Annotated in this window: 46 protein-coding genes (2 of these 46 only partly in view); 29 read left to right on the plus strand and 17 right to left on the minus strand. The window is 67.3% G+C overall.

Going from position 1 to position 57671, the window contains the following annotated elements; translation table 11 throughout:
- The 4 genes in view from C7401_RS12720 to C7401_RS12735 are tightly spaced (at most 32 nt apart) and all read right to left on the minus strand, a layout consistent with a single transcriptional unit that may run on beyond the window.
- A protein-coding gene (locus C7401_RS12720; protein WP_112171729.1) for a dipeptide ABC transporter ATP-binding protein crosses the window boundary here: on the minus strand, window positions 1–1209 show its 5' portion. It extends 516 nt beyond the left edge of the window; 1209 of the gene's 1725 nt are visible here — the first part of the coding sequence; its start codon is at window positions 1207–1209; the stop codon falls past the left edge of the window.
- A 24-nt stretch (window positions 1210–1233) separates the two neighbouring features.
- Entirely contained in the window at window positions 1234–2166 is a 933-nt protein-coding gene (locus tag C7401_RS12725; protein WP_112171730.1) for an ABC transporter permease, read from the minus strand.
- Window positions 2167–2198: 32 nt separating this feature from the next.
- Window positions 2199–3146: an ABC transporter permease gene (locus tag C7401_RS12730; protein ID WP_112171731.1), complete on the minus strand. Its 948-nt coding sequence runs from the start codon at window positions 3144–3146 to the stop codon at window positions 2199–2201.
- Window positions 3143–4798 (minus strand): ABC transporter substrate-binding protein, encoded by a 1656-nt coding sequence (locus C7401_RS12735; protein WP_112171732.1) that lies wholly within the window; start codon window positions 4796–4798, stop codon window positions 3143–3145. Before C7401_RS12735 ends, C7401_RS12730 begins: the two co-directional genes overlap by 4 nt.
- Window positions 4799–5218: 420 nt before the next feature.
- Between C7401_RS12735 and C7401_RS12740 the strand changes: the two genes are divergently transcribed.
- The 8 genes from C7401_RS12740 (at window position 5219) to C7401_RS12775 (ending at window position 14665) form a co-directional block, all read left to right on the plus strand.
- Window positions 5219–6436 (plus strand): GNAT family N-acetyltransferase, encoded by a 1218-nt coding sequence (locus C7401_RS12740; RefSeq protein WP_112171733.1) that lies wholly within the window; start codon window positions 5219–5221, stop codon window positions 6434–6436.
- Between the two features lie 42 nt (window positions 6437–6478).
- On the plus strand, window positions 6479–8245 hold the full coding sequence (locus C7401_RS12745) for an ABC transporter substrate-binding protein (RefSeq protein ID WP_112171734.1): 1767 nt from the start codon (window positions 6479–6481) through the stop codon (window positions 8243–8245).
- A 22-nt stretch (window positions 8246–8267) separates the two neighbouring features.
- Window positions 8268–9902, plus strand: a complete 1635-nt coding sequence (locus C7401_RS12750; protein WP_112171735.1) for a dipeptide ABC transporter ATP-binding protein — start codon at window positions 8268–8270, stop codon at window positions 9900–9902.
- The gene (locus C7401_RS12755) at window positions 9895–10839 is read left to right on the plus strand and encodes an ABC transporter permease (RefSeq protein WP_112171736.1); all 945 of its coding nucleotides are present in this window, start codon (window positions 9895–9897) and stop codon (window positions 10837–10839) included. Before C7401_RS12750 ends, C7401_RS12755 begins: the two co-directional genes overlap by 8 nt.
- A gap of 11 nt (window positions 10840–10850) precedes the next feature.
- Entirely contained in the window at window positions 10851–11840 is a 990-nt protein-coding gene (locus C7401_RS12760) for an ABC transporter permease (RefSeq protein ID WP_112171737.1), read from the plus strand.
- Between the two features lie 41 nt (window positions 11841–11881).
- Window positions 11882–12226: a DUF3088 domain-containing protein gene (locus C7401_RS12765; RefSeq protein WP_112171738.1), complete on the plus strand. Its 345-nt coding sequence runs from the start codon at window positions 11882–11884 to the stop codon at window positions 12224–12226.
- A 151-nt stretch (window positions 12227–12377) separates the two neighbouring features.
- Window positions 12378–13382 carry an LLM class flavin-dependent oxidoreductase gene (locus tag C7401_RS12770; RefSeq protein ID WP_220092818.1) on the plus strand — a complete coding sequence of 335 codons (1005 nt, stop codon included), beginning with the start codon at window positions 12378–12380 and terminating at the stop codon, window positions 13380–13382.
- A complete protein-coding gene (locus C7401_RS12775; protein WP_112171740.1) occupies window positions 13379–14665 on the plus strand; it encodes an LLM class flavin-dependent oxidoreductase in 1287 nt (428 codons plus the stop codon). The genes C7401_RS12770 and C7401_RS12775 overlap by 4 nt, the downstream gene beginning before the upstream one ends.
- A 54-nt stretch (window positions 14666–14719) precedes the next feature.
- Here the strand turns inward: C7401_RS12775 and C7401_RS12780 are convergent, their stop codons facing one another.
- The 4 genes from C7401_RS12780 to C7401_RS12795 all read right to left on the minus strand — a co-directional run bounded on the left by C7401_RS12780 (window position 14720) and on the right by C7401_RS12795 (window position 20503).
- Window positions 14720–15949, minus strand: a complete 1230-nt coding sequence (locus C7401_RS12780; protein ID WP_112171741.1) for a porin — start codon at window positions 15947–15949, stop codon at window positions 14720–14722.
- Window positions 15950–16412: 463 nt separating this feature from the next.
- The gene (locus tag C7401_RS12785; protein WP_112171742.1) at window positions 16413–17945 is read right to left on the minus strand and encodes an amidase; all 1533 of its coding nucleotides are present in this window, start codon (window positions 17943–17945) and stop codon (window positions 16413–16415) included.
- A 31-nt stretch (window positions 17946–17976) separates the two neighbouring features.
- On the minus strand, window positions 17977–19614 hold the full coding sequence (locus tag C7401_RS12790) for an ABC transporter substrate-binding protein (RefSeq protein ID WP_112171743.1): 1638 nt from the start codon (window positions 19612–19614) through the stop codon (window positions 17977–17979).
- Between the two features lie 61 nt (window positions 19615–19675).
- Window positions 19676–20503, minus strand: a complete 828-nt coding sequence (locus C7401_RS12795; protein ID WP_112171744.1) for a MetQ/NlpA family ABC transporter substrate-binding protein — start codon at window positions 20501–20503, stop codon at window positions 19676–19678.
- 283 nt (window positions 20504–20786) lie between these two features.
- Between C7401_RS12795 and C7401_RS12800 the strand changes: the two genes are divergently transcribed.
- From C7401_RS12800 to C7401_RS12810, 3 genes are read left to right on the plus strand one after another with little or no spacing between them, the layout of a single operon-like run.
- Window positions 20787–21749: a sulfonate ABC transporter substrate-binding protein gene (locus C7401_RS12800; RefSeq protein ID WP_112171745.1), complete on the plus strand. Its 963-nt coding sequence runs from the start codon at window positions 20787–20789 to the stop codon at window positions 21747–21749.
- Window positions 21750–21795: 46 nt separating this feature from the next.
- The gene (locus C7401_RS12805; protein ID WP_112171746.1) at window positions 21796–23136 is read left to right on the plus strand and encodes an LLM class flavin-dependent oxidoreductase; all 1341 of its coding nucleotides are present in this window, start codon (window positions 21796–21798) and stop codon (window positions 23134–23136) included.
- A 19-nt stretch (window positions 23137–23155) separates the two neighbouring features.
- The gene (locus C7401_RS12810) at window positions 23156–24451 is read left to right on the plus strand and encodes an acyl-CoA dehydrogenase family protein (RefSeq protein ID WP_112171747.1); all 1296 of its coding nucleotides are present in this window, start codon (window positions 23156–23158) and stop codon (window positions 24449–24451) included.
- Window positions 24452–24497: 46 nt separating this feature from the next.
- On the opposite strand, the gene C7401_RS12815 is transcribed toward C7401_RS12810, so the two are convergent.
- The 4 genes from C7401_RS12815 to C7401_RS12830 are packed head-to-tail and all read right to left on the minus strand — an operon-like array spanning window position 24498 to window position 28681.
- Window positions 24498–25694 (minus strand): c-type cytochrome, encoded by a 1197-nt coding sequence (locus C7401_RS12815; protein ID WP_112171748.1) that lies wholly within the window; start codon window positions 25692–25694, stop codon window positions 24498–24500.
- Between the two features lie 32 nt (window positions 25695–25726).
- On the minus strand, window positions 25727–26551 hold the full coding sequence (locus tag C7401_RS12820; protein ID WP_112171749.1) for an ABC transporter ATP-binding protein: 825 nt from the start codon (window positions 26549–26551) through the stop codon (window positions 25727–25729).
- Window positions 26545–27639, minus strand: coding sequence for an ABC transporter permease (locus C7401_RS12825; RefSeq protein WP_112171750.1), 1095 nt, complete (start codon window positions 27637–27639; stop codon window positions 26545–26547). The genes C7401_RS12820 and C7401_RS12825 overlap by 7 nt, the downstream gene beginning before the upstream one ends.
- A 4-nt stretch (window positions 27640–27643) precedes the next feature.
- Complete coding sequence (locus tag C7401_RS12830; protein ID WP_112171751.1) at window positions 27644–28681, minus strand: ABC transporter substrate-binding protein; 1038 nt, start codon at window positions 28679–28681, stop codon at window positions 27644–27646.
- A 415-nt stretch (window positions 28682–29096) separates the two neighbouring features.
- Here C7401_RS12830 and C7401_RS12835 point away from each other — a divergent pair, with 415 nt between their 5' ends.
- Window positions 29097–29327 carry a hypothetical protein gene (locus C7401_RS12835; RefSeq protein WP_112171752.1) on the plus strand — a complete coding sequence of 77 codons (231 nt, stop codon included), beginning with the start codon at window positions 29097–29099 and terminating at the stop codon, window positions 29325–29327.
- A gap of 71 nt (window positions 29328–29398) precedes the next feature.
- Here the strand turns inward: C7401_RS12835 and C7401_RS12840 are convergent, their stop codons facing one another.
- The 4 genes from C7401_RS12840 to C7401_RS12855 form a co-directional block, all read right to left on the minus strand.
- On the minus strand, window positions 29399–30595 hold the full coding sequence (locus C7401_RS12840) for an acyl-CoA dehydrogenase family protein (RefSeq protein ID WP_258397022.1): 1197 nt from the start codon (window positions 30593–30595) through the stop codon (window positions 29399–29401).
- 25 nt (window positions 30596–30620) lie between these two features.
- Entirely contained in the window at window positions 30621–31685 is a 1065-nt protein-coding gene (locus tag C7401_RS12845) for an aldo/keto reductase (RefSeq protein WP_112171754.1), read from the minus strand.
- A 29-nt stretch (window positions 31686–31714) separates the two neighbouring features.
- Window positions 31715–33289, minus strand: coding sequence for an ABC transporter substrate-binding protein (locus C7401_RS12850; RefSeq protein WP_258397042.1), 1575 nt, complete (start codon window positions 33287–33289; stop codon window positions 31715–31717).
- A 120-nt stretch (window positions 33290–33409) separates the two neighbouring features.
- The gene (locus tag C7401_RS12855; RefSeq protein ID WP_112171755.1) at window positions 33410–34474 is read right to left on the minus strand and encodes an ABC transporter substrate-binding protein; all 1065 of its coding nucleotides are present in this window, start codon (window positions 34472–34474) and stop codon (window positions 33410–33412) included.
- A gap of 324 nt (window positions 34475–34798) precedes the next feature.
- Between C7401_RS12855 and C7401_RS12860 the strand changes: the two genes are divergently transcribed.
- Both C7401_RS12860 and C7401_RS12865 read left to right on the plus strand, forming a co-directional pair.
- Complete coding sequence (locus C7401_RS12860) at window positions 34799–36034, plus strand: acyl-CoA dehydrogenase family protein (protein ID WP_112171756.1); 1236 nt, start codon at window positions 34799–34801, stop codon at window positions 36032–36034.
- Between the two features lie 66 nt (window positions 36035–36100).
- Complete coding sequence (locus tag C7401_RS12865; protein ID WP_112171757.1) at window positions 36101–37447, plus strand: LLM class flavin-dependent oxidoreductase; 1347 nt, start codon at window positions 36101–36103, stop codon at window positions 37445–37447.
- A gap of 16 nt (window positions 37448–37463) precedes the next feature.
- Here C7401_RS12865 and C7401_RS12870 read toward each other — a convergent pair whose 3' ends face one another.
- Complete coding sequence (locus C7401_RS12870; RefSeq protein WP_258397043.1) at window positions 37464–38660, minus strand: LLM class flavin-dependent oxidoreductase; 1197 nt, start codon at window positions 38658–38660, stop codon at window positions 37464–37466.
- 308 nt (window positions 38661–38968) lie between these two features.
- Here C7401_RS12870 and C7401_RS12875 point away from each other — a divergent pair, with 308 nt between their 5' ends.
- The 15 genes from C7401_RS12875 to C7401_RS12945 all read left to right on the plus strand — a co-directional run.
- Window positions 38969–40570 (plus strand): ABC transporter substrate-binding protein, encoded by a 1602-nt coding sequence (locus C7401_RS12875; RefSeq protein ID WP_112171758.1) that lies wholly within the window; start codon window positions 38969–38971, stop codon window positions 40568–40570.
- Between the two features lie 31 nt (window positions 40571–40601).
- A complete protein-coding gene (locus C7401_RS12880) occupies window positions 40602–41582 on the plus strand; it encodes an ABC transporter permease (RefSeq protein WP_112171759.1) in 981 nt (326 codons plus the stop codon).
- A gap of 54 nt (window positions 41583–41636) precedes the next feature.
- On the plus strand, window positions 41637–42614 hold the full coding sequence (locus tag C7401_RS12885; RefSeq protein ID WP_112171760.1) for an ABC transporter permease: 978 nt from the start codon (window positions 41637–41639) through the stop codon (window positions 42612–42614).
- Window positions 42615–42623: 9 nt separating this feature from the next.
- Window positions 42624–44327, plus strand: coding sequence for an ABC transporter ATP-binding protein (locus tag C7401_RS12890; protein ID WP_112171761.1), 1704 nt, complete (start codon window positions 42624–42626; stop codon window positions 44325–44327).
- 184 nt (window positions 44328–44511) lie between these two features.
- The gene (locus C7401_RS12895; RefSeq protein WP_112171762.1) at window positions 44512–44802 is read left to right on the plus strand and encodes a co-chaperone GroES; all 291 of its coding nucleotides are present in this window, start codon (window positions 44512–44514) and stop codon (window positions 44800–44802) included.
- 26 nt (window positions 44803–44828) lie between these two features.
- Window positions 44829–46460, plus strand: coding sequence for a chaperonin GroEL (groL, locus tag C7401_RS12900; protein WP_112171763.1), 1632 nt, complete (start codon window positions 44829–44831; stop codon window positions 46458–46460).
- Window positions 46461–46624: 164 nt separating this feature from the next.
- Window positions 46625–47191, plus strand: a complete 567-nt coding sequence (locus C7401_RS12905; protein ID WP_112171764.1) for an OsmC family protein — start codon at window positions 46625–46627, stop codon at window positions 47189–47191.
- A 147-nt stretch (window positions 47192–47338) separates the two neighbouring features.
- Window positions 47339–48055, plus strand: coding sequence for a haloacid dehalogenase type II (locus C7401_RS12910; RefSeq protein WP_112171765.1), 717 nt, complete (start codon window positions 47339–47341; stop codon window positions 48053–48055).
- 169 nt (window positions 48056–48224) lie between these two features.
- Window positions 48225–49880, plus strand: a complete 1656-nt coding sequence (locus C7401_RS12915) for an ABC transporter substrate-binding protein (RefSeq protein WP_258397025.1) — start codon at window positions 48225–48227, stop codon at window positions 49878–49880.
- Window positions 49881–50082: 202 nt separating this feature from the next.
- The gene (locus tag C7401_RS12920; protein ID WP_258397026.1) at window positions 50083–51693 is read left to right on the plus strand and encodes an ABC transporter substrate-binding protein; all 1611 of its coding nucleotides are present in this window, start codon (window positions 50083–50085) and stop codon (window positions 51691–51693) included.
- 1 nt (window position 51694) lies between these two features.
- Window positions 51695–52621 (plus strand): ABC transporter permease, encoded by a 927-nt coding sequence (locus C7401_RS12925; RefSeq protein WP_112171768.1) that lies wholly within the window; start codon window positions 51695–51697, stop codon window positions 52619–52621.
- Complete coding sequence (locus tag C7401_RS12930) at window positions 52618–53496, plus strand: ABC transporter permease (RefSeq protein ID WP_112171769.1); 879 nt, start codon at window positions 52618–52620, stop codon at window positions 53494–53496. The genes C7401_RS12925 and C7401_RS12930 overlap by 4 nt, the downstream gene beginning before the upstream one ends.
- Entirely contained in the window at window positions 53493–55214 is a 1722-nt protein-coding gene (locus C7401_RS12935; RefSeq protein WP_112171770.1) for an ATP-binding cassette domain-containing protein, read from the plus strand. Before C7401_RS12930 ends, C7401_RS12935 begins: the two co-directional genes overlap by 4 nt.
- Before the next feature lie 138 nt (window positions 55215–55352).
- Window positions 55353–56780 (plus strand): NAD(P)-binding domain-containing protein, encoded by a 1428-nt coding sequence (locus tag C7401_RS12940; RefSeq protein ID WP_112171771.1) that lies wholly within the window; start codon window positions 55353–55355, stop codon window positions 56778–56780.
- Window positions 56781–56830: 50 nt separating this feature from the next.
- On the plus strand, window positions 56831–57671 hold the 5' portion of the coding sequence (locus C7401_RS12945; RefSeq protein WP_112171772.1) for a TauD/TfdA dioxygenase family protein. Its footprint extends 107 nt past the window's final position; only the first 841 of its 948 coding nucleotides appear in the window; its start codon is at window positions 56831–56833; the stop codon falls past the right edge of the window.

Here is a 57671-nt window from a genome sequence, read left to right on the forward strand (position 1 = left end):
CGGATTGAGCGACGAGGCGCTGTCCTGGAACACGAACTGGAAGCGCCGGCGAAACGCCTTGAGCGCGCTGCCGTCGAGCGTGGCGAGGTCCGCACCGTCGAAGCGCACCGTGCCTTCGCTCGCGGGAATCAGATGCGCGACGACGCGCGCGAGCGTCGATTTGCCCGAGCCGGACGCCCCGATCAGCCCGAAGATCTCGCCGCGCCGCACCTCCAGGCGGGCGTCGATCACGGCATCGAAGCGCCGCGCGCGCGAAGGCAGCCACGATCTCGCGGTGACGAACGTGCGGCGCACGCCGCGCGCTTCGAGCAGCACGGGGGCGGCGTTCGCGGGCGCGCTCGTGTTCGTCCCGCCAGCGCTGCGCTTCTGGCCGCCCGCACCGGCAGCGCCGAGCCGCCGCGAAGGCGACGGGTCGAGCGCACGCAAGCCGATTTCCGGCACGGCGTCGATCAGGCTGCGCGTGTACGCGTGCTTCGGGGCCGCGAGCACGTCCGCGGTGCGCCCCTGTTCGACGATCCGGCCCGCGCGCATCACGGCCACGCGCTGGCTTAGTTCAGCGACTACGCCGAAGTCGTGCGTGATGATCAGGATCGCCACGCCGTGCTCCTGATTCAGGCGCTTGAGCAGGCGCAGGATGTCCTTTTGCAGGACGGCGTCGAGCGCCGTGGTCGGCTCGTCGGCGATCAGCAGGCGCGGGTGATTGAGCGTGGCGAGCGCGATCATCACGCGCTGGCGCATGCCGCCGCTCAACTGGTGCGGCCACGCGCGCAGGGTGCGCGCCGGATCGTCGATGCCGACCTCCGCGAGCGCCTTGGTTGCGCGCGCAAGCGCCTGCGCACGCGTGAGCGGGCGGCGCAGCCGCGCCGTCACGGCGAGTTGGTCGCCGATGCGCATGGTCGGATCGAGCGCGCTCAGCGGGTTCTGGAAGATCGTGGCGACACCGGTGCCGCGCAAGCGTTCGAGTTGCGCTTCGCCGATGCCGACGAGCGGCTGGCCGTCGAAAGTGATGCTGCCGCGCACGCGCGTGACGCCGCGCGGCAGCAGGCCGTTGATCGCGGCGGCCGTCACGCTTTTGCCGGAACCGGACTCGCCGACGAGCGCGACGATCTCGCCCGCTTCGAGCGAAAGCGTCACGCCGCGCACGGCCGGTTCGGCGCCGCGCGGGCCGACGAAATCCACTTCGAGTTGTTCGATGTCGAGCAGGGGCATGATGAGCGAAGAGGAGGTGGCGTGTCAGCCTTGCGGATCGAGTGCGTCGCGCAGGCCGTCGCCTAGCCAGTTGAACGCCACCGAGACGGCGACGATCGCGAGGGCGGGCAGCGTGGCGACGTGCGCGCCGCCCGTGAGCATCACCTTCGCGCCTTCGCTCACCATGCGGCCCCAGTCGGGCATGGGCGGCTGTACGCCGAGGCCGAGATAGCTGAGCCCCGCGAGAAACACGATCATGCCGCCGCACAGCGTCGTGCCGTACACGACGAGCGGCGTGAGCACGTTCGGCAGGATTTCGCGCGCGACGATGTCGAACGTCGACGCGCCCAGTGCGCGCGCCGCTTCGACATACTCGCGCTCGCGCTCGGCCCGCACGTTCGCGTACACGACGCGGGTGAGATAGGGCAGGGCGCTGAACAACACGGTCACGCCCGCCGTGAACGGACCCGCGCCGAACGCCGTGGCGAGATTGATGGCGAGCAGGATCATCGGGAATGCGAACAAAAGGTCGGTTGCGCGCATCACGGCGATGGCGGCGAGACCCCGCGAGTAGCCCGCGTAGAGTCCGAGCGCGAGGCTCGCCACGCAGGCGCCGAGCACCGAAACGACCACGATGGCGAGTGACGTGCGCCCGCCCCACAGCAGGCGGCTCGTCATGTCGCGTCCCTGTGCGTCGAGGCCGAGCCAGTGGCCGGGCGTGCCGACGCCGCCGAGGCGCGCGGCCGGTTCGGCATGGTTCGGGTCGTACGGCGCGAGCCAGGGCGCGGCCAGCGAGACGAACACCGCGAGCGCGATGATGACGACGCCCGCCACGGCCAGCCGGTTGGCGGCGAGCCGCGCGAGCGCGTCGCGCCAGCGTGGCGGCTGCCAGTGCGCATCGTGCGCATCGCTCGCATCGTGTGGGGAGGCGCCGTACGCGTCGTCGATCGGCGCGGCGGAGAGATCGGCTTGCGGCATGGAGATTCCTTGATATGGCGTCGCGCCGGGCCTCAGGCTCGCAGGCGCGGATTCAGCAGGTCGAGCGTGATGTCGGTGACGAGGTTGGCCACGACAAAACACGCGGCAACCAGCATGACGCCCGCCTGTTCGAGCGGATAGTCGCGTCCCGCCGCGGCCACGTAGAGTTGCGAGCCGAGACCGGGCCACGCGAACACGTTCTCGACGAGAATCACGCCCGAGAGCAGATAGCCGATTTGCAGCCCCGTCATGTTGACGACCGGCGCGAGCAGATTGCGGCCCACGTGGCGGCGCAGCAGCGTCCCGCGAGCAAAGCCCAGCGAGCGGAACGTGCGCACGTAGTCGGCGCGCTCGATCTCGATCACGCTCGCGCGCACCAGGCGCGCGAGTATCAGCATCGAGATGACCGCCGCGCAGAACGCGGGCAACAGCAGGTGGCGCAGCGTGTCGAGCGCGCCACCGTCGCCGCGCAGGTCGGCGATGCCCGAGGAAGGCAGCCAGTGCAGCTTGAGCGAAAAGAGCCACACGAGCGCGAGGCCGAGCCAGAAGATCGGCACGTTGTGGCCGAGCTGGATCACGAACATCGATATCGCGTCGGCACGGGTGCCGCGCCTGAGCCCCGCGAACACGCCGATCGCCACGCCGAACACCACGCACAGCACGACGGCGGCGGCCGTGAGCAGCAGCGTATTGCCGAACGCCGGCGCAAGCAGGCTGGCAACGGGCACCTTGTAGATGATCGAAGCGCCCCATTGCCCCGAGAGGAAATGGCCCAGCCACACGACATACTGCTGGGGAAGCGGGCGATCGAGACCGTAGGCATGGCGAAGCGCGTCGATCGACGCCTGCGGCACCTGGCCCGCGAGTGCGTTCGAGATGGGGTCGCCCGGCGCGAGATGCGCCGAGACGAACACGAGCACGGAGATCGCGAGAAAGAGCGGAATGGCCGTCAGCAGGCGCAGGAGGATCGTGCGGATCATGTCGAGAGCGAGACGCGCGCGAGGTCGTACCAGTTCTGCGCGGGCACGTTGAAGCCCTTCACCTTCGGGCTGACGGCGAAGTAGCGCGTGAAGGACACGAGCGGCACCGTTGCCGCCTGCTGCTGGAGCAGCCCGTTGGCGTGCTTCCATGCGGTAATCGCCTTCGCTTCGTCCACTTCGTGCGAAGCGGTGTCGATCGCCGCCTTCAGTTCAGGCCCGAGCAGATCGCCGCCGCCGCGCGTGACGACGTAGCCCTGATACACGATGCGCGCCCACAGCGGCGTGACGAAGCCCCACTCCATGCTGGTGAGCGCCACTTCCGGCGCGAGCTTCGGCAGATTCGACGTGTACGTGAGCCATTCCTGCGAGAGGATGTCGACGTGAATGCCGACCTTGGCGAGATCGCGCTGAATCCATTCGATGCTAGGCTGGTTTGCCTCGTCGGTGGCGATGGTGAAGCGGATATCGCCGTCCTTGAAGCCCGCGTCGGCGAGCCGCTTTCTCGCGGCGTCGGGGTCGTAAGCGTAGTCGCGCTGGTTCGCGTCGAACGCGGCGTTGCCAGGGTTGAGGATGCTGTATGCGGCGAGCGCGTGACCCTTGAAGAGCGTCTTCGCGAGACCTTCGCGGTCGATCGCCTGGATGATCGCCTGACGCACGGGCAACTGCTGCGCGAAACGGTTGCGGAAGTTCCACCCCAGATACAGCAACCCCGCCTGGGCGCTTTCGGGCACCGCGTAGCCGCCGCCGGTCAGTGTGTCGACCGCGTCGGGCGGGGTGCGCGTGAGAATGTCGATCTCGCCCGCCTGCAAGGCGGCGAGCCGCGTAGCGTCGTCGGTGATCGGTCTGAACACGATGCGCTCCAGCGGGGCGCGGCCGCCCCAGTACTGATCGTTGCGCGCGAGTTCGGTTTTCTCGCCATGCACGCGCTGCACGAGACGGAACGGTCCGGTGCCCGTCGCGTGTTCGGCGAGGCCGTCCTGGCCGTACTGTTTCAGCGCCTGCGGGCTGAAGATGCCGGACACGTAGTTGCCTTGCGGCAGCATGCGCAGGAAGTCGCGAAACGGATGCTTGAACGTGTAGCGCACCGTCTGGTCGTTCAGTACCTCGAATGACTTGAGGTCGCCGTACACCGCTTTCATGAACGCGTTCGCCTTTACGTCATAGAACTCGAAGCCCGGGTCGCTGAAACGGCGCACGTTGAATTCCACGGCGTGCGCGTCGAAATCGGTGCCGTCGTGAAACTTGACGCCGGGGCGCAGATGAAACGTGAACGTCGTCGCGTCGTCGCTGACATCCCAGCTTTGCGCGAGCGCCGGAATGAGCGGCGGCGGCCCGGCCGAGGCGGGCTTCGACAGATCCTCGGCGACCAGCGATTCGTAGATATGCCGGTCGATCCGGTACGTCTCCCACGAATACTGATGGTTGGGATCGTAGACTGTGGGCTCCTGGTACGAGCCGACCACGAGCGTGCCGCCTTGCGCACCTTGCACGGCCGCCGCGCCTTGCGTGGCGGCCTGGCCGGTTGAGGACGAAGTGCGCCAGAAGCCGTAAGCGACGGCGCCAACGCCAACGGCGGCGCCCGCGGCAAGCACTGCGCGGCGGCGCGGATTGGTCGGCTTATCGGCGGGCGAGTCGGGTGGAGTGTCGGACATCGGGAGAATCAGTCGATCAGGGGTCGAAGGCACGCGCGGCGCTGAAAATGAGCACAGCGATGTGCCGGGAAGCGAAAAGGCTAGATTCGCCAAACGCTTCCGGCAACCATTGATTCATGCAATCGATATGAGCGCTTTTTTGCCATTGCCTGATGCACGCAGGGCGAGCGCCGTTGAATAGCTTATGATTGCGCGCCGAGAATATTCAGAATCAATTCATATAATCGGAGTGCAGAATAATCCGCAAGTCGAATGCTAGGATTGAAACCCGCCGATCAACACGCCGCAGGAATGATGTCAGGTCGTGTTATTGCAGCGGATATCTCCAATCCAACGTCAATTTGATCTGCGAAGCGCCATGCAAGAACCGACGAGACTCAGTGCGTTTGCCAAACCTGGCGTACACGCGGCAGGTGGGCAATGAGCATTGAAGTTCGCGTGCTGCGCGACACCGCCGATCTGCTGGCCGCGCTCACATTGTTTCGCTCCGCGATGATCGGCTTGCCTGCGCTGACCGTAGACGACGCCGTGCGTCTGGTCGGCATGAGCGAGCCGGGGCGCAGCTATGGCGCGTTCGACGGTGGCACGCTGGTCGGCACGACGGAGTCTTACTCGGGCACGCTCACCGTGCCGGGCGGCGCGCGCGTGGCGCATGCCGCGGTGACGCACGTCGGGGTCGCGCCCGGTTGCACGCGGCGGGGCGTAGCCATGGCGTTGCTAGAACGCCAGTTGCGCGACGCGCACGCCGCTGGCGACGTGGTGGCGACATTGCGGGCGTCGTCTGCCACGCTCTATGGCCGCTTCGGTTACGCAGTGGCGTCGTCCACGGCTACGGTCGAGATCGACACGCGGCATGCGCGCCTCGCCGTCGAGTGGCGGCCCGACGCGGTGCGGCTCATCGACCCCGTGCAGGAGTGGGACACGATGCGCCACGTCTACGAACGGCATCCACCGTTGCGCGCGGGCACGATCAGCCGCCCGCCGTACTGGTGGGCGAATGTCGCGCTGCGCGAGCGCGGTGCGCCCACCCCGCACTACCTGGCGACGCATGAAGGCCCCGACGGTCCGGACGGCTATGTGCGCTATCACGCGGCGGCCAGCGACGGCTGGTTCAGCGACCGGCAGCGAACGATCGTCGTCAGCGATTTCGTCGCGCGCACGCCGGGCGCTTCGGCGGATCTGCTCGGCCATGTGTTGTCGCGCGATATCGCGCATCGCATCGTAATCGCCAGTTGTGCGATCGACGAGCCGTTTGGCTGGCTGCTCGACAACTATCGCGACGCGCGCGTGAGCGCGGTGGCCGATGAAACGTGGCTGCGCATTCTCGACGTGCGCGCGGCGCTTGCGGCGCGCTGCTACGGTCACTACGGCGGCGAGGCGGTCATCGAGATCGCCGACCCGCTCATTGCGGGTAACAGCGGGCGCTTTCATTTCTCGGAGCGCGGTGCGCAAGCGACGAGCCGTTCGCCGGATGTCGTGCTCGGCATCGACGCGCTTTCGGCGGTTTATCTCGGCGGCGTGCGCTGGTGGCAACTGGCGCGCGCGGGACGCCTCGACGTGCGCCACGCGCCCGCGCTCGACAGTCTCGACGCCTTGTTCGCTTGTGATGCGGCGCCGTTTAGCGGCACGCGTTTCTAGCGCAGTCCGCTCCCCATCCTCTTTCAACTCAAAGCATTGACCATGAAGGCAAAATTTCTGGAACGCGCGAAGCGGGCGGCGGGTTTCGCGGCGCTCGTCGCGCTTGGCGTGAATGCGGGCGGCGCGCATGCCGCATCGGCCGACGCGCCGCAGCGCGGCGGCACGCTGCGCATTGCCTCGTTGCAGCCCGATATCGACGCATTCGATCCGCAGACCGGTTACAGCATCGATTCGTGGGAGATCCTGCGGGCGGTCACGCGCCAGCTGGTCACCTATCCCGGCTCGCCCGCCGGACTCAAGGACGACACGAAGATCGTGCCCGATCTCGCGAAGTCGTGGGACGTGAGCGCGGACGGCAAGACCTATACGTTCCACCTGCGCGACGGCATCCGCTTCGCGGGCCCCACGCAACGCCCGATTGTCGCGAAGGACTTCGTCTACACGATCAAGCGCTTCTGCGACCCCAACCGCCAGGTCGCGGCGGTCAACTATTTCAATCTCGCGTTCTCGGGATTCGCCGACTACTGCAAGGCCTTCTCGAAGGTGCCGACCGGCGATCTGGCCGCGGCACGCAAGTTCATCGACACGCATGACATCGCGGGCGTCTCCGCGCCCGACGACAAGACGCTCGTGCTGCGCTCCGACACGCGTAATTACGACTTTCTGAACATCCTGTCGATGAACTTCGTGTCGCCGTTGCCAGAAGAAGTCGCCTCGCGCTATTTTCCCGATTCGCAGGAGTTCCGGCGTAGTTTCCCGTCGAGCGGACCGTATTATGTGGAGTCCTATACGAGCGGCCAGCAACTCACGCTCGCGAGAGTGCCCAACTACAACTACGCAAGCGACCCCGCGCGCCACGCCTACGCCGATCGCATCGTGATCGACTTCACCTCGAACAGCGAAGACGCGGTCGTGCAGAAGATCCAGACGGGCGCGGCTGACCTTTCGCTGTATCTGGACGTGCCGCCGCTCGCGACGCTGCGCAGCTACCAGTTGCAGAACAGCCCGCAGTTGCATGCCTCGAACAGCGGCGCGGCGAACTTCATCGTCCTCAACGCGCGGCCCGAGGCACAGAGCGCGGGGGCCAATGCGCTGCGCAAGCTGCCCGTGCGCCAGGCGCTGGCTTACGGCGTGAACAAGGCGCATATCGTCCAGACGCAAGGCGGCACGATCGCCGCCGAGCCGCTCGGGCAGATCATCACGTCCACCACGCTCGGCTATCAGAAGTTCGACCCGTATGGCACCCCGCAGGACCGGGGCGATGCGCAGAAGGCGAAGGCGCTCCTCGCCGGGGCGGGCTACCCCGGCGGCGTGAGCTTCGACCTGGCTTATCGCGCCAATGCGCAGTTTTCGGCCATCGCGGTGACGCTCAAGGAAGACCTCGCCGCCTCGGGCATCAAGCTCAACCTGCTGCCGATCCCGCCGACGCAGTTCCTCGCCTACCTGCAAGACCCGAAGAGCCGCTACGATCTCGCGCTCGCGCAGTTCGCCCCCGACTGGCAGGGGCCGAGCACGCGCATGCTGCTTGGCGGCTGGCTCGACTCCGACGCGTCGCCTTGCGGCAAGGGCAATAACTACGCGATCTGCTATCGCAATCCGCAATTGAACGCGCTCGCGGAAAAAGCGTTCCCCTCGGAGAATCCCGGCCCGATCTGGACCGAGGCGGATCGCCTCGTGTCGGCGGACCTGCCGTGGATTCCGCTGTTCGAAAAGTGCAAGGTGGCGATCACGTCCGACCGCGTCACGAACTGGGTGTGGTCCTCGCTCGCGGTGCAGGCCGACGTGACCAACATCGCGTTGCGCCAGTAACCGCATTTCGTGGACGACCCCCATGGCGCTCCTGGAAATCAACGACCTGCGCGTGAGCTTCGGCGCGCAGGGCGCGCGTAACGAGGTGGTGAGCGGCGTGTCGTTCGCGGTGGATGCGGGCCGCACGCTGGCCGTGGTCGGCGAGTCGGGCTCGGGCAAGAGCGTCTCGCTGCTCGCGGCGACCGGCCTGCTCGGTCCCGGTGCCGAGGTCACGGGCAGTGTGCGCTTCGACGGCCGCGAGATCCTGCACCTGGACGCGCGGCAGTTGCGGGCGTTGCGCGGCGCGCGCATCGGCTACGTGTCGCAGGACCCGTCGAGCAACCTGCATCCGCTCAAGCGTATCGGCGTGCAGATCGCGGAGGCGATCCGCGTGCATCGTCCGCTGCGCGCGCGTGCGTTGCGCGCGCGCGTGATCGAGTTGCTCACGGAGGTCGGGATTCGCGACCCCGAGCGCCGGATCGACGATTATCCGTGGCAGCTTTCCGGCGGCATGCGTCAACGCGTGATGATCGCGATGGCGATCGCGCTGAACCCGCAGCTGGTAATCGCCGACGAACCGACCACGGCGCTCGACGTCACGGTTCAGGCTTCGATCATGCGCCTGCTGCGCCAGCTTCAGGCGCGCCACGGCACGGCGCTCGTCTTTGTGAGCCACGATCTCGCGCTCGTCTCGGACATCGCGGACCATCTCGTCGTCATGCAGCGCGGGCACGTGCGCGAATCGGGCGAAGCGCAAGCGGTGTATCGCGAGCCTTCGCATCCCTATACGCAGCAACTGCTCGAAGCGTCGCTGCCGTTGCGCGCGCCGTTGCGCCCGTCCGCACCGGCGGCGACGCCGTTGTTGCGGGTCGAGGCGGTCTCGCGCGTGCGCACGAGCCGCAGCGGCTGGCGTTCGCACGCTCGCACGGTGCTCGACGCGGTGTCGTTCGACTTGCATGAGGGCGAGATTCTCGGTCTGGTTGGCGAGTCGGGCTCGGGCAAGTCGACCATCGGCCGCATCGTAGCGGGTTTCGACCGCCCCGACGGCGGCCGCGTGCTGCTCGACGGCGACGCTTATGCGCAAGCGGGGCGCGGCGCGCCACGTCTGCAAGCGACTACGCGCCGCGCGATCCAGATGGTGTTCCAGGACCCGTACGGCTCGCTCAATCCGCGCCAGCGCGTGGCGACCGTACTGGCCGAGCCGTTCATCCTCCAGCGCAAGCTCACGGCCGCGCGCATCGAGCAGGAGGTCGCCGCGCTCGCGCAGCGCGTGGGACTGCCTCACGAATTGCTGGAGCGCTTTCCGGCGCAGCTTTCCGGCGGCCAGCGCCAGCGCGTCGCCATCGCGCGCGCGGTGGCGCTTCAGCCGCGCGTGGTGGTGGCCGACGAGCCCGTCTCAGCCCTTGACCTCACCACGCAGCGCCACATCGTGGCGTTGCTGCGCTCATTGCGCGACGCGCTGCGCGTGTCGTTCCTGTTCATCTCGCACGACCTGGCCGTGGTCGGCGAGCTTTGCGATCGCGTGCTCGTGCTCGACGGCGGGCGCATCGTCGAAACCGGCCCGGCGCGCGAGGTGCTCGCGCACCCGCAACATCCCTACACCCGCAAGCTCGTCGATTCCATTCCGGGGCGCGGGCAGCTATTCACTTCCGGTTTAGCGGAGCTCGATCATGTCTAGAGGGTTGCCAGCCCTGTCACCGCCCGTAGCGGGCGCTCAACCCGTGCGGCGCGCCGCCGGCATCACAGGCGTGCTGTTGCGCGAGCGCAGCGTGGTGGTGGGCTTGCTGATTGTGGTTTGCGTGGTGGCGGCGGCGCTGGCCGCGCCGCTCGTTGCCGCTTGGCTGGGCCACGGTCCCACGCAGCAGTTTCGCGACACGGCGCTCTCCGAAATGGGCTTGCCCGTGGGGCCCAGCCGCGCGTTCCCGTTCGGCGCCGACGACAACGGCCGCGACGTATTCGTGCGCACGCTCTATGGCGCGCGCCTCTCGCTGCTGATCGCGCTGCCCGCCACCACGCTCGCCATGGTCGTGGGCACGGTGATCGGACTCGTGGCGGGCTATCTGGGCGGGAACGCGGACCGCATTCTCTCGCAGGCCATCGACGTCACGCTCTCGTTTCCGTTCGTCGTCACCTCGCTCAGCCTGATCGCCTTCGCGCGCGGCGCGGACGGCACGAGCGTCGTGAACCCGGCCACGCTCGTCATCGTCGTCATCGCGCTCTTTTCGTGGACGTATTTCGCGCGGCTCGTGCGCGGCCTGACGCTCGCGCTGCGCAGCCAGCCGTTCGTGGAGGCGGCAGCGATGACGGGGGCGGGGCGCCTGCGCATTCTCTGGCGCGAGATCCTGCCGAACATCGCGCCCGCCGTGATCGTGTACTGGGCGGTTCAGTTGCCGAACAACATCATCGCGGAGGCGACTTTGTCCTTTCTCGGCGTGGGCGTGCAGGCGCCCACCGCAAGCCTCGGCAACATGATCGCCGATGCGCAGCGTTCATCGATGTACCAGGTGCAGCCGTGGTTCCTGCTGGGGCCTGGCATCATGCTGTTCCTGATCGTGGTGGGCTTCAACTCGCTGAGCTCGGGGCTGCGCGACGTGCTCGACCCGTCAAGACGTTAGGAAAACTGACCATGCCAAATCTGCTGCTGCGTCTGCTGCGGACCGTATCGACGCTCCTGATCGTCCTCTTCGCGACCTTTCTGATCACGCGCCTCGCGTATCAGGACCCCGCCGTGATGCTCGCGCCGCGCAACGCGAGCCAGCAGACGATCGACGCCGTGGCGCACGCGCTGCGTCTTGACGAGCCCTGGTATCGCCAGCTTGGCTACTACGTGTATCGCGGGCCCGATATTCAGGGCGCGCCCATGGGCCTCGCCCACTGGCCGCCCGCACTCGGCTATTCGTTCCGCCACCAGGCGCCCGTGACCGATCTGATTCTCGCGAAGGTGCCGGTCACGCTGTCGCTCGCGGCCGGGGCACTGTTTTTTTCGGCGATCTTTTCGGTCGCGCTCGGGGCGATCGCGGCGCGCTACGCAGGCTCGTGGATCGATCGCGGGCTCGCGACCGTCTCGTATGCGGCGCTCTCGGTGCCGACCTTCCTGAGCGGCATGCTCGCGTCGTACTTCCTGTTTTATCACCTGTCGCTGCGCGGCATTCACCTGTTTCCGCCGGGCGGTTACGCGCCGCTCAGCGAGGGCGTGGGCGAATGGGCGCGGCACCTGCTGCTGCCGTGGCTCACGTTGTCGGTGGCGGAGGTGGGCGTGTTCCAGCGCATCGTGCGCTCGTCGATGCTCAACGTGCTGAGCGCCGACTATGTGCGCACCGCGCGGGCCAAAGGCGTGCCCGAGTGGCAGGTGCAACTGCGCCACGCGTGGTCGGCGGCGCTCAATCCGGTGCTGGCGCTCGGCGGGCTGGAACTGGCCACGATCATGGGCGGCGCGATCGTCACGGAACAGATGTTCGGGCTCGACGGCGTGGGCCGTCTCGCGGTCACGTCCGCGCTCGACGGCGACTTTCCGGTCGTGATCGGCACCACCATTTTCGCGGCGTTCGTGTTCGTCGCGTGCACGCTGGCCGTCGATCTGATCGTGCGCTGGCGCGATCCCGCAAGCGCCGCTTAACCGAAGCAAAAAAGTCCTATCCACGAAGAGGCAAACACATCATGAGCCGCGATCTGCTGTTATTGCTGGAACCGAACTTCACCGACCCGCGCCACCCAGGCGAGCGGTTTATCTGCCCGGACGGCGCGCCCATCGAAGGGCTGCTTGCGAGCGACCCGTCGAAAGTCGACCGGCTCGACGTGCGCCGCATTCCGTTCGAGCGTCCTCGCGCGGCGGTGATCGAGGCGCTGGACGCCGATCATCAGGGCTTGCCGGTGCTCGTGCTGGGCGACGAACTGCCCGCGCCCGCCGATGCGCTGACGCTGGGCGAGCGGCGTTTCGTGACCGACACCCGGCGCATTCTCGACCTGCTGGCCGAGCGTCACGGCTTTGCCAAGGTGCATTGAGTCGCCGCATTTTGTCCGTCGAAGCCGTGCGACGTCACGACGTTACGATGACCCGTACGGCTCGTCCTTTTAGCGTGAGCGTCGCTTGCCACGGTGCGCAATCCGCCACCCGTTCCCGGCAGCACGCGCCGCGCAACAGTGGAGAACCAGATTGCCTGTTCCCTTGCACATCGGAATCGAACTTCCCGGAGCGGATCTGCTTGCCGCTTTGGCATCGCCAGCCGGCGACGCCGTGCGCGCGCTCGATGCGAGCGGCGCGGCGTACGCCGTGATCGGCGGCGAGCGCGACGATGAGGCGCCTCGCGTGGCGCCCAGCCCGACCGTGACCGCCGCGCTGCTCGCGCGCCATACGCGGCGTATCGGCCTGGTGGCCGCCGCCTCGCCGCAGCGCGATCACCCGTACAACATCGCACGACGCAGCGCTTCGCTCGATCACTTCAGCGAGGGCCGCGCGGGACTGCTGGCCTTGCGGCACGATCGCGCCACGGCGCTCGGTCTTGGCGAGACATCCGCCTGGACCGACGCGCCCGCCGATGCCGCGACGCTTGCCGAAGCGCTCGTCGCCGTACGCAAGCTCTGGCGGACCTGGCCGCTCGAATCGCTCGACGACGATCCGTCCGTGTCGAGCCGTGCCGTAGTGCGCCTCGCCGTGCACGAAGGCCTCTTTCCAACACGCGGGCCGCTGAACAGCCCCGCCACGCCGCAAGGCGAGCCGGTGGTGTTCTGGCGCTGGCACGCCCACGCAAGCGTTGCCGCGGAACTGGCGGCTTTGCGCGAGGCGGACGTCGTGCAGGTGAACGCGGCGAACCTGGGCGGCTTCCTGCGCGCTGCCGCCGACGTGCTCGACCGCGCGCATGCGAGCGGCGAGCCGATCCAGGTGCATGTTCGAACGCCGTGGACGCCGGCGCTCGATGCGCAACTGAGCGAATGGCGCGGCCATGCGCACGTGGTCGGCGTCACGCTGCTTGCCCGCGAGGGAGAACTGGCCGCGTGGCTCGCGCAAGGCTCGCTCGCCCGGCTGACGAGCGAATCGTCCGTGAACGCGCCCACGCACGCCAACACGCTGCGCGCGCGCCTTGGCATCGCGCGCCGCGCCGACCCCGACCTGAGCGGCCACGCGCCCGCTTTCGAACCCGTCAACAAGGTGGCCGCATGAGTGTCCAAGCTCCTCGTCATGTGATCCTGAACGTCAACGTGCTCGACTTCGGCGTGTCCGCCGCGGCGTTCGAATATTCGGGCCTGCCCGCGCGCTCGGTGACGTCCGCCGACTATTACGCGGGCATTGGCCGGATCGCCGAGCGCGGCAAGCTCGACGCATTCTTTCTTGCCGACAGTCCTGCGCTGCCTCACGATCCGCGCGGCCGGGGCGCGCGGGCGCTGGAGCCTTCGCTGATCCTCGCGGCGGTTGCCGACGCCACGCGCCACCTGGGCGTGATCGGCACGCTCTCCACGACATACAACGACCCGGTCGAACTGGCCGAACGCATGTTGACGCTCGACCACCTGAGCGGCGGCCGCGCGGCATGGAACGCGGTGACCACCTACAGTCCCGCCGTCAGCCCGAACTTCGGCCTGCACGACAATCCCGAGCGCGAGCTGCGTTATCGCCGCGCCAACGAGTTCGTCGACGTGGTGCTGGGCTTGTGGCAGGGCGCGATTTCCGGCACGCCGCTCGCGCATCGCGGCGAGTTCTTCAAGGTGGAAGGGCTGCTCGGTCTGGGCGCCTCGCCGCAAGGCCATCCGTTGCTGGTGCAGGCGGGCGGCTCGCCCCAGGGGCGGCAACTCGCGGGCCGTACGGCCAACGCGGTGTTCGCCGCCGAGCTGGACCTGGACGCCGCCATCGAGCATTACGGGCAGGTCAAGGCCGACGCCGTCGCAGCGGGCCGCCGCCGCGAGGACGTGGCGATCCTGCCGGGCCTCATCACCATCATCGGGAGTACGAAAGAGGAGGCGTATGCGCGCGAAGCACGGCTGAGCGAACTGGCGGGCGGGCGTCACGAAGTGGCGGCGCTCAGCGGGCGGCTGGGATTCGACCTGTCCGAACTGGGTTACGACGAGCGCATTCCCGCGCATGCCTACGCCGAGCTGGCCGATCCGCAGCAGTTCAAGGCGTCGCTGGGCTTTCGCGAATCGATCGTGCGGGTGCTGCGCAAGCGCGCATACACGGTGCGCGAACTGGTTGCCGAGTTCGGCCACAGCACGCACAAGCGTTTCGTCGGCACGCCGGAGGAGATCGCGGACTTCATCGAAACGTGGTTTCGCGCGGGCGCGGCGGACGGCTTCAATCTGATGCCCGATGTGTTTCCCGGCGGCCTCGACGTCTTCGTCGATGAAGTCGTGCCGCTGTTGCGCGCGCGTGGCCTCTTTCGCCACGAGTATGCCGAGGACACGCTGCGGCAACGCTGGGGCGTGGACCTGGCCGAGTCGGTCCCGGCCTGACCCGCGATCGAGCCGCCGCTGTCGAACCCACGACGCGGCGGCTCGTGTTGCCCTTTAGAACAGGTGCTTGATGCCGGCCGACACCGCCAGCTGGTTCGACGTGGTCGAAGGCGACAGATAGCCGATGGACGCAACCGCTTCGCGGCCCCACGAATCGACGCCGCTTGCATGCTGGTACGCAGCCGTTGCGTAGAGCTCGGTGGCCTTCGAGAGCGAGTAACCGGCGCCCAGGTTCCACTGCTCATAACGCGCGCCGCCGCTGCCGTTCAGGTTGCCGCCATTCGTGTAATCGAACGACGTGCCCACGCGCAGCAACGGCGTGACCTGATAGCGCACGCTTGCCCCGACCGTGTTGAATGACGCCGTGCCGTGGTAGTTCTGCGTGTTGAGCGCAGGCGTGGCGCCGAGATCGCGATATTGCGTGTTGGACCAGGCGACGCCCAGGATGGCCGAGCCGATCGTCCAGGTCGAGGCCACGGCGACCGTCTGCTGCGTGCGGGCGGAGGCGAAGCCCGAGATGGACGGATTCGATTCCGGCGACGTGGCGGAACCGGCCGAGCCGAGATTGTTGCCCGTCGCGCTTGCGTTCGCATTCGTGCCATACAGCGAATTGTTCGGGTTGCGCGCGTTGATGATCGACGCCGCGACAGCCAGGTTCGCGCCGGTATAGCTGAAGCCCGCCGACCAGTACTGGTTTTGCGTGAAGTTGCCGGCGATGCCGCCCAGGCTGTACTGCGCGCCGAAGCGGAACCCCGAGAAGGCGTCCGAGCTGTACTTGATCGAATTATTGATGCGGTGCGTGAAGTTCAGGTTGTCGTAGTCGGCCGGATGGATCGCGAGGTTGCCGAAGTACCACGCGTAGAGCAGCGGCGACACATAGTCGACCGCGGCATCGGATTGCCGGCCGAGCGATGCGGTGCCGTAGGTGGGCGCCGCGATCCCGATCCACGCCTGGCGGCCGAACAGGGTGCCGCCCTGGCCCATCGTGCCGTTGGCGACGCTGAAGCCGTTTTCGAGCGTGAACAGCGTCTTGATGCCGCCGCCCAGATCCTCGGTGCCTTTGAGGCCCCAGCGGCTCGAACTCGGGCCCGAGGTGCCGCTGTCGAACTGGGCGACCTGGCCACCGCCTGTGGGCTTGCCGCCGGCGCCCGTTGCCGACGTTTGAACGTTGTTCGCATAGGTCACGTTGCCCGTGACGATACCGTAGAGCGTCACGCTGCTTTGGGCGTAAGCGGCGACGGGGGACAGGGCGAGGGTAGTCAGGGCGAGAAGTGTCTTTTTCATGTTAAAGGCAGAGTCGAGCCGTGATCGGCTTCTGAAGGGTCGTTGTGAAAAATTCGCTTGATCCGCGAATTCATTTCCGGGCGCAAATGAAATGATCGGAGTGCGAATGAAATAGACTGAATCGGTCAGATCAATTTCTTTCGCGATTATTCACTTACCGGGAACTATTTTCCGGAGTCACGGAAGCCCCGGTCAAGGCGAAAACATCGGCAATATCGAACGATTTCTTATACTGATATTTATTCGGTACTGCGATGCGAATGCCGATTCTGTAAAAACCGCTGACGATGTCGATTGTGTCTGCTCAATCGATGGCGGCGCGGCCCGGGCAGGCGAGATGCGCGTCCGGGCCGCGTTTCGTATGCATTCGTGTGACGGGGGCTGCACATCCGGCGCGGCCGCGCAAGCGCTGGATGGAGCGCGCGGGGATGCGTCTAAACAACACCCTGCGCGCCACCCTCAATCACGCGCCCTGACCATACCCCGGCGGCGCCTCGAATCCGCCATACGCGTCTTCGAGCAAGCGCGCGAACGCGATCGGCGTGCGATCTTCCAGCCACGGTCCGATCGCCTGCGCGCCGACCGGCAGTCCGTCGCCGTCGAGACCCAGCGGGAAACTCGTTGCGGGCAGACCGGGCAACACCGGCAAGCCCGCCCAGTAGAAGAAGTCGCTAAAGCGCAGCGTCCGCACACCGTCCGCGAACGTCGCCGCAAACGCGCGCTCGTCCTTGGGCTCGCTGTGATCATGGGGGAAAGCAGGCGTGGGGGCGACGGGCGTAACGACCACGTCGAACGCCTGGAAAAGCGCTGCCCACTGCGAACGCAGCACGAAACGGCGTTCGTTGGCGGCAAGCCAGTCGCGGTGCGAGATCGAAGGCGCGCGCAGCGTGGCGGCTTCATAGCTGTCGTCGCCGGGCGCAAGGGCGGCGAGGCGCGCTTGCGCGGCTTTGTCGGGTAACGGCTGGATGGCCGATGACCCGAGCAGCGTGCGGTACAGCGTGTGAGACGCGCGCAGATCGGGCAGCAAGCCGTCGGGCAGATCGGCGGGACGCTGAAACTTCACACCCTGCGCTTGCAGACGCTCGACCACGCGCTGCGCCACGAGCCGCTCCGACTCCGTCGGCTCCACGCCCGGCCAGCGATCGATCACGAGCACGCGGAAGTCGGCGAGCCGCGCATGGCGCGGGGGCGGCAGCGTCACGCGCCATGCCTTGTTCAACTCCGGGTCGCGGTTGAGCAGCAGGCCGAGCGCCAGATCGAGGTCGGCGGCCGTACGCGCGAGCGGCCCGGCCACGCCCAGGTCACGCGACGCGCGGCGGCCCGGCGGCAGGCCCGAGCCGAGCGTCGCGATGAGACCGTAGCTCGCCTTGTGGCCATAAAGGCCCGTGAAATGCGCGGGAATGCGGATCGAGCCGCCGATGTCCGTGCCCACTTCGAGCGCGACAAAGCCCGCCGCCACGGCCGCCGCGCCGCCGCCCGAGGAACCGCCGGGCGTGCGCGCGAGGTCCCACGGATTGCTCGTGCGGCCGTAGACCGCGTTATAGCTTTGCAGATCGGTGAGCCCATGCGGCACGTTGCTCTTGCCGATCACGACCGCGCCCGCTTCGCGCAATGCCGCGACCACGGCCGAATCGTGCTGCGCGCGGTTGCCGGTCAGTTCGGGCTTGCCGACCGTGGTGACGAGTCCTTCGGCGTCGAACGATTCCTTCACCGTGACGGGCACGCCGAGGAGCGGCTTGCGTTCGCCGCGTGCGAGCGCGGCGTCGGCGGCGCGGGCATCGGCGCGGGCGCGTGCGTCGTCGCGCACCACGACCGCGTTGATCGCGCCATCGAATCGGTCGATGCGCGCGAGGCTGTGTTCGAGCAACGCGAGCGCGCTCACGCGGCCTTCGGCTAGCGCGAGCGCCTGTTCGGCGGCGCTGGCGAACGAGAGTGCATCGAGCGCGTTGGCGGTGTCTTTTTCGTGGATGGTGTCGGGCAGGGCGGCGGTGCTCATGGTTGCGGTTGTCCTTGCGGTAAGGTCGGCATCAGGCCGGTGCGATCCACGCGTCGGACAGGTCGCCCGCCGTGAGATCGATGCTGTTGTTGAGGTTGTGCACGCGGCGGTTGTAAACCTGCACGGCCGAGGGCACCGTCACGAGCGGGAACACGGGCAAGTCGCGCCCCACGATCTGCTGGATCTGCTTGAAGATCGCCGCCCGGCGCGCGTTGTCCTGTTCGACTGCCGCCGTCCTGAAGAGCGTGTCGACCTGGGGGTTCTGGTAATGCGAGGCATTGATCCAGATGAGCGGATGCGCCACGCCGTCGCCCCAGTAGATGCGCTGCACGCCCACGGACGGGTCGTAGAGCCGCCCGAGCCCGTTGATGTTGAGGTCGAAGTCGCGCGCGGTATAGGCGCGGCGCAGGTACGTGGGCAGGTCGCCGTCCAGGATCGTCGCCTTGATGCCCACGCGCGAGAGCGCGGCGCGCAGGTAGTCGGCGCTGCGCCGGAAGTCGCTGCCGGTGAGGTAGTTGATCTTCACCGCGAAGCGCTGGCCGTCCGCGCCACGCGCGTGGCCCGCGGCGTCGAGCAGCGCATTGGCCTTCGCGACATCGTGGGGATAGGCGAAGGTGCTGTCGTCGTAGTAGTCGGCGAGCACGGGCGGCACCGGCGAATTGACCACTTGCGAGCGGCCGTAGAACACATGGGCGCGCAGGAACTCGCGGTCGACGGCGTGTGCGATCGCGCGGCGCACGTCGGCGTTGGCGAGCAGCGGATTGTCGAGATTGAATTCGAGGAACGCGGCGTTGTTCAGGTACGCGTCGTAACTGTCGTCCACGCGCAGGTGCGGCAGGGTCGCGAGGCGCGGCAAGTCCGCGAGCGCGACATTGGTCGCGGCGTCCACTTCGCCGGTTTCGAGCGCCGCCGAAATCGCGCCCTGATCGGGCGTGATGCGATACACCAACTGGTCCAGATGCGGCGCGCCGTGGCGCCAGTAGTCGGGGTTGCGCTTGAGGCTCACGTGCGAGCCGCGCACCCATTTGTCGAACACGAACGGCCCGGTGCCGATGGGCGCGAGCACGTTCGGGCTCGTGGTGGGATCGCCGTCGCCGTAGCGGTGTTGCGGCACGATCGGCAACTCGGCCGAAGCGAGCGCCTTGAGCAGATACGGCGTGGGCTTGTCGAGCACGATCACGGCCGTGAGCGCGTCGGGCGTTTCCACGCCGGAGACGTTCGCGAGCGTAATGCGCCCGCGCGGGCCGAGCCGCTTTTGCGTGAGCACTGAAAAGCGCACGTCGTTCGAGGTGAAGGGCCGGCCGTCGTGCCAGCGCACGTCGGGGCGCAGCGCGAAGGTGTAGCGCAGCCCGTCGCCGCTCACGGACCAGCGCACCGCGAGCAGCGGTTGCTCGCGGAACTGCGCGTCATAGCGCAGCAGTCCTTCCGAAATCTTCGCGCTGATGTTGCGGATCACCGTGTTGGTGTCGAGCAGCGAGACGAGGCCGGGCGGCTCCTGTTGCACCGCGTAGGTGAGGGTGCCGCCCGATACCGGCGTGGCCGAAGTGACCGAAGTGGCGGACGCCCCGGCGGCGCCGGCCGCCTGCGCGCGCGCCGCGAGCGGCACGGCCGCGCCGCTCGCGAACAGGCCGGCGGAAAGTTGCAGGAAGGTCCTGCGGTCGATACTCATCGTGCCTCCAGTGGTGGAAACGGGATTGCGCGCAACCTTGGCGTGAGTGAGGCCGGTTGGGCTAACGCGGGAAGTAGTCGGGCAGGCGGTAGCCCTTATAGATGTCGTTGCGCAGGATCGCGGCGCGGAATTCATCCGACCGATAGGCCGCGACAATGTCGGCGGTCTCCTGCGCATTGCGGTTCGCCGACTTGACGACCACCTGATTCACATAAGGCGAAAGCATCTGTTCGAGCGCGAGCGCTTCGGTCAGGCGGTGCCCGCTCGAAATGGCGAAGTTGCCCTGGATCGCCGCGAAATCGACGTCTTCGAGGGCACGCGGCGCCTGTGCGGTTTCGAGCGGCACGATGCGAATGCCGGCGGGATTGGCGACCACGTCACGCTCGGAAACATCGACGGGATTGGGGTTCTCGCGAATGCGGATCCAGCCGATGGCCTGGAGAATCTTGAGCGCGCGTTCGAGGTTGACCGGGTCGTTCGGCACGGCGACCGTCGCACCGGGTTTGACCTCGGTGAGCGAATGGTGGCGGGTGGAGTAGAGACCCATGGGCGGCGTGGGCACCTGCACGACGCCAACCAGATCGGTTTTGTTGCGGTCGTTGTAGGCCTTCAGGTAGACGGTGTGCTGCATGACATCGGCGGCGATTTCGCCGTGCCACACGGCCTGATTCGCTTCGAGCCCGGTGCTGAAGTTGACGTACTGGACGGTGTAACCCTTGCGCTTGAGTTGCGGCTCGACGCCCTCGCGGAATTCATCGGCGTAAGGGCCGGGCACGAAGCCGACGCGCAGGACGTGCGTGTTGGCGTCGGCCGCCAGGGCGGGCTGCGATTGCAGCGCAAACAGCGCGAAAGCGGAAAACAAGGTTTGGATAACTAATCGATGACGCATGGCGGATTGCTTGGTGTTTTGAAGGGTTTTGAACGAGGCGTTGATCGGCGGACGTGGGGCCGCATCAGGCCGATTATGGTTGTCGCTTCATGGGGCAGCCAATATCGATTCGAGATTTACATATCGGCTAGCCGCATAGACCAGGAAGCCGGGCGCGAGGCGAAGCGGTTATCTGCGGCGGGAATTAGGAGCGCAGGATTTGATGGTTTCCACGCTGCCGAGCGGCTTATAAGATCGGCGTCGTCCCTATTTTTCCGTCGATTTCACGTCGAACCCGCCGAGCATGAACACACGCCGCCACTTCATCCGAGTCTCCGCCGCCGCCGCCGCGCTTGCCGCCCTGCCTGTGCTCGGCACGTCTTCCGCGCGCGCGGCAAGCCCCGCGCGCACGCTGCGCATCGGCAATCAGAAGGGCTATCTCAGTCTGCTCAAAGGGCGTGGGACGCTTGAAAAGCGGCTCGCTCCGCTCGGTGTTTCGGTCACGTGGACGGAGTTCGACGCGGGCCCCGTGCAACTGGAAGCGCTCAATGTGGGCTCGATCGACTTTGGCGACGTGGGCGAAGCACCGCCCATCTTCGCGCAGGCGGCCGGTGCGCCGCTTGCCTATGTCGCGGCTACGGTGCCGCGCCCGCAGTCCGAAGCGGTGCTCGTGCCTCACGCTTCGACCATTCGCAGCGTGGCGGATCTCAAGGGCAAGACGATCGCGCTCAATCGCGGCAGCAATGTCCACTATTTCCTCGTGAAGCTGCTGCAAGCGCACAACGTCCAGTATGGCGACGTGAAAGTCGTTTTCCTCGCGCCTGCCGACGCGCGTGCGGCCTTCGAGCGCGGCTCCATCGACGCGTGGGCGATCTGGGACCCCTTTCTCGCCGCCGCGCAAAAAACGCTCGATGCCCGCATTCTTGCCGACGCGACCGGCGTGGTCGGCAACCGGGCCTACTATTTTTCGTCGCTCGATTACGCGAAGCAAAACCCCGATGTCATCAAGATCCTGATCGACGAATTGAGCCAGATCGATCAATGGGGGCAGGGCAACCGCGCGGCGCTCGCCGCCCAGCTCGCGCAATTGTGGGGCTTGCCCAACGACGTGGTGAGCGAGGTGATCACACGCGTGCAATTCGGCACCGGGCCGATCACGAAAGCCATTCTTGCCGAGCAGCAGCAGATCGCCAATACGTTTTTCGACCTCAAACTGATTCCGAAGCGCGTGAACGTGCTCGAAGCGGCGGCGCCGGGAATCGTTTAGTCATCCATCGCTGTTCGATCCGATTGAGCCACAGGCGCCTACGCACATGAGCAAACCTTCCCGACAGTTGCGCCTCGGCGCATTCCTGATGCAAACCGGCCACCATATCGCGGGCTGGCGTCATCCCGACGCGCAGGCCGACGCGAGCCGCAACTTTCGCCATTACGTCGAGCTTGCGCGCGTGGCCGAGTCCGCGAAATTCGACGCGATCTTTTTCGCCGATTCGTCGGGCGTGCGCAGCACGGATCTCGGCTCGCTCGCCCGCACGGCGCGCAGCGAGTTTTTCGAGCCGCTCACGCTGCTTTCGGCGCTCGCCGCCGTGACCGAGCGCATTGGCCTTATCGCGACCGTTTCCACGTCGTTTCACGAGCCCTTCAACGTGGCGCGCAAGTTCGCTTCGCTCGACCAGATTTCAGGCGGGCGCGCGGGCTGGAATCTCGTCACGTCGAGCAGCACCTCCGAGGCGCACAACTTCAATCTCGACGAATTGCCCGATCACGCGAGCCGTTATCAGCGCGCGGCGGAATTCCACGACGTCGTGCTCGGCCTCTGGGACTCCTGGGACGACGACGCTTTTCCGCGCGACAAAGCGAGCGGCATCTACCTCGATACGGAGAAGCTGCATGTGCTCGGGCATCGCGGCGACTTCTTCAAGGTGCGCGGGCCGCTCAACGTGTCGCGCTCGCCGCAGGGCCGCCCGGTCGTAGTGCAGGCGGGCGCTTCCGAATCGGGCCGCGAGTTGGCCGCGCGAACGGCCGAAGTGATCTTCGTCGCGCATCAGACCTTCGATGAAGCGAAGGCCTTCTACGCCGACATCAAGGGCCGCCTGCCGCGCTACGGTCGCGAGGCCGACGACGTGAAAATCATGCCCGGCATCTTTCCCGTGGTCGGGCGCACGCAAGCGGAGGCCGAAGAAAAGTTCGAACAACTCCAGGCGCTGGTCGACCCCGTGGTCGGCGTGGCCTTGCTTTCCAACGTGATCGGCGGCGTGGATCTTTCCGCGTACGACGTGGACGGCCCGATCCCCGATCTGCCCGAGACCAACGGCCCGAAAAGCCGTCAGCATCTGCTCGTCGATCTCGCGCGGCGCGACAAGCTCACGATTCGCCAGTTGTACTTGCGCATTGCCGGGGCGCGCGGCCATCAACAGGTGGTCGGCACGCCGCAAAGCATTGCCGATCAGTTGCAGCAATGGTTCGAGGAGGGCGGCGCAGACGGCTTCAACATCATGGCACCTTACTTCCCCGGCGGCCTCACCGACTTTGTCGAACTCGTGCTGCCCGAATTGCGGCGGCGCGGGCTTTTCCGCACCGAATACGAAGGCCGCACGTTGCGCGATCACCTCGGGCTCAAGCGCCCCGCGCGCGGCAGCTATCCCTCAGCCTGACCCAACCGGAATTCGCCCTATGTCTGAACACACCGCTGACAACACAATCCACGCCGATATCGACGCTGAACACCACGCCGCCTGGGGCGCGCCGCCGAGCGAGCGCTATGAAGCGCTCGCGCGCGACTGGCGACCGCTCTTTACGCGCATACGCGCGAGCGCCGTCGAACGCGATATCGCTCACCGCCTGCCGCACGAGGAGATCAAGTGGCTGCGCGAGGCGGGCTTCACGCGCCTGCGTTTGCCGCGCGAGCAGGGCGGCGTGGCCGCGACGCTCCCTGAACTGTTCGGATTGCTGATCGAACTGGGCGCCGCCGATACGAACGTGGTGAACGCGGTGCGCGCCCATCTGGGCTTTGTGGAAGACGTGCTCACCGCGCACGAAGCCGAATGGCAGGCGCACTGGCTGGGCAAGCTGTCCGCGGGCGAGCTGATCGGCGCGGGTCTGTCCGAAGCGGGCAGCGCGAAGGTCGGCACCTTCGCCACGACAATCACGCGCACGCCGCAAGGCATTCGCCTCAACGGGCGCAAGTTCTACACCACGGGCTCGCTGTTCGCCGACTGGGTGGCCGTTGCCGCGCAAGACGGCGAAAACACCGTTTATCTTCAGGTGCCGCGCGCGACGCCCGGCGTCGAGGTGATCGACGACTGGGACGGCTTCGGCCAGGCGCTCACGGCCAGCGGCACGGCGACCTTCGTGGATGTCGCCGTCGACCCCGACTGGATTCGTCCCTCGGATACGCGTTTCCCGTATGCGGTGGCGTTCTATCAGCTCGTGCATCTGGCGTCGCTGGCGGGCATCGGCCGCGCGCTCGCCGACGATGTCGCGCGCCGCGTGCGCCGTCGCGACCGCGTCTACAGCAACGGCAATGCCGGGCGCGTTGCCGACGACCCGCAGATTCTCCAGGTGGTCGGCCGCCTGCACAGCGCCGCCTATGCGGCGCGCGCGGTAGTGTTGCAGGCCGCGAAGGCGATCCAGCGCAGCTACGAAGCGCACCAGGACGCCGCCGCCGCGAGCGAATCGCGTCGTCAGGAGGTCCTCAGCCAGGCGGTTGTCCAGGCGCATGCCGACGCGCACATCGAAGTGGACCAGTCCGTCTCGGTCATCACGCGGCTTGTGCTCGATGCGAGCACGGATCTCTTCGACGCGCTCGGCGCATCGGCCACGCTGCGCACCGAGGGGCTCGACCGCTACTGGCGCAATGCGCGCACCATCTCGTCGCATAACCCGCGCGTGTATCGCGAGCGGCAAGTCGGCGCGTTCGCCGTGAACGGCACCGTGCCGCCGAGTTTTTATCGCGTGGGCAAAGGTTGATTGCAGCAGTGAGCGCAGGCAGGCGGATCGCCGCTTGCCTGCGCGCTCAATGGACGTAGCCACCCTTGACGTAGCGCACCGGCTCCGCGTCGATGCGCAGCAGTAACGAGGTCAGCGGGTCGGCCCGGCCGCGCGTCACGCGTTCGCCGCGACCGCCACCCGCTGCGCACAGCAACGTGGCGTCGGCCCATGCGGGGTCGCCCGGTTTCGCTTCGGCACGCAGCCAGCCGTCGCGGTCCGCGATCAACTGCGAGCCCGCGAAGCGTTGCGCCTCGATCCCCGCGATGCCCGCGAACGCATCCCAGGCGCCCGGCGTGACCGCCACGCACGACGCCTTCCCGCTCGTCCCCCAACGCGCCGCTTCGGACGGCGGCGGCAACGCGCCGTCGCGTGACAGCAGCAGCGTCTGCCAGCGCGGATCTTCGAGTGGCGGCGGCGCGGAAGCGTCGATCGCCACGGCGCGCACGCGCTGGCCCGCGCGCCAGCGGGCCAGCGGCTCAGCGGGCGCGTCGCCGCAGCGCACGTCTAGCGCGGGCAGCGCGACCGGCACCGGCCAGCCGTCGCCGTCCCGCACACCGCCGCCCGCTGCCAGGACCTTGAGGTAATCGAGAATCGCCCATGTGTCGGCGTCGCTCAGGCGCGACGCGAACGCGGGCATGGTTGGCGCGCCGTCGCGCGCATGCATGCCGTGCTGCACGCGCCAGAACAACTCGCCGTCCAGCCGGTGGCCGAGCAGCGGGCCGACCACGGTGGGCGGCCAGCGCACGAGCGAGGCGGCGCGCGGGCCGTCGCCGCGTCCCGTATCGCCGTGGCAGGCCGCGCAGTCGCGCGCATAGTGCAGCGCGCCGCGCGCGACGGCTTCCACCGAGAAGGGCGTGGTCTGGAAACTGGTGGGGACGGCGTCGGCGAGCCAGAGCGAGGTGTCGGGCCACGGGGCGAACCACGCCGCGAGAACGGCGGCGGCGAACAGGGCGAGGCGAAGCTTGCGCCAGAAGAGGCCCGCGATGGCGAGCAGCAGCGCGCCACCCGTGGTGGCGAGGGCGAGCGCCAGTTGGCGCGCGACGCCCGCATCGATCAGCAGGATCTCGACCGCGAGCCGCTTCGGCCACGGCCAGGCGGGCTGGCCGTGGCTGTCACCCGCGAAGCCGAAAACGTGCGCCACGCCGCCCAGGGCGACCTGCGCGGCCTGTAGCACGCCAAGAAACGGATTGACCCAGGCGTTGCCGGAAAGCAGCGCGCTCATCGGCGCGCCAGATGCAAAACGATTGGCATTGCTTACCAGCTCGCGTCGAGGCCAAGGTGATGCAAGGCTTCGCGGCGCAGCGCGGCAAAGGCGGGGTCGCCGCGATGGCGCGGATAGGGCAGATCGACATGCAGTTCCGCCGCGACGCGCGCGGGCCTCGGACCGAAGACGATCACGCGCTGCGCGAGAAAGAGCGCCTCCTCCACATCGTGCGTGACGAGCAGCGCGGAGAAGCGATCGCGCTGCCAGAGATCCACGAGTTCGCTTTGCATCGCCAGACGCGTGAGCGAGTCGAGCTTGCCGAGCGGTTCGTCGAGCACGAGCAGGCGCGGGTCGTTGACGAGCGCGCGGGCGAGCGCCACGCGCTGCGACATGCCGCCCGAAAGCTGGTGCGGAAACGCGTCCGCGAACTCCGTGAGGCCCACGCGCGCCAGCTCGATATCCACGCGCTTGCGCTCGCGCTTGAGCACCCCGAGCGCTTCGAGGCCGAGCGCGACGTTCGCGCGTACGCGCCGCCACGGGTAGAGCGTGGGGTCCTGGAACACCACGACGCGCGACGGGTCGGGCCGCTCGATGGGCGCGCCGTCTTGCAGAAGGCGGCCTTGCGTCGCCGGCTCGAGCCCGGCGACGAGGCGCAGCAACGTCGATTTACCGCAGCCGCTCGGTCCGAGCAGCGCGACGAATTCGCCGGGTTCGACCGTCAAGCTGACGTCGTCGAGCACCGCGAGCGGGCCCTTGGGGGTGTCGAACTGGTGGCTCACGCGCTCGACCGCGATGCGTGCGCCGCGGGCGACGCTTCCGGGCGAGGGCGTGGCATGCGCCGCCGTGGTATTTGCCGTATTTGCCGTAGTTACCATTTGACGGTTCCTTTCTGCCACACGAGCGTGCGATCGCGCACGAGGAAAAGCAGGCTGATGAGGCCGGAGAACAAGACGGCCATCAGGAGCAGCGCGGCGTACATGTTCGAGTACGAAGCCCACCCTTGCGCCCACGTGAGGTACCAGCCGAGGCCGGACTTCACACCCATCATCTCGGCCGTCACGAGCACGGTGAACGAGGCGCTCAAGCCCATGAAGAGGCCGACGAACACCTGCGGCAGCGCGGCCGGAATCGCCACGCGCAGGACGAGAAAGCGCTGGCTCGCGCCGAGCGTGCGCGCTACGTCGTAATAGGCCTTGTTGACGCTCGCGACGCCCGACCACGTGAGCACGGTCACGGGAAACGCGGTGGCGAGCGCGATCAGGAAAATGGCGGCGGAGCGGCTCGACGGAAAAATATAGAACGCGAGCGGCAGGAGCGCGGTGGCGGGCACCGGGCCGAGCACGCGCATGACGGGGTGCACCCAGTACCCCACGGCGCGCGACCAGCCGATCGACACCCCCACGAGAAAGCCGACCACGCCGCCATAGAGAAAGCCGACGGCGAGCAGGCCGATTGAATGCGCCACGCAGTCCGCGAGGCGCGCCCAGTCGTCGCGATAGACCTCGACGAGCGCCTGCGGCGGCGCGAAGAACGGCGTGGGCAGCAGCGCGGTCTTGGCCGTGACGATCTCCCACAGTGTGAAGGCGACGGGCAGGGCGACGAGCCACGGCCCCGCCTTGCGCAAGCCGCGCAGCGCGGGCCGCAGCCGCGCGCTCGTGCGCTCGAGCGTGGGCAGCGCGAGCGCGAGGAGCGCGAGCCAGGCCGCGATCGCCCAGTCGGCCGCGCCCAGCTCGGCCGTATAGGCCCAGTCGGAGAAGCCGGTGATGCGGTTCGGCCACTCGCGCGTGACGGCGCCGAACACGGCCCATGCCGCCGCCACCGCGAGGCCCGTGTACCACACGGCCGGGCGGCCGGGCGCGCGTTGCCGGCGCCGGTCGGCGTCGGCGAATGACGGGTTCTCGCCGGCGTTGAGTGCGTTGCCGGCGGCCGTTCTCGCCAGCACCGGTTGTTCGAGCGAAGACATGGCGTTACCCCAGTACGTTGGTGTAGACGGCCGCGGCGAAGCGCTGCGGATCGGTGGTCGGCTTCAGCACGCCCGCGCGCTTGAAGTCTTCAGCGAAATAGGCGATCTCCTGCTGGAGATCGACGTTGGTCGGATGGTGGTCGTAGGTGAGCGACGCGTAGAGCTTCACGAGGTCGTCTTCCGCGAACTTCGGCGTGTACTTCGCGAACGACTTCGCGGCTTCGCGCGGGTTCTCGCGCGAGAAGTCGGTGGCCTGGATCAGCGCGCGCGCGAGCGACGCGGCGGTGGCGCGGTCGCTGCGCAAGAGCGACCCGCGCGCGGCGATCACGCAGCACACCTTGTGCGCGTACTCGTCGGAGAGGTTGCTCGCGAGATGCGTGTAAGCGCCCGGTCGTTGCCGCTCCAGCAGATACAGATTCGGGTCGCCGTCCGCGATGGCCTGGATCTCGCCCTTTTGCACGGCGACGTCGAGCAGGTCGGCGGGATACTGGCGCCAGCTCACGTCGCGGTCGGGGTCGATGCCGTGCTTGAGCAGCAGGATCGCGAAGAAGTTCTTGCCGGGCGAGGCGAGGTCGCTCACGCCCACGGTCTTGCCCTTGAGCGAGGCGAGCGAGGTCACGCCCGCCGCGCTCGCGCCGATCAGGCGCACGCAGCCGCCGTGCACGCTGCTGATGATCTTGACGTCGAAGCCCGCCTCCAGCGGCTTGAGCCAGCGGTGGATCATGCCCACGGCGGCGTCCGCCTTGCCGGTGGAAAGCGTTTGCAGAAGCTGGTCGTTCGACCCCGCATAACTCACGAGGTTGACCTTCAGGCCGTTCTTTTCGAAGAAGCCCTGCTCCTGCGCGACGGCGACGGGCGTGAGGCAAAAACCGTTGGGCGCCCACGCGAAGGTGAAGGGCTTGAGCGGCGGCGCGGACCATGCCTTGCGGCCGAGCGTGAGCACCGGGGCGCTGAGCGCCGTGGCGCCCGCCGCGCGCAGCCATTTGCGGCGTTTCCCGTTTGGGGCGGGTGGGGTGGGGCTGGAACCGTGCAATGCGGCCATGAATCGGTCTCCGTTCGGATCGAAGTGAAGGTTTCGCTTGAGGGGTGGGCGGCTCGCATACGCACGACGGTCAGCCGGGTCGTATGCAATCCTGATTAGATAACGCGTGCTTCGCGACACGATTTTCCGGCCGCGCAGCGATGCGAACGCATGCAGTCGACATCGGAGGTGAGCGTAATCCCGAACACGCTCGGCCAGTAAATAATGAATTGCGCAAACCATATCTGCTTTGCGCCGATTCCAGCTTGGCCGCAAGCGCCGCCGCGAGCGAGGCGCGCCGTGATGACGAAGTGAGGGCCACGCTGATTTGCTAACGCCAAAGCATTCTTTGGCGCGGCGCGCGTCGCGCACTAGCATGAAGTGTCGCGGGTGCTCGTGCCCGCGTGTGTTTTAACCGGATTGAACGGGAACCTACATGCGATACAAGGGATACAACGTCGAACCGTCCGCGTACGCGCTGCCAAGCGGACTCTACGCGGCGAACCTGACCATCGAGAACGGGTCGCCGGCGCTTGAGTCGTCGTTTTCTTTCGAAGCGCTCGATTATTTTTTCGAGCCCGATCACGCCATCGCGTATGCGTCGCGCTGGGCGCGGCTGTGGATCGATCAGCGCGGCCAGGCGGCCGCCCGCCGGCGCGGCGGCTAATCTCATCCAGCGAATCCATTGAATCCATCGCCCCGGCGCGCACGCCGGGGCGCTTTCTCTTTCTCAGGCTTTTACAGGCCCAGCGCGCGACGCGCGGCCATCGTACGCAGCAAGCTGTTGGACGGCGCGTGAATGCGCGCGCACTGCACATTGCGGTGATGGCGTTCGAGCGGATTGTGGCGCGCGATGCCGTGATTGCCCGCGAGTTCCAGCGCGACGTCCACGGCCGCGATGGCGTTGTCCACGACGGTATGCTTGATCACGGCGGAGAGTTCGGCGGGCGCGGTGCCCGCGTCGATCGCATCGGCGTGCGTGCGCAAGAGCCAGTCGTTGGCCGTCAGCAGCATGTCGATGCGTCCCACGCTTTCCTGCACGACGGGCACGGTGGCGAGCGACGCCCCGCCGAGCGCCCCCGGCTTGCGCTCGTTGAGGAAGGCGATCAGCCAGTCGCGGGCGGCGCGCGCCGCGCCGTCGTAGACCGTGCCGACCAGGCTGAAGTACCACGCCGTGGCGTGCGGGTCGCGCTGCACGCCGAGATGCGCGGGCTTCAGCCCGACGACATCGTCAACGGGAATCGCCACGTCCGTGAACACCAAGTCGTGACTCGCCGTGGCCCGCATGCCGAGCGGGTCCCAGGTCTCCACGATGCGCACGCCCGCCGCCTCGCGCGGTACGAGAAAGTGGCCGAGTCGCGGCTCCGGCTCGTCGGTGCGGGCCAGCACGTTGATCCACGTAAGCAAGGGCGCGCCCGTCACATAGAGCTTGTGCCCCGTGATGCGCCACACGTCGCCTTCGCGGCGCGCGAGCGTTTCGGGCAGGCCGCCATGCGAGGGCGAGCCGAGCGCGGGCTCGACCTGCGCCGCGTTGACGAGCGCGCGGCCATCCACGCTGGCACGCGTGAGACGCCGCGCGAGCGCCGCGGACCAGTTGCCCGTGTGTTCGCGCGTGTCGCGCACGATCATGGCGTGCTGGCTGTAGTGCATCGAGAGAATGAGCGCGACGGATGGATCGCCATAGGCGATCTCCGCGACAATGGCGCGCGAGAGCGCGAGCCCCGCGCCGTAGCCGCCATCGCTGCGCGCAATGTTCGCGCGCAGCAAACCGGCTTCGCGCAATGCGCGGAACTGATCGAGCGGCGCGGTGGCGTTGCGGTCATGTTCGTCGGCCACGGCGGCGAAGGCGCGGCCGAGCAGCGCGGCGCGTTCGACCAGTGTGGCGGCCTGATCGTCGTCGCGCGCGAGCGCGGCGTCCGGAGTGAATGCGTTCACGGTGCGCTCCCTTGGCGTTGGCCGGTTAACGTTCGCCGCCCGGCGCGCGGGCGTCCTGCGGGGCGCCATGACGCACGAGCCGCCCGAAGAACGGGTGGCCGGGGTCGTTGAAGCCCGGTGTCGACGGATGACCGCTCGCAACCAGCGAATCGACGAATGCTTCGTCATCCGAATCGAGTCGGTACTGGAGCGCGGGCAGGTAGTCGCGCCATTGCGCCTCGGTGCGCGGGCCCGCGATGGCCGAGGTGATATAGCGGCTGTTGAGCACCCATGCCAGCGCGAACTGCGCGGCCGTGAGATTGCGCGAGCGCGCATGCGCCTCGACGCGCCGCGCGAGTTCGATCGTCTCCGGCCGCCATTCGGTTTCGCTCAGGCGGCGGTCCTGGCGTCCCGCGCGCGTGTCGGCGCCGGGCTGTGCGCCGGGTTCGTACTTGGCGGTCAGCACGCCGCGCGCAAGCGGGCTGTACGAGATCACGCCAAGGCCATAGTGCCAGGCGGCGCTCAACTGCTCCGCTTCGACCTGGCGATTGGCGAGGTTGTAGAGCGGCTGGCTCGCCACGGGGCGCGGCACGCCCAGCAAATCGGCCACGCGGCTGAACTCGGCAATGCGCCACGCGCGATGATTCGACAGACCATAGTGGCGCAGCTTGCCGGCCGCGATGAGATCGCCCAGCGCGCGCACGGTTTCCTCGACCGGCGTGTGATGGTCCTCGCGATGCAGATACACGAGGTCCAGATAATCGGTGTTCAGGCGCGCGAGGCTCGCTTCGACGGCGCGGATCACGTGCTTGCGCGCGGCGCCCGCCGCGTTGACATCGCGTCCGCCGCCCGGCGTGAAGTCGAACGGGTTGCCGAACTTGGTGGCGAGCACCCAGCGATCGCGCTGCCGGGCAATATGGCGGCCGACCACGCGTTCCGATTCGCCCTGGTGGTAGACGTCGGCGGTATCGATCGAATTCACGCCTTGCTCCTGCGCCGCGCCGATGATGCGTTCGGCGGTGGCTTCGTCGGTTTGTCCGCCGAACATCATCGTGCCGAGCGTGAGCGTGGAGATTTTCAGGCCGCTATGGCCAAGTTGCCGGTATTCCATGAATTTTCCTTGAATCTTCCTTGAGTCGTTCAAGCAGGGTGACGTGTGCACGCCTGGTGCGAAAGCCAGACATCGGCGAAACTCGCGGCCGTGCCGTCGGGTGAAATGGTGTGGTCGTGCACGCGCTTCGCGGCGAGCGTGATCCATTGCGGCGAGACGAGATTCAGGTCGGGCAGGTCGCGCTCCAGAATGCGCTGGATTTGCGCGAACTGCTGCTTGCGCTTCGTTTCGTCGCTTTCTCGCGCGGCTTGTGCAAAGAGGCTGTCGATTTGCGGATTGCTGTAGTGCGAGCCGTTGGTGAAGGGCACGCCGGGGCGGAAGTTGTCGGTCGTGTACAAGCGTGCCACGCCCACCACCGGATCGAACAGATTGCTCATGCCGTTCGCCGTGAAATCGAACTGCCGGTCGGTGTAGACACGCTTCAGATAAGCGGCGAGATCCTGGTTGCGGATCGTCACGGCGATCCCCACGCGGGCGAGCGCCGATTTGATGTACTCGCCCGTGCGCGCGGGCAGGTCGCCGATCGGCAGCGGGTCGAGCGTGAGCGCGAAGCGCGTGCCGTCGGCCTTGCGCGGATAACCGGCCTCGTCGAGCAGGCGGTTCGCGCGCGCGATGTCGAACGGGTAAGGCGAGGGCGTCGCGTCGTAGTAGGGGTTCGACGGCATCAGCGGGCTCGCGGTCGGCGTGGCATAGCCGTAGTAGATGATCTTGCGGATCACCTCGCGGTCGATGGCCGAGGCAATCGCCTGGCGCACCTTCAACTGCTTGAGCACGGGGTTGTCGAGATTGAACTCGATGCGCTGCACGCCCGCCTGGAACTCGTAGCCGCGCGTTTCGATGCCGAGCTTCGGATTGGCCTTCAGACGATCGAGGTCGGCGAGCGGCACGGGCGTATCGCCGCCGATATCGACCGAACCGTCCTCGAACGCCACCGCGCGCGCGGCCGGGTCGGCGATGATCTTGACGATGATGCGGTCCAGATACGGCTTGCCGGGGTTCCAGTAGTCGTCGTTGCGCGCATATTCGATGTAACTGCCGCGCACCCATTTGACGAAGCGGAACGGTCCCGTGCCGATGGGCGCGTTGTTGGCCGGATTGGCGAGCACGTCCTTGCCCTCGTAGAGGTGCCTGGGCAGGATCGGCGTTTCCGAGGCCGAGAACGCGCGGATCAGCCACGGCGCGGGCTCGCTGAGCGTGAGCACGACCGTATAAGGGTCGGGCGTGGCGATGGCGCTCAGGGTCGCGAACGTCGTGCGTGCACGCGGATGCACCTTGCGTAGCGCTTCGATGGACCACGCCACGTCCGCCGACGTGAACGGCGCACCGTCATGCCATTTCACGCCGTGCCGCAGATGAAACACATAACGGCGGCCGCCGTCCTCGATGTCCCATGAGGTGGCGAGCAGCGGCTTGGGCTTCAGGTCGAAGTCGTAATCGAGCAGCCCTTCGATCACTTTCGGGCTGACCTTGAGGACATTCACGGCGGTGGTCGCGACATCCACGAGCGCCGTCGGCTCCGGCGTCACCACGAAATTGAGCGTGCCGCCGCGCGTTTGCGCGTGCGCGGCCACGTGCGCGAGTACGCTCGCCGTGACCACGAGCATCAGGAAGACACGGCGGCGCGCCGTGAGCAGGAGGGCAGGAATCATCGGTTCGGCCAAGGCGATCAGCGGAAAAAGGCGCGCTGGCGGGCAGCGCTTCATGAGTGTTGTCGATGGGTCGAACTAGGCGGCGATGGCGGCGGCGCGCTGCGCGCGACGCGCGAGCGCCGCTTCGAGCGGTGCGGGCTCGACCCATTGCGCGAAGTCGAAATCGTTCGGGATGAATCCGTGCTCGAAAAGGAAGTGCTTGAAGTGCGCCAGCGCGTCGAGCGCGGCGGCGTCGAGGCCGATTTCCAGTTGCCGGTGCAGCCCGGCCGGATACGCGCGTGTGACCCAGTGCTCGGCGCTGCGCACTTCGCGCCCGACATAGCGTGTGACCTCGCCGGGGTGCGCGCCGGCCCACGCGGCGACGTCGAGCGTACGCGCGAGCACGCGTTCGACGAGATCGGGCCGTTCGCGCAGCAGTTGTGCATCGACCGTGAGCGGCCGTGGCGTGCCGTTGTTGGCGTGCGCGCGGCGATCGGGATGCGCGCTGATGTCGATCAGCACGCGCGCGCCGAGGACGTTGGCGATGTCGAGGCCCGTCGCGCCCTTGACGAACACCACATCGGCTTCGCCGCGCAGGAGGGCCGCCGCCTCGCGCGAAAATTCGTGGGCGCGCTGGGTATCGAGCCACTCGGCGAGCGGTGCGGTGTCCTGCGCCTTGGCATGGGCGAGGCCGCGGGGCGCGTGCGGCAGATCGACAAGCTCCACGTCGGCGGGCGAGACGCCGATGGCGTCGAGCAACGTGTGGAAACCGCGCAGTGCGGTGGCGCGGTGAAAATCGACCACTTCGGCGGCCGTATTGATCGGCAATCCGAAGCGACGACCGGCGAGCGAAGCGCGCGTTGCCTTAAGCTGCGGATCGAGCGTGATGAGCGCCTGGAATTCGTCGACCCAGCTTATGCCGATAAGCCGCGTGTCGCTGCCTTGCGCGCGCGCCCACAGCGCCGGTATGTTGCCGCCCTGCCGGAACGACCACGGCTGCGTGTGCGTGAAATGCGAGCGACGGATGGCGGGGTCGTCGGCGTCCTGCAACGCCTTCACTTCGATGCCGTCGGCGGCGAATTCCTCTTGCAGCAAGCCTTGCTGCGCGGCAATGCCGAATGGGGTCGGCGCGGGGCAACGGGTGTACCAGAGAAGCGTCATGATGATTCCTGGGTCGCGAGTGGACGCACCGCGCGCAAGCTCTGCGCAGGCAACGTGGAGCAGACGATTATCGGCAAGCGCTTGCCGCAGGGTCAAAGAACGAAAAGTGAAATCGGTCCATGCATGGGCGTGGTTTGCTTTTGCGGCAATGTCGTGCTGCCCGACTGTACGTAATGGCGACCAACGCAGACAGGCGAATAACAAAATGCGAAATCCGTGGTTAGGCGCGGGCTATGCACTCCCTATACTTTTCCTTTTGGCAAAACGCCGTGCGGCCGCCCGTGAGTCCTGACGATTCGCGGGCCTGACAACAAGGAAAATTCGATGTCCGCTCTTCCCACTCAGCTTCCGGTGCGCGATCGCGCTGCCGCTTCGTCATTGCAGGATGCGCTCGCCGATTTGCCCTCGCTCGCGACGATCATCGGCCAGGATGCGGCCGCGCGCGAAGGACGGCGCGAATTGCCCTTCGAGGGCTTCGAAGCGTTCCGGCGCTCCGGGCTCGGGCGTTTGCGGCTGCCGGTGGAATGGGGCGGCCTGGGCGGCTCGCTCGTGGACGAGTTCGAAGTGATCGCGACGCTGGCGGCAGCGGACAGCAATCTCGCGCATGCACTGCGCATTCACTACGACCAGACCGAAGCGCTGCTGCTTTCGGCTCGCACGCCGTTCAACGATTTGCAGATCCAGCGCGTAATTGAAGGCGCGATCTTCGGCGGCGCCTCGACCGAACTGGGCACGTCGCGCCCCGGCGAGCACACCACGGCGCTGCGGCGCGACGGCGAGCATTACCGGCTCGACGGCCGCAAATACTATTCGACCGGCACGGCCTTTTCCGACTATGCGCGCCTGAGCGTGCTGAACGACGAGGGCCGTCCGGTGGTGGCCGTCGTGCCGGTGCGGCGCGAGGGGCTCACGGTGCTCGACGACTGGGACGGCATGGGCCAGCGCATGACGGCGAGCGGCAGTCTCGTGTTCGAGAATCTGCTGGTGCGCGCCGACGAAATCACCGAGCGCGGCCTGACCACGCTCGCGGGCCGCCACGGCGGCGCGCTGCGGCAACTGCATCTCGTGACGGTGGCTGCGGGCATCGTGCGCAACGTGGTTGCCGACGCGAAGCGTTACGTGGTGGAGCACGGGCGTCCCGTGCTGCACAGCACCGCGCCTACCGCGCGTGAGGACGCGTTCATCCAGCAGGTGGTCGGCACGCTCACCGCGCATAGCCATGCGATCGACGCGCTGGTGCGCGAAAACGCCCGCGCGCTCGACCGCTCGGCGCAAGCCATTCGCGCGGGTGCGGCGGATGCGGAATCGCTCGTGCTGGAAGGGGCGCTGGCGACGGCGCGCACGCAGCTCGTGGTGAGCAAGCTGGCGCTCGAAGCTGCGGAGCGGCTGTTCGAAGCGGGCGGCGCGTCGGCCACGTCGCGCGCGCACAATTTCGACCGGCACTGGCGCAACCTGCGCACGATCTTCAGTCACAACCCGCTGCTGCACAAGGCGCGGGTGGTGGGCGACTACGCGCTGAACGGCGTGACGACGCACCTCACCGAAGGCCGCGTGTTCTGAAACCCCGTTAAACGAAGCGCGGCCCGTGCCGGCCGCGTCGATCCTGATTTGAGGAGTGCCTACGAGATGAGCCGAACCTCGGCGAGCGCCGCGCCGCGGCGCCTGCATTTGAACGTCAATATCCTGCACTCGGGCTTCGTGCCGTCGGCGTGGCGTCTGGGCGATGCCGATCCTCGCGCATTCGTGGACGTCGCGCATTACGTGCGCGTCGCGCAACTGGCCGAACGCGGCAAGCTCGACGCCGTGTTTCTCGCCGACAACGCGGCGATCATCGACCAGATCGACTTCCGCCCGATCACGGCGCTCGAACCCACGGTGCTGCTGGCCAGCATCGCGGCGGCGACCACGCATATCGGCGTGATCGGCACGGCTTCGACGAGCTACAACGAGCCCTATAACATCGCGCGCCGTTTCGCCACGCTCGATCACGTGAGCCGTGGGCGCGCGGGCTGGAATGTGGTGACGACGGCCGATCTGCCCTCGGCGCGCAACTTCGGCCACGACGTGGTGCCCGATCACGCGCAACGCTATGCGCGCGCGGCGGAATTCACGGAACTCGTCAAGGCGCTTTGGGATAGCTGGGACGACGACGCCTTTGTTGGCGACAAGGCGAGCGGCCGCTTCATCGACGTGACGAAAGTGCGTCCTGTCGAGCACGATGGCCGCTTTTTCAAGGTGCAGGGGCCGCTGAATCTGCCGCGTCCGCCGCAAGGCCATCCGGTGCTCGTGCAGGCGGGCGGCTCGGGCGACGGCCGCGATCTCGCGGCGCGCCATGCGGAGGCTGTGTTTTCCGCGTCGCAGTCGTTCGAGGAATCGGCGGCGTACCGGCGCGATCTCAACGCCCGCGCTGCCGCCTACGGCCGGCCGCAGGGCGTGCAGGTGCTCGCGGGCCTCACGACCATCATCGGCGCGACCGAGGCCGAGGCGCTACGGCGGCGCGACGAACTCGTCGAGCAGATTCCGTGGCGCTACAGCCTCACGCGCCTTGCCGGCACGCTGGGCATTTCGGCCGATCAACTCGAACTCGACGCGCGGCTGCCCGAGCATCTCGCGCTGCCCAACGGCGGCAACGGCAACCACACATTCTTCCATGCCACGATTGCCGAGGCGCGGCGCGGCGGCCACACGGTGCGCGAGTTGATCCGTTCGCTCGCGGGCGGGGGCGGGCATCGCGTGATCGTTGGCACGCCTGAGCAAGTCGCCGACGATATCGAACACTGGTTCAAGGGCGAGGCCGCCGACGGCTTCAACCTCATGCCCGACGCGCTGCCGGACGGGCTGGAAGCGTTCGTGGACGGCGTGGTGCCGATCCTGCAACGGCGGGGCCTCTTTCGAACCGAATACGAAGGCAATACGCTGCGTTCGCATCTCGGGCTGGAGCGGCCGGGCGTGCGCGAGGCCGCGATTCTGTAATGGCTGCAAGCTGCGCCTAGCGGCGCAGCCCGGCTTCGTGCAGCAAAGGCAGCACACGCTCGCCGAAGAAGTCGAGGTCGGGCTGAAAATCGAAGAAACTCAACTGCACGCCGTTGATGCCCGCCGCGTGCAGCTTGACGATCTTCCCGGCCACCTCTTCGGGCGAGCCCACGATCGTGATGTTGCCGCCCACCGCGCGCGAGGCCGCCTTCGCACGATCCTCGAAACCGCCGCGCCACGCATGCGCGTCGCTGTCGAAGCGATGAAAGCTCCCTTCGTCGGCGTGCGCGACGATGGCGTCGTGATAGGCGTGCGCCTCGGCGGACGTCTCGCGGCAGATCACCATCGGATTGATCAGCGTGCGCACCTCGCGCCCATACGCGCGCGCGGCGGCCTTCACGCGCGCGGTGTGCGCGGGCAACGCCTCCAGCGCGCGATCGATCTGCGGGCCCGCCGGGCTCGTGATGAACACCACGTCGGAGTAGCGGGCCGCAAAATCGATGCCCGCGTCGGAGCCCGTCGCATTGATGAGCAGCGGGCGTCCGTAGCGCGGCTTGGGCGTGACGAACGCGCCTTGCAGTCGCCAGCTTGACAGTTCCGGCTCGAAGCTGAAGTTATCCGGTTGCGCCCACAACTGTTGAACGGCGTCGAGGAATTCGGCTGCCATGTCATAGCGCCGGTCGTGCTCGATGCGGTTCCAGCCGAACATTTCGTGTTCGACCGCGCGGTGCCCCGTGACCACGTTAATGGCCCAGCGGCCGCGCGAGATGTGGTCCAGCGTGGCGGAGAACTTCGCGAAGTGCAGCGGGTGCCACGGCCCGTAGAGCACATGCGTCGTGGCGGCGAGGATGATGCGCTCGGTGCGTGCGGTGAGCGCGGCCAGCGTCATGAAGGAGTCGAGCGCCTGGCCGTCGAATACGCCGCCATAGCCGCCTTTGGGCAGCCATTGCGACAGGGCGAAGACGAGATCGAAGCCGAGCGTTTCGCACTTCTGCACGAGCGCGGCATTGTAGTCGAACGACCAGTCGGTGCCGCGCGGCAGCGTGGAGGCGCTCCAGCCGCCCGCCTGGATCGGCAGGAACAGGCCGAGCATGAGCGGCTGCGCGAACGCGCGCGCCGCCGGGCTGTCGGCAAAGGCGGCGGGAGAGGCCACGGGAACGAAGGGCGTCGATACGCGGGAAGAAACGGCAGACGATGCGTGCCGCTGCGCCACGGGAGCCACAGAAGTTTCGCTCAAGACGGACACCTTGGAGGTTCGTTGCGGCGCGGGGCGCCTTGCGGGTGGATCGATGAATTAAACACGCCGCGCGTGCGAATAACAAAGAAGCTTTTCTGCTTTCCAATTGAGGCGCCGCCCGGCTGCATTCACCGTTGGGCGCGCCGGGTCATATGGTTAGCAGCATCGCTTGGTTAGCGCGTGAGAGGGCCGTTGCTACGATTGCAGATCTGTCGCCACGGCGCGAATTTACCGGCTCTGGCAGATCGCCACGCCCGGCCTCATCGAAATCGGAACGCATCAGCATGTCACGTTTGACCCGTCGAGCCTTTCTTGTTGCAAGCGGCGCGGCCGCCGCCACGGCGGGGTTTCCCGCGCTCGCCCGCGCCCAGGGCGCCGTTGCGCGCAAGCGCGGCGGCACGCTGAACGTATTGATCAATCCCGAGCCGCCCGTGCTGGTGTCGATCTTCCAGACCACGGGACCGGCGCTCGCCGCGAGCTCGAAAGTGCTGGAAGGGCTGCTCGCTTATGACTTCGACCTGCGCCCGCAGCCGCAACTCGCGACCGCCTGGACCGTGAGCCCCGATGGATTGCGCTACACGTTCAAGCTGCGGCCGAACGTACGCTGGCACGATGGCCAGCCGTTCACGTCCGCCGACGTGGCGTTCTCGGTGGAACTGCTCAGGGCGATTCACCCGCGCGGGCGCAGCACCTTTGCGAACGTGACGAAGGTGCAGACGCCCGACGCGAATACGGCCATCATCGAGTTGTCGAAGCCCGCGCCATTTCTCATCAAGGCGCTTTCGGCGGGCGAGTCGCCGATCGTGCCGAAGCACCTGTACGCCACGGGCGATCCGCTCACCAACCCGCACAACAACGCGCCAATCGGCACCGGGCCGTTTCGCTTCAAGTCGTGGACGCGCGGCGCGAGCATCGTCTACGAACGCAATCCCGACTACTGGGACGCGGGCAAGCCGTATATCGACGCGCTCGTCTACAAGGTCATTCCCGATCCGGCCGCGCGTTCGGCGGCGTTCGAAACCGGCGCGCTCGATCTGGGCGGCGAGAACCCCGTGCCGCTCACCGACTTGCCGCGCCTCACGCAACTGCCGCAGCTCACGACCGAAACGCGTGGCTACCGCTTTCTCGAACCGCTCGCGGAGATCGACTTCAATCTCGATCATCCGGTGCTCAAGGACCAGCGCGTGCGCCAGGCCATTGCGCACGCGATCAACCCGCAGGTCGTGCAAAAGACCGTGGCCTACGGTTACGCCGACGTCTCGCCCACGCCCATCACGCCCGCTTCGCCGTATCACGACGCACAGCTCGCGCCTTACGCGTTCGACCCGCAGGCGGCCGAGGCGCTGCTCGATGCAGCAGGCAAGCCGCGCGGCGCGGACGGCGTGCGCTTCAAGCTGACGCACGATTACCTGCCGTACGGCGACATGTACCAGCGCCAGGCGGGCTACGTGAAGTCGGCGCTCGCGCGCGTGGGGATCGACGTCACGGTACGTGCGCAGGATCTGCCGTCGTTCCTCAAGCGCGTCTATGCCGACCGCCAGTTCGACTTCACGAGCATCGGCGTGAACACGCTGTTCGATCCGGCTGTGGGCGTCCAGCGTCTTTACTGGTCGAAGAACATCCGGCCCGGCGTGCCGTTCTCGAACGCGCCGCATTACAGCAGCGCGGAAGCGGACCGCTTGCTCGAAGCCGCCTCGGTCGAGATCGACGAAAACCGCCGCGTGGTCCTTTACAAGCAGTTCCAGCAGACCGTTTATCGCGATCTGCCGATCCTCAACCTCGTCGCGCCGCGCATGGTCACGCTCGCCAACCGCCGCGTGCACGATCACACGGTGAGCGCGCAAGGTCTGGAGGGCAACTTCGCCGATGTCTGGCTGAGTGCCTGAAATGCGCATCAACGAGTAACGGAGCCCGACGATGAGCCGAAGCGCCCGCTGGCAAACGATCCTGCGCCGCACCGCCTGGCAGGCGCTGCCCACGGTGCTCGGCATCGTGATCCTCAACTTCTTCCTGCTCAAGCTGATGCCGGGCGACGCCGCCGACGTGATCGCCGGTGAAGCCGGCTCCGCGACGACGGAAACGATGACCCTGCTGCGCGCGAAGTTCGGGCTCGACCAGCCCGTGCTCGTGCAGCTATGGACCTATCTGAAGCATCTCGCGCATTTCAGCCTCGGCTATTCGCCGCGCTACGACATGCCCGTGATGCAACTGATCCTCTCGCGGCTGCCCAACACCTTGCTGCTGATGGGCGTGGCGCTTTCGCTCGCGCTCGTGGCGGGCGTGGTGCTGGGCGCCGTGATGGCGCACTGGGCGGGCAAGTGGCCGGACCGTGTGCTCTCGGTGTTCGCGCTGCTGTTCTATTCGACGCCGGGCTTCTGGATCGGCCTGCTCGCCATCATTCTGTTCGCGGTGCGGCTGGGCTGGCTGCCGAGCGGCGGCAACGTCACGATCGGAGCGAACCTGCACGGCTTCGCTTACGCCGCCGATATCGCGAGGCATGTGCTGCTGCCGGCGGCGACCCTTGCCACCTTCTTCGTGGCGATCTACGCACGTATCACGCGCGCGGCGATGATCGAAGTGCAGCGTCAGGATTTCGTGCGCACGGCGCAGGCCAAGGGGCTGAGCCCGTGGCGCGTGACGGTGCGCCACGTGCTGCGCAACGCGCTGATGCCGCTCACCACGCTCGTGGGGCTGCATTTCGGCACGCTGCTGGGCGGCGCGGCCGTGACGGAGACGGTGTTCAGCTGGCCGGGGCTCGGCCGCCTCGCGCTCGATGCGGTGCTGGCGCGCGATTTCAGTGTGCTGCTGGGCGTGCTGTTGTTGTCGTCGCTGCTTGTTATCGTCGCGAACGTTCTCGTCGATCTGCTACAGGCGTGGCTCGATCCGCGCGTAGGTTGAATCAGTTGCGTCGCCGCGGCGCAGCCTCGGCGACGCCTTCACGGAGGAACCCCAATGAGTTTCGAATCGCCGGATCTGCCGGTTCAGGCGCAGCGCGCCGCCGCGAGCGAAGGTTCGTCGTGGCGGCGTCAACTGGCGTTCGCGCTGCTTGGCCGCCGCGGCGGCGATGCCGGGGGCGCAGCCGCGCGGCGCGGCGGTCGCGCTTTCTGGCGCGCGCTGTTGCGCAATCCTTCGGCATGCGCCGGTCTCGTGCTGCTCGCCGCGTTCGTGCTGCTTGCGGTGCTCGCGCCGCGACTCTACCCCGGCGACCCGCTCGACATGGTGGGCGGCCCGTTCGAGTGGCCGGGCAGCGACCCGCAATTCCTGCTTGGCACCGACTCGCTCGGGCGCGATGTGGCGGCGGGCGTGGCGCATGGCGCGCGCGTGTCGCTGCTGATCGGCGCGGCCTCGGCCGGCATCGGGCTCGTGATCGGCACGCTGGTCGGCGCCATCGGCGGCTATTTCGGAGGCCTGATCGACGACGCGCTGGTGCGCGTGACCGAACTGTTCCAGACCGTGCCGTCCTTTTTGCTGGTGATCGTGCTCGTGGCGATCGGGCGGCCCAACGTGGTGGTGATCGCGCTCGCCATCGGCATTGCCTCGTGGCCCACGGTCGCGCGCATCGTGCGCGCGGAATTCCGCACGCTGCGGCGCTCGGACTTCGTGCTCGCGGCGCGCAGCCAGGGGTTCAGCAACACGCGCATCATTTTTGGCGAAATCCTGCCCAACGCGTTGCCGCCCGTGATCGTCAGCGCCTCGGTGATGGTGGCGAGCGCCATCCTGATCGAATCGTCGCTGTCGTTTCTCGGCATGGGCGACCCGAACGTCGTGAGCTGGGGCGCGATGATCGGCTCCGGCCGCGATTCGCTGCGCACGGCGTGGTATCTCACGGCGATTCCAGGCGCTGCCATCGTGCTCGCGGTGCTCGCCCTCAATCTGCTCGGCGACGGCCTGAACGAGGCCCTCAATCCGCGTCAACGGCAACGATCGTAAAGGTGTCATGTGAGCCAACTGCTTGAAGTGCGCGATCTGCGCGTGAATTTCGGGGCGCACGAAGCCGTGCGCGGCGTGAGCTTCGACATTGCCGCGGGCGAGACGCTCGCACTGGTGGGCGAGTCGGGCAGCGGCAAATCCGCCACGGCGCTTTCGCTCATGCAACTCGTTGCGCAGCCCGGCCGCGTGACGGGCAGCGTGCGCTTCGAGGGGCGCGAACTGCTGGGCTTGCCGCCCAAGGCGGTGCGCGAACTGCGCGGCCGGCAGATCTCGATGATCTTTCAGGAGCCGATGACCTCGCTCAATCCGGTGCTCCCGGTCGGCGCGCAGATCGTGGAGACGCTGCGCCAGCACGAAACACTGACGCGCCAGGCCGCCCGCGCGCGCGCCGTCGAACTGCTCGATCTCGTGCGCATTCCCGAACCGCGGCGCCGCTTCGACGACTATCCGCACGAGCTTTCGGGCGGCCAGCGCCAGCGCGTGATGATCGCGATGGCGGTGGCCTGCCGCCCCCGCTTGCTGATTGCCGACGAACCCACCACCGCGCTCGACGTGACGATCCAGGCGCGCATTCTCGAACTGCTTGACGCGCTGCGCCGCGAGCTGTCGATGTCGCTGTTGCTGATCACGCACGACCTGGGCGTCGTGGCCGACCATGCGGACCGCGTGGCGGTGATGCTGGCCGGTCGCAAGGTGGAGGAGGCGGCAACGCCGGAGCTGTTCGCGCATCCACGCCATGCTTATACGCGCGGACTCCTGAGCGCCTCGCTCAATCTGGCCGACGATCTGCACTACCAGTCGTGGACCTTGCCGGAAATCCGCCACACGGTAACGTCGGACCGGCCCGGTGAGGAAGGCGGCTTCGTGGTGGTGCCGCGCACGGTGCCTGAACGCGCGGTGTCGAGCATTCAGGCCGCCGACGCTGCACCGCTGCTCGCCGTGCACGACCTGCGCGTGACGTATGCGCAGCGCCACGGCGCACCCGCGCATCATGCCGTGGACGGCGTGTCGTTCGACATCGGCCGGGGCGAGACGGTGGGGCTCGTGGGCGAATCGGGCTGCGGCAAGTCCACGCTTTCGCGCGCGATCATGCGCCTCACGCCGGTGGCCAACGGCTCGATCGCGCTGGAGGGGACCGATCTCGTCGCGCTCGGCGAGCGCGCATTGCGGCCTTTGCGTCGCAAGGTGCAGATGGTCTTTCAGGATCCCTATGCATCGCTCAATCCGCGCCGCACGGTGGGCGACATTCTCGAAACCGTGCTGGCCGTGAACGGCGTGGGCGAGGCGGCAGCGCGCCGTGCTCGCGTGCGCTCGGTGCTGGAGCGCGTGGGGCTTCCTGCGGCGTCGCTTGGCCGTTTTCCGCATGAATTCTCGGGCGGGCAGCGTCAGCGCATAGGCATTGCGCGCGCACTCGTGCTCGAACCCGCGTTGCTGATCTGCGACGAGCCGGTTTCCGCGCTCGACGTCTCGATCCAGGCGCAGATCCTCAATCTGCTCGTCGAACTCAAGCGCGAGCTTGGGCTCTCCATGCTCTTCATCTCGCACGATCTTTCGGTCGTGCGCTACATCGCCGACCGCGTGCATGTGATGCAGCAGGGCAAGATCGTCGAAAGCGGCGACCACGAGAACATCTGGCGCGCGCCCCGGCATCCGTATACGCGCACGCTGCTCGCCGCGATTCCCGGGCGCGAACTGGAAGCCGAAGCGGCCTGAACGCGCTTTGCAATGACCTGCGCGTGCGATATCGATAAGCGCGTTCTGGAGATATCGATCTGCCAATCCGTTATTGGAGCGGCGCGCGGCGGCTTTCTATACTCGGTGTTCCATCAGCACTCGCATGCAGCGAGTGCCAATTCAACAGCGAACCCAATCGCGCATCACCGAGAGAATTCAGCCCATGAGCCTGCGCCCACTGCACGACCGCGTGATCGTTAAACGACTCGACCAGGAAACCCGCACGACGTCGGGCATCGTCATTCCCGACAGCGCCGCCGAAAAGCCCGACCAGGGCGAAGTGCTCGCTGTCGGCCCCGGCCGGCGCGACAACGACGGCCGCCGCATCGCGCCGGACCTGAGCGTGGGCGACCGCGTGCTGTTCGGCAAATACGCCGGCCAGACCGTGAAGGTCGATGGCAATGAACTGCTCGTGCTGCGCGAAGAAGACATCGTCGCAGTCGTCAATCAATAAACGAGAACCTGAGAGAACCCGTCATCATGGCAGCCAAAGACATCGTATTCGGCGACATCGCCCGCACCAAACTCATCGAAGGCGTGAACCTGCTCGCCGACGTGGTCAAAGTCACGCTCGGCCCGAAAGGCCGCAACGTCGTGCTCGAACGCAGCTTCGGCTCGCCTGTCGTGACCAAGGACGGCGTGTCCGTCGCCAAGGAAATCGAACTGGCCGACAAGCTCCAGAACATCGGCGCGCAAGTGGTCAAGGAAGTCGCTTCGAAAACGAGCGACGCCGCGGGCGACGGCACCACGACCGCCACCGTGCTCGCCCAGGCGATCGTGCGCGAAGGCCAGAAGTACGTGGCGGCCGGGCTCAACCCGCTCGACCTGAAGCGCGGCATCGACAAGGCCGTGCACGCGGCCGTCGAGGAACTGAAGAAGATCAGCAAGCCCACCACGACGAGCAAGGAGATCGCCCAGGTGGCGACGATCTCGGCCAACGGCGAGGAGTCGATCGGCCAGCGCATTGCCGAGGCGATCGACCGCGTGGGCAAGGAAGGCGTGATCACGGTCGAGGACGGCAAGTCGCTCGAAGACGAACTGGACGTCGTGGAAGGCCTGCAATTCGATCGCGGCTATCTCTCGCCGTACTTCATCAACAATCCGGACAAGCAGGTCGCGGAACTCGACAATCCGTTCATCCTGCTGCACGACAAGAAGATCTCGAACATTCGCGACCTGCTGCCGGTGCTGGAGCAAGTGGCGAAGGCGGGGCGGCCGCTGCTGCTGATCGCCGAGGATATCGAGGGCGAGGCGCTCGCCACGCTCGTCGTGAACAACATTCGCGGCGTGCTCAAGACCGTGGCCGTGAAGGCGCCGGGCTTCGGCGATCGCCGCAAGGCGCTGCTCGAAGACATCGCGATCCTCACGGGCGGCCAGGTGGTCGCCGAGGAAACCGGCCTCACGCTCGAAAAGGCCACGCTCCAGGAACTGGGCCAGGCCAAGCGCATCGAGGTGGGCAAGGAAAACACCACGGTGATCGACGGTGCGGGCGAAGCGAGCGCGATTGAAGCGCGCGTGAAGCAGATTCGCGCGCAGATCGAGGAAGCCAGCTCCGACTATGACCGCGAGAAGCTCCAGGAGCGCGTGGCGAAGCTCGCGGGCGGCGTGGCCGTCATCAAGGTCGGGGGCGCCACCGAAATCGAAGTGAAGGAAAAGAAGGACCGCGTGGACGACGCGCTGCACGCCACGCGCGCCGCCGTGGAAGAGGGCATCGTGCCGGGCGGCGGCGTGGCGCTCATTCGCGTGCGTCAGGCGATTCTCGACCTGAAGGGCAATAACGCGGATCAGACGGCGGGCGTGAAGATCGTGCTGCGCGCGCTCGAAGAACCGCTGCGCCAGATCGTGACCAACGCGGGCGAAGAAGCCAGCGTGGTCGCGGCGAAGGTCGCGGAAGGTCAGGGGAACTTCGGCTACGACGCGGCGACGGGCGAGTACGGCGATCTGGTGGAAAAGGGCGTGCTCGACCCGACGAAGGTCACGCGCACCGCGCTGCAAAACGCGGCTTCCGTGGCGGGCCTCCTGCTCACCACCGATGCGACGGTGCACGAGGCGCCCAAGGCTTCGGCGGCGGCTCCGGCGGGCGGCCCCGGCGGCGCGGATCTCGGCTTCTAAGCCGGCTGGGCAGGCGTAGCAGGCTTGGCGGGCGATGGGGAAAGCCCGCGGCCTGAACGCATCGAAGGCCGCCCTGGCGTTGCGCCACGGAGCGGCCTGAGTCTTTTGCGGCACGCGGTTTTACAGCATCCGGCAACGCATCGGCCAACGAACCCATATCGATCATGACGACACTGAACGAGTATCTGACACAAAAGCGCGCGGCGTGGCTCGCCAAAAAAGAGGCGGCGCGCAGCAATCCCGATCTGAAGGCCAACGTGCTCAAGGCACAGGTGCGCGCGCTCGGGCGCAGTGGCGTGCGCGAGATCCGCATTCGCGATTTTCAGGTGATCAGCGACAGCCCGGCGGATTTCGCGGGCTACAACCTGGGCCCCGCGTCGCCCGAGCTTCAGCTTGGCGTGCTGGGAAGCTGCCTCACGCATATCACGCTGATCCAGGCCGCCGAGCGCGGCCTTTCCATCGACTCGATCGACGTCGAGGTGACGGGCGAGCAGCATCCGCTCGCCCAGCAGCCGGGCTTCGAGCACATCCCGATCTTTCCGCACAATATCCGCTATACGCTCGATATCGTTTCGCCGGAGTCCGCCGAGACGATTCGCGCGCTCCATGAAGCCGTGGAAGCCGTGTGCCCGATCTTCAACCTGCTCAAGCAGCCGCAGACGATCGATGGCGAGCTTCGGCATACGGTGTCCGCGCCCGCCGCGTCCACCGCGCAAGCGCAGGCGGCCTGAGCGCACGTTGGCGTACTGGGCAGGGTGGCGGCGCGACGCTCAGCGAAATTTCCGCGCTAGTGCTTCAATGTGGGGTGCGGCGCCGTTGCCGGTTGGCATCGGCGGTTCGCCATGTCGTGTTCCGATCCACTGACCTTTCTGGACCCTATGACGAATCCCACTGAAATCAAGGCCCTCGTATTCGACGTCTTCGGCACCGTGGTGGACTGGCGAAACGGTGTCGCGAGCCAGGCCGCCGTTTTTCTGCAACGCCACGCGCCGCATCTCGACGCGTTCGAATTCGCCGACGCCTGGCGGCGCGAGTATTCGCCCTCCATGGAGGAGATCCGCAGCGCGCGCCGGCCGTATGTGCGCCTTGACGTGCTGCATCGCGAGAACCTCCTGAAAGTGCTGGAACGTAGCGGTATTACCGGAGTCGCGGACGCCGAGATCGATGAACTCAACCTGGCCTGGCATCGTCTCGATCCGTGGCCGGAAGTCGTCGAGGCGCTCGGCCGCCTGAAGCGCCGCTTCATCATCGCGCCGTTGTCGAACGGAAATATCCGCCTGATGGTGGACATGGCCAAGCGCGCCGGTTTGCCTTGGGACGCCATTCTCGGCGCCGAGGTGGTGCGTGCGTACAAGCCATCGCCGCAGGTGTATAGCGAAACCGTGGACATTCTGGCGCTCAAGCCTGCCGAACTGTGTCTTGTCGCGGCGCATAACGGCGACCTGGCGGTCGCGCGGCGGCAAGGGCTTTCGACGGCCTTCGTGCCGCGGCCGACCGAACACGGCGCGCAGCAGAAAACGGATCTGGCCGCCGAGCAGGCGTGGGATTTCGTCGTGAACGATTTGAGCGAGCTTGCGAACCGGCTTGGTTGCTGAGGCGTTTTTCAGCGAGGCGCGCAGGCAGATTCATGGCACTGCTTATGATATGCCGCGCGCACTAGCAAGCTTATGGGCTTTTCATCGTTGACCAGACCCTTTTCATTTGATGATATGGACGCCCTTCAAGTCGACAGGGCGGAACATGAATCGAGGATCGAGAAATCCATTGCGCCAAGCCGCGACGGCAGGGGTCTTGCTGAGCGCGTTGGCATCGCTCTCGGCGTGCAACCAGTCCGATAGCGCGCAAGCCGCGCAGCAGAGCGCGGCGGCGAAGCCCGTCTCGGGCGGCACGCTCACGTGGGGCGTGACCACCGAGCCCGCGTGCTTCGATCCGCATCGCTCCTCGCAGCAGAACGCCTTCTGGGTGATCCGCAATTACGTCGACTCGCTGATCTACAAACAGCGCGACGGTTCGTACTCGCCGTGGCTCGCGAAGTCGTGGAGCGTGTCGGACGACGGCAAGACCTACACCTTCAACCTGCGCGACGACGTGCACTTCACCGACGGCACGCCGTTCGACGCGCAGGCCGTCAAGGCCAACTTCGATTACATCATCGCCAACGTGGCGACCACGGGATCGTCGGCGGCGCTGCTCGCGCGTCTCGATCACGTGGAAGCGGTCTCGCCCTCGGTCGTGCACATCGTGCTCAAGCAGGCGGATTCCACGTTGCTCGCGTCGCTTTCGAGCGTGAGCCTCGGTTTCATTTCGCCTAAGGCGCTCGCCGCGAATCACGATGTGTGCGGGGGCGGCCCCGGCATCGTGGGCACGGGGCCGTTCGTGTTCAGCGCGTATCAGCGTGGACAGTCGGCCACCTTCACGCGCAACGCCGATTACCGCTGGGCGCCGAGCGCGGCACAGCATCAGGGCCCGGCGTGGCTCGACAAGGTGGTGTACCGCTTCCTGCCGGAAGCTTCGGTGCGCACCGGCGCGCTCAGTTCGGGGCAGGTCGATCTGATCGAAGGCGTGCAGCCCACCGACGCGAGCGTGTTCGATCATGTCGCGGGCTTCCAGTTCTTCACGGGGCCTTCGGCGGCCACGACATCGTTCACGCTCAACGTGAACTACACCGCATGGCCGACCGACGACGTGCGCGTGCGTCGCGCGCTGCGCGACGGCTTCGACGTCGACGGCATCGTCAAGAGCATTTATCTGGGCACCGTGGGCCGCGCGTGGTCGAACATCGGTCCCGACAATCCCGACTACGCAACGGCGTTGAAAGGCTCGTGGGGCAACAAGATCGCCGAGGCGAATCGTCTGCTCGACCAGGCGGGCTGGACGACGCGCGACAGCGAGGGCTTTCGCACGAAGGACGGCAAGCGTCTGACGATCGAAGTGGGCTATCCGCAGCCATACATTCGCGACAGCCGCGACGTGCTGATCCACGCGGTCCAGTCGGCGCTGCGGCAGAACGTGGGGCTCGATCTGCATCTGCGTATCACGACGGCGGGCGAGTTCGAAAACCAGAAGGTCACCGGCCGCTGGAGCGCTTATCCGAACACGGAAAACGCCTCCGATGCCGCGTTCGAACTCTGGGACAACCTGGGCGACGCGGGCTTCCTCTACCGCGCCGTGCCGGCGCGCGACGCCGTGCTCACGGGCAAGATCAACGAGGCGCGCAGGCTGCCGGTAGGCGACGAACGCCGCAAGCTGCTGGCCGAGATCCAGCAGTACGCGCTGGATCAGGCCTATGTCGTGCCGCTCTATACGCCTCAGTATCACCTCGCCGCGAAAGCGAACGTGCATGGCGTGGGGTTCGAGCCGTCGCTGGACGGCCCGTCGAGTGCTTACGAACTCTGGGTCGACAAACAAGGCACGTCCTGAACGCGCCGCCACGCGCGTCTTCTTCCTCGTCATTTGCTTATGCGCCGCCGCCCGGCAAGCTTATCGAATCTTCATGGTTGACCCGGGCGGCGCGAACTGATGAATTTGCGGTTTCCTCCATTATTAAACTGATCCAGTGATGCTTCGAAGGCCAAAACAATTCGTTTCGCCCATTTTTTCCGCTATGGCGTTGGGTAGTGCGTTGCTCTCACTCGCGGCGTGCAACCAGTCCGATAGCGCGCAGGCCGCGCAGCAGAGCGCGGCGGCGAAGCCCGTCTCGGGCGGCACGCTCACGTGGGGCGTGACCACCGAGCCCGCGTGCTTCGATCCGCATCGCTCCTCGCAGCAGAACGCCTTCTGGGTGATCCGCAATTACGTCGACTCGCTGATCTACAAACAGCGCGACGGTTCGTACTCGCCGTGGCTCGCGAAGTCGTGGAGCGTGTCGGACGACGGCAAGACCTACACCTTCAACCTGCGCGACGACGTGCACTTCACCGACGGCACGCCGTTCGACGCGCAGGCCGTCAAGGCCAACTTCGATTACATCGTCGCCAATGCGGCGACCACGGCGCCTTCCGCTTCGCTGCTCGTGCATTTCGATCATGTCGAGGTGGTGTCGCCTTCGGTCGTGCATATCGTGCTGAAGCAAGCGGATTCGACCACGCTCGAATCGCTTTCCAGCGTGAAGCTCGGCTTTATTTCGCCTAAGGCGCTCGCCGCGAATCACGATCTGTGCGGGGGCGGCCCCGGCATCGTGGGCACGGGGCCGTTCGTGTTCAGCGCGTATCAGCGCGGCCAGTCGGCAACGTTCACGCGCAACGCCGATTACCGCTGGGCGCCGAGCGCCGCGCAGCATCAGGGCCCGGCGTGGCTCGACAAGGTGGTGTACCGCTTCCTGCCGGAAGCTTCGGTGCGCACCGGCGCGCTCAGTTCGGGGCAGGTCGATCTGATCGAGGGCGTGCAGCCCACCGACGCGAGCGTGTTCGATCATGTCGAAGGCTTCCAGTTCCTGACCGGTCCTTCCGCCACGACATCGTTCACGCTCAACGTGAACTACACGGCATGGCCCGCCGACGATGTACGCGTGCGCCGCGCGCTGCGCGACGGCTTCGATCTGGACGGCATCGTCAAGAGCGTCTATCTCGGCACGGTGCGCCGCGCGTGGTCGAACATCGGCCCCGACAATCCCGACTATGCGAAGTCGCTGCAAGGCTCGTGGGGCAACAAGGTCGCCGAGGCGAACCGTCTGCTCGATCAGGCGGGCTGGACCGCGCGTGACAGCGAGGGCTTCCGCACGAAAGACGGCAAGCGTCTGACGATCGAAGTGGGTTATCCGCAGCCGTACATTCGCGACAGTCGCGACGTGCTGATCCGCGCGATCCAGTCGGCGCTGCGGCAGAACGTGGGGCTCGATCTGCGCCTGCGCATCACCACGGCGGGTGAGTTCGCGACCCAGCAGCACACGGGTGTCTGGAGCATTTACCCGAACACGGACAACCCGTCCGATGTCGCGATGGAGTTGTGGGACATGCTCGGCGATCGCGGCTTCCTCTACCAGGCGATTCCGAAGTCGGACGCTTCGCTCACGGGCAAGATCAACGAGGCGCGCAGGCTGCCGGTGGGCGAGCCGCGCCGCAAGCTGCTGGGCGAGGTCCAGCAGTACGCGGTCGATCAGGGGTACATCGTGCCGCTCTATGCGCCGCAATACCATCTGGCCGCGAAGTCGTCGGTGCATGGCATCGGCTTTGAGCCGCAACTCGACGGTCCCGCGAGCGCGTACGAGCTTTGGGTCGACAAGCAAGGGGGATGACATGCTGCGTAAAGTGGTGACCCGCCTGCTGACGGGCCTGCTGGTGCTGTGGCTCGCGGCCAGCGCGGCGTTCGTGACGATCCACGCGCTGCCCGGCCGCATCGAGGACATCCTCGCGGGCGACCTCTCGTACCCCGGCCTGCGCGAGGCGATCGCGGCCCAATGGGGCCTCGATCGCAGCCTGCCCTGGCAGTACGGGCAGTTCGTGCTGCGCCTCGCGCGCGGCGATCTCGGCACCTCGTTCGTGCTCCAGCAACCGGTGGGCGCGGTGCTCTCGAGCCAGCTCTGGCCGACCGTTCAACTGGCGGCTTCGGCGGGCGTGCTGGCCGTGCTGCTCGCGCTCGGCGTGGCCACGGCCACTGCGGGGGCCGGGGCGCGCGGCGCGTGGTCCACGCGGATCGCCTCGGCGGCGGAACTCGTGTTCACGTCCACGCCGGTGTTCTGGGGCGGGTTGCTGCTGCTCATCGCGTTCTCGTTCCATTGGCGGCTCTTTCCGGTGTCGGGGGGCGCCGGGTGGCGCTCGCTCGTGCTGCCTGCCATCACGCTTGCGCTGCCCACCGCCGGCATGCTTTCGCAGGTCATGCGCGAGGCGCTCGACGCCGCGTTCGAGCGCCCGTTCGTGACCACCGTGCGTGCGCGCGGCGTTTCCGAAGCGGGGCTGCGCGTGGGCCATCTGCTGCGCCATGCGTTGCTGCCGGTTGTGACGCTCGGCGGCTGGCTGATCGGCGGCCTGCTCGGCGGCGCCGTCATCACCGAGAAGCTGTTCGGCAGGCCGGGCCTCGGCAGCATCACGCTCGACGCCGTGACGTCGCAGGACGTGCCCGTGGTGCTCGCGGTCGTGCTGCTCGCCGCTTTCGTCCATGTGGTGATCTCGACCGCGCTCGACATTGCCTATCTGTTCATCGATCCGAGGTTGCGCAGCCAATGAGCGACATTTCCGTTTCCTCCGCGCCGGCTGCGAGCGGCCTGCGCGCCACCATCGGCTTGCGGCGGCTCTCGCGCGTGCCGGCTTCCGTGCTGCTCGCGGCGGCGTTTCTGGCCGTGCTCGCGTTCGCCATCGCGCTGCCTTCGGCCATCACGCCTTACGACCCCTTGCTCAGCGACGTCGCGCACGCCATGCAGCCGCCCGACGCGGCGCACTGGCTCGGCACCGACCGCATCGGCCGCGACGTGCTCGCGCGCGTGGTCTACGGCGCGCGCTACTCGCTGCTCATCGGCCTGGCGAGCATGCTCGTGAGCCTGCTGATCGGGCTCGTGACGGGCCTGAGCGCGGGGCTGGGAACGCGGCTCGTCGACGAGTCGGCGTCACGCGTGTTCGACGTGCTTTCCGCGTTTCCGCCCGTGCTGCTCTCGCTTTTCGTGGTGGCGTTTCTCGGTCAGGGCATCGTCAATATCGCCGTGGCGGTCGGCATTGCGGGCATCCCCAAGTTCGGGCGCGTGCTGCGCGCGCAAACGCTCGTCGTGCGGCGCGCCGACTATGTCACCCAGGCTGTGATCTTCGGCCTCTCGCGCCGCGAAGTGTTCTGGCGGCACGTGCTGCCGAACGTGCTGGCGGCCGTGCCCGTGATCGCGACCATTGACATCGGCAGCGCGATCATCGCCGTTTCGGGGCTGAGCTTTCTCGGGCTCGGCCCGCAGCCACCGACGCCGGAGTGGGGCGTGATGCTCGCGGAAGGCCGCGACGTCCTGCGCGTGGCGTGGTGGCCGAGCGTGTTTCCGGGCCTGGCGATCACGCTTACCGTGATCGCGTTCACGACGATCGGCAAACACCTGTCGCGCATCTATGGAGTCCGCACGCGATGAGCGAGATATTCACTTCCGAAGCTTCGGCGCCCCATGTGCCTGGGCGCACGCTCGTTGACGTGACGGGGCTGTCGATCGGTTTCGACGATGTCAACGGCGGCCGCCCGCTCGTGCGCGGCGTCGATCTGTCGATTCGCGCCGGAGAGTGCGTGGCGCTCGTCGGCGAATCGGGTTCGGGCAAGAGCCTCACCGCACGCAGCCTGATCGGCCTCGCGGGCGCGCATGCGCGCATCGGCGCGCAGCGCTTCGAGATCGACGGCCGTGCGGCGCTTGCGTTTCGCGAGCGCGACTGGCGCCAGGTGCGCGGCGGCTTCGCGGGGCTCGTGATGCAGGACGCGCTCGTGTCGCTCGACCCGCTGCGCACGGTGGGCCGCGAAATCGGCGAGACGCTGGCGCGCCACGTGAAGGGTCAATCGCGCGCGCAGCGCACGGCGGCCGTGCATGCGGTGATGCGCGACGTCGGCATCGCGCAGCCCGAGCGCCGCGCCGCGCAATACGCGCACGAGCTTTCGGGCGGGCTGCGCCAGCGCGCGTTGATCGCCTCTGCGATCGCCGCGAGCCCCGCGCTCGTCATCGCCGACGAACCGACCACGGCGCTCGACGTGACCGTGCAGGCGCAGGTGCTCGCGGTGCTGGAGGCGCGCTTGCGCGCAGGCGTGGGCGTGCTGCTCATCAGCCATGATCTTGCCGTCGTTGCGGGCATTGCCGATCGCGTGATCGTGATGCATCGCGGCGAAGTGGTCGATAGCGGCCCGACGCGCGACGTGCTCGAACGGCCCACGCATCCCTACACGCGCCAGTTGCTGGCCGCGCAGCCCGGCGCACAGTCGCGCGGCTACCGGCTCGGCTCCGCGCGCTTCGTCGAGGAGCGCGGCGGCGTGATCGTGCGCGAGCCGTTGCCGCCTCGTGCGCGCGCGGTGGGCGGCGTGGTCCTGAGCGCACAGGGTATCGGCAAGCGGTATGCGCACGGCCGGCCCGACGCGAATGCGTTCGTGGCGCTCGACGACGTCTCGTTCGACGTGCGCGAGGGCGAAGTGCTCGGCATCGTCGGCGAGTCGGGGTCGGGCAAGAGCACCTCGGCCAATATCGTGCTGGGCCTGCTCGCGCCCACGAGCGGCGAGGTGGCATTTCTCGGCGAGCGCTGGAACGGCGCGGGCGTGAGCGAGACGCAGCGCGGCGCGCGGCGGCCGCTCATGCGCTATATCCCGCAGGACCCGCTGAGCGCGTTCGACCCGCGTCACAGCGTTGGCCGCTTGCTCGCCGACGGCCTGCATAGCCAGCGTCTCGCGCGGCGCGCCGTGCTGGAGCGCAGCGTAACGCTGCTCGAACAGGTGGGGCTGGACGCGAGCTATCTCGATCGGCTGCCGGTTTCGCTCTCGGGCGGGCAGCGCCAGCGCATTGCCATTGCGCGCGCGATTGCTTCGGAGCCCGCACTGATCGTCTGCGACGAGCCCGTTTCGGCGCTCGATGTGTACGTCCAGGCGCAAGTGCTCGATCTGCTCGGCGAATTGCAGGCGCGCTCGGGCACCGCGCTGCTGTTCATCTCGCATGATCTCGACGTCGTGCAGCACGTGAGCGATCGCGTGCTGGTGCTCAAGGACGGGCGCGCAGTGGAAACCGGCGCGACGGCCGAGGTGTTCGCCGCGCCCCAGGCCGACTACACGAAGCTGTTGCTGCGCTCCGCGCCGGATTTGCGGGTGCAACGCCGGGCGGCTTGATCGCTGGAGGCGGGGAATACGACAAGCGCAAGGAAAACCCGCGCCACGGGAAATTCCTAAGCACAAATCGTTCGTTCCCACGCCGCCGCGCCGGTTCGATACTCGATGAATCGATCGTTCCTTTCATGGCTTCCATTCATGACCCAGTCCTCAGCACCCGATCATTTCGCAAGCGAAACATTGCGCCTCATCGGCCCCGACCCGGAGAACTGGGTCGTCGAGCGTCCCGGCCTTGATCACAACGTCGTGGTCGTCGGCGGCGGGCAGACGGGCGCGGCGTTTGCCTTCGCGCTGCGGCGCGCGGGCATCGGCAAGGTGAGCGTGATTGACCGCGCGCCCGATGAGGCCCGCGCGGGCGTATGGACCACCTATGCGCGCATGAACCGCCTGCGCACGCCCAAGACGCTGGCGGGGCCGGAAGCGGGCCTGCCGGCGCTGAGCTTCCAGGCGTGGTACGAAGCGCGCCACGGCGAGGCCGCCTATGCGCAGATCGAGCGCGCGGGGCGCGAGGACTGGGCGGCCTATCTCGCGTGGTATCGCGAGTTTCTCGGCATTACGGTTCGCTATGGCACGACGCTCGAACGCATCGAACCCCAGGGCGATCACTTCAGGCTCCACCTCGCGGTTCGGCAGGGCGAGACGCTGGAGCGCCGCGTGGAAACCGCCCGCAAGATCGTGCTCGGCAATGGCGTGGCCGGTAACGGCCGGCCCAATGTCGAAGGGCCGCTCGCGACGCTGCCGCGCAGCCACTTCGCGCACACGTCTGATGCGATCGACTTCGCGTCGCTGCGCGGGAAATCGGTGGCGGTGATCGGCGCGGCGGCTTCGGCGTTCGATGCGGCCGCAACGGCACTCGAAGCCGGTGCGGCCGACGTGCATCTGTTCTCGCGCCGCGCGAGCCTCGCGGCCGTGCCGGTGAATCGCGCGCGCGCCTATCCGGGCGCTTACGAGAATTACCCCGCGCTGCCCGACGCGCTGCGCTGGCGGCAGGCGCTGCGCTTCAGGCGCGCGGGCTCCACGCCGCCCGCCGACGCCGTGGCGCGCGCCACACGCTTCGACAATTTCCACTTGCACACGGGCACGCAGTGGAAAGAGGCGACGGTTGACGACGCACGCGTGCGCGCCTGGGTGGACGGCGGATCGTTTGCGTTCGACTTCGTGATCGCGGGCACGGGTTATGCCGTCGATCTGCATGCGCGGCCCGAGCTGGCGGACGTGGCCGACCACGTGCTGCTCTGGCGCGACCGGTACACGGCGCAGGAGACCGAGCGCGACGAAGGGCTGGGCGCGCATCCCTACCTGGGCGACGCTTTGGAGTACCTGGAAAAGACGCCGGGCGCGGCACCGTATCTGAAGCATATCCACGTGTTCAACCCGGCCGCATTCGTGAGCCGAGGCTTGCCGGTCGGCGACGTGCCCAGCATGAAGCGCGATATCCCGGCGGTGGTCCGGCGCATCAGCGAAGATCTCTTTCTCGATGATCTGGAGGCGCACGAGGCGCGCATGACCGCGGACGTTCCCGCCGATTTCGATGTTTCGCACTACGAGCAACGCGTCGTTCGCTAAGCCGTGTGGCAGCGCCATTCCCTTAATTCCGTCCCCATTCGCCGGCCATCATGAACGCACAAGTCATCGCAGACGACAACCCGATCCGTATCGCGCCGCTTTCGGCCCACATTGGCGCCGAAATCAGCGGTGTCGATCTTTCGCGGCCTTTGCCGCAGCCGCAGATCGATGCCATTCGCGCCGCGCTGCTCAAGTGGCGCGTGGTGTTTTTCCGCGAGCAGTTTCTGAGCCACGAGCAGCAGGTGGCGTTTTCGGCGCAATTCGGTGAGTTGACGGTGGGGCACCCGGTTTTCGGCCATGTCGAAGGGCATCCCCAGATCTATTCGATCGCCAAGTTTCGCAAGGCCACGCGCTTCGAAGGCGCGCCGCTGCTGCGGCCGTGGACGGGCTGGCATACCGACGTGACCGCCGCCGTGAATCCGCCGTTCGCCTCCATCCTGCGCGGCGTGACCATTCCGCCCTATGGCGGCGACACACAGTGGACCAACCTCGTCGTCGCCTACGAGAAATTGTCCGCGCCGCTGCGCGCCTTCGTCGACGGCTTGCGCGGCGTGCATCGCTTCGCGCCGCCCGCGGGTTCGAGCGGCACCGGCGCCTTCGAGCAGGCCGTGAAGGACCAGACGCTCGTGAGCGAGCACCCGCTCGTGCGCGTGCATCCGGAAACGGGCGAGCGTGCGCTTTACGTGAGCCCCGGCTTCCTCAAGCAGATTGTCGGCCTCGCGCCGCGCGAGAGCCAGGTGCTGCTCGAACTGCTTTGGGAGCACGTCACGCGGCCCGAATTCACGGTGCGGTTCAAGTGGGAACCGGGCAGCGTCGCGTTCTGGGACAACCGCTCGACCGCGCATCTCGCGCCCACCGACATCTTCGATCTCGACTTCGACCGTCAGCTAT

It is taken from the genome of Paraburkholderia unamae, from assembly GCF_003268775.1.
GTDB classification, from domain to species: Bacteria; Pseudomonadota; Gammaproteobacteria; order Burkholderiales; family Burkholderiaceae; genus Paraburkholderia; species Paraburkholderia unamae.

Excerpts from the sequence above, each read along its gene's own strand:
- C7401_RS12750 (WP_112171735.1), top strand. The coding sequence starts at position 8,268 with ATGGCGCTCCTGGAAATCAACGACCTGCGCGTGAGCTTCGGCGCGCAG.
- C7401_RS12785 (WP_112171742.1), bottom strand. The coding sequence starts at position 17,945 with ATGAGCACCGCCGCCCTGCCCGACACCATCCACGAAAAAGACACCGCC.
- C7401_RS12865 (WP_112171757.1), top strand. The coding sequence starts at position 36,101 with ATGAGCCGAACCTCGGCGAGCGCCGCGCCGCGGCGCCTGCATTTGAAC.
- C7401_RS12875 (WP_112171758.1), top strand. The coding sequence starts at position 38,969 with ATGTCACGTTTGACCCGTCGAGCCTTTCTTGTTGCAAGCGGCGCGGCC.
- C7401_RS12845 (WP_112171754.1), bottom strand. The coding sequence starts at position 31,685 with ATGGAATACCGGCAACTTGGCCATAGCGGCCTGAAAATCTCCACGCTC.
- C7401_RS12795 (WP_112171744.1), bottom strand. The coding sequence starts at position 20,503 with ATGCGTCATCGATTAGTTATCCAAACCTTGTTTTCCGCTTTCGCGCTG.
- C7401_RS12880 (WP_112171759.1), top strand. The coding sequence starts at position 40,602 with ATGAGCCGAAGCGCCCGCTGGCAAACGATCCTGCGCCGCACCGCCTGG.
- C7401_RS12815 (WP_112171748.1), bottom strand. The coding sequence starts at position 25,694 with ATGAGCGCGCTGCTTTCCGGCAACGCCTGGGTCAATCCGTTTCTTGGC.
- C7401_RS12940 (WP_112171771.1), top strand. The coding sequence starts at position 55,353 with ATGACCCAGTCCTCAGCACCCGATCATTTCGCAAGCGAAACATTGCGC.
- C7401_RS12830 (WP_112171751.1), bottom strand. The coding sequence starts at position 28,681 with ATGGCCGCATTGCACGGTTCCAGCCCCACCCCACCCGCCCCAAACGGG.
- C7401_RS12765 (WP_112171738.1), top strand. The coding sequence starts at position 11,882 with ATGAGCCGCGATCTGCTGTTATTGCTGGAACCGAACTTCACCGACCCG.
- groL (WP_112171763.1), top strand. The coding sequence starts at position 44,829 with ATGGCAGCCAAAGACATCGTATTCGGCGACATCGCCCGCACCAAACTC.
- C7401_RS12835 (WP_112171752.1), top strand. The coding sequence starts at position 29,097 with ATGCGATACAAGGGATACAACGTCGAACCGTCCGCGTACGCGCTGCCA.
- C7401_RS12730 (WP_112171731.1), bottom strand. The coding sequence starts at position 3,146 with ATGATCCGCACGATCCTCCTGCGCCTGCTGACGGCCATTCCGCTCTTT.
- C7401_RS12800 (WP_112171745.1), top strand. The coding sequence starts at position 20,787 with ATGAACACACGCCGCCACTTCATCCGAGTCTCCGCCGCCGCCGCCGCG.
- C7401_RS12855 (WP_112171755.1), bottom strand. The coding sequence starts at position 34,474 with ATGACGCTTCTCTGGTACACCCGTTGCCCCGCGCCGACCCCATTCGGC.
- C7401_RS12755 (WP_112171736.1), top strand. The coding sequence starts at position 9,895 with ATGTCTAGAGGGTTGCCAGCCCTGTCACCGCCCGTAGCGGGCGCTCAA.
- C7401_RS12740 (WP_112171733.1), top strand. The coding sequence starts at position 5,219 with ATGAGCATTGAAGTTCGCGTGCTGCGCGACACCGCCGATCTGCTGGCC.
- C7401_RS12810 (WP_112171747.1), top strand. The coding sequence starts at position 23,156 with ATGTCTGAACACACCGCTGACAACACAATCCACGCCGATATCGACGCT.
- C7401_RS12930 (WP_112171769.1), top strand. The coding sequence starts at position 52,618 with ATGAGCGACATTTCCGTTTCCTCCGCGCCGGCTGCGAGCGGCCTGCGC.
- C7401_RS12935 (WP_112171770.1), top strand. The coding sequence starts at position 53,493 with ATGAGCGAGATATTCACTTCCGAAGCTTCGGCGCCCCATGTGCCTGGG.
- C7401_RS12910 (WP_112171765.1), top strand. The coding sequence starts at position 47,339 with ATGACGAATCCCACTGAAATCAAGGCCCTCGTATTCGACGTCTTCGGC.
- C7401_RS12925 (WP_112171768.1), top strand. The coding sequence starts at position 51,695 with ATGCTGCGTAAAGTGGTGACCCGCCTGCTGACGGGCCTGCTGGTGCTG.
- C7401_RS12780 (WP_112171741.1), bottom strand. The coding sequence starts at position 15,949 with ATGAAAAAGACACTTCTCGCCCTGACTACCCTCGCCCTGTCCCCCGTC.
- C7401_RS12860 (WP_112171756.1), top strand. The coding sequence starts at position 34,799 with ATGTCCGCTCTTCCCACTCAGCTTCCGGTGCGCGATCGCGCTGCCGCT.
- C7401_RS12805 (WP_112171746.1), top strand. The coding sequence starts at position 21,796 with ATGAGCAAACCTTCCCGACAGTTGCGCCTCGGCGCATTCCTGATGCAA.
- C7401_RS12825 (WP_112171750.1), bottom strand. The coding sequence starts at position 27,639 with ATGTCTTCGCTCGAACAACCGGTGCTGGCGAGAACGGCCGCCGGCAAC.
- C7401_RS12885 (WP_112171760.1), top strand. The coding sequence starts at position 41,637 with ATGAGTTTCGAATCGCCGGATCTGCCGGTTCAGGCGCAGCGCGCCGCC.
- C7401_RS12745 (WP_112171734.1), top strand. The coding sequence starts at position 6,479 with ATGAAGGCAAAATTTCTGGAACGCGCGAAGCGGGCGGCGGGTTTCGCG.
- C7401_RS12760 (WP_112171737.1), top strand. The coding sequence starts at position 10,851 with ATGCCAAATCTGCTGCTGCGTCTGCTGCGGACCGTATCGACGCTCCTG.
- C7401_RS12905 (WP_112171764.1), top strand. The coding sequence starts at position 46,625 with ATGACGACACTGAACGAGTATCTGACACAAAAGCGCGCGGCGTGGCTC.
- C7401_RS12820 (WP_112171749.1), bottom strand. The coding sequence starts at position 26,551 with ATGGTAACTACGGCAAATACGGCAAATACCACGGCGGCGCATGCCACG.
- C7401_RS12850 (WP_258397042.1), bottom strand. The coding sequence starts at position 33,289 with ATGCTCGTGGTCACGGCGAGCGTACTCGCGCACGTGGCCGCGCACGCG.
- C7401_RS12735 (WP_112171732.1), bottom strand. The coding sequence starts at position 4,798 with ATGTCCGACACTCCACCCGACTCGCCCGCCGATAAGCCGACCAATCCG.
- C7401_RS12775 (WP_112171740.1), top strand. The coding sequence starts at position 13,379 with ATGAGTGTCCAAGCTCCTCGTCATGTGATCCTGAACGTCAACGTGCTC.
- C7401_RS12790 (WP_112171743.1), bottom strand. The coding sequence starts at position 19,614 with ATGAGTATCGACCGCAGGACCTTCCTGCAACTTTCCGCCGGCCTGTTC.
- C7401_RS12725 (WP_112171730.1), bottom strand. The coding sequence starts at position 2,166 with ATGCCGCAAGCCGATCTCTCCGCCGCGCCGATCGACGACGCGTACGGC.
- C7401_RS12895 (WP_112171762.1), top strand. The coding sequence starts at position 44,512 with ATGAGCCTGCGCCCACTGCACGACCGCGTGATCGTTAAACGACTCGAC.